44 protein-coding genes (2 of these 44 only partly in view) are annotated in these 57,671 nt (G+C 66.4%); 28 read left to right on the top strand and 16 right to left on the bottom strand.

What is annotated here, in order from left to right; genetic code table 11:
• Nucleotides 1–855 carry the 3' portion of a hypothetical protein gene (locus tag IFT71_RS00860; RefSeq protein WP_192138817.1) on the top strand. It extends 882 nt beyond the left edge of the window, so 855 of the gene's 1,737 nt are visible here — the last part of the coding sequence; its start codon lies beyond the left edge, outside the window; the stop codon is at nucleotides 853–855.
• Nucleotides 856–883: 28 nt separating this feature from the next.
• Here the strand turns inward: IFT71_RS00860 and IFT71_RS21815 are convergent, their stop codons facing one another.
• Complete coding sequence (locus IFT71_RS21815) at nucleotides 884–3,352, bottom strand: alpha/beta fold hydrolase (RefSeq protein WP_192138816.1); 2,469 nt, start codon at nucleotides 3,350–3,352, stop codon at nucleotides 884–886.
• A 64-nt stretch (nucleotides 3,353–3,416) separates the two neighbouring features.
• On the opposite strand from IFT71_RS21815, the gene IFT71_RS00850 reads away from it, so the two are divergent.
• From IFT71_RS00850 to pelF, 13 genes are all read left to right on the top strand, one after another.
• Nucleotides 3,417–4,052, top strand: a complete 636-nt coding sequence (locus tag IFT71_RS00850) for a TetR/AcrR family transcriptional regulator (protein WP_192138815.1) — start codon at nucleotides 3,417–3,419, stop codon at nucleotides 4,050–4,052.
• Nucleotides 4,053–4,228: 176 nt separating this feature from the next.
• Nucleotides 4,229–4,510: a hypothetical protein gene (locus IFT71_RS00845; protein ID WP_159511840.1), complete on the top strand. Its 282-nt coding sequence runs from the start codon at nucleotides 4,229–4,231 to the stop codon at nucleotides 4,508–4,510.
• Nucleotides 4,511–4,621: 111 nt separating this feature from the next.
• A complete protein-coding gene (locus IFT71_RS00840; protein WP_192138814.1) occupies nucleotides 4,622–5,491 on the top strand; it encodes an alpha/beta hydrolase family esterase in 870 nt (289 codons plus the stop codon).
• Nucleotides 5,492–5,735: 244 nt separating this feature from the next.
• Complete coding sequence (locus tag IFT71_RS00835) at nucleotides 5,736–6,134, top strand: hypothetical protein (RefSeq protein WP_192138813.1); 399 nt, start codon at nucleotides 5,736–5,738, stop codon at nucleotides 6,132–6,134.
• A gap of 342 nt (nucleotides 6,135–6,476) precedes the next feature.
• Nucleotides 6,477–7,103 (top strand): energy transducer TonB, encoded by a 627-nt coding sequence (locus IFT71_RS00830; protein WP_192138812.1) that lies wholly within the window; start codon nucleotides 6,477–6,479, stop codon nucleotides 7,101–7,103.
• A gap of 260 nt (nucleotides 7,104–7,363) precedes the next feature.
• Nucleotides 7,364–10,759, top strand: coding sequence for a M10 family metallopeptidase C-terminal domain-containing protein (locus IFT71_RS00825; RefSeq protein ID WP_192138811.1), 3,396 nt, complete (start codon nucleotides 7,364–7,366; stop codon nucleotides 10,757–10,759).
• Nucleotides 10,760–10,783: 24 nt separating this feature from the next.
• On the top strand, nucleotides 10,784–12,181 hold the full coding sequence (pelG, locus tag IFT71_RS00820; RefSeq protein WP_192138810.1) for an exopolysaccharide Pel transporter PelG: 1,398 nt from the start codon (nucleotides 10,784–10,786) through the stop codon (nucleotides 12,179–12,181).
• Nucleotides 12,182–12,195: 14 nt separating this feature from the next.
• The gene (locus IFT71_RS00815; RefSeq protein WP_244654683.1) at nucleotides 12,196–13,074 is read left to right on the top strand and encodes an endo alpha-1,4 polygalactosaminidase; all 879 of its coding nucleotides are present in this window, start codon (nucleotides 12,196–12,198) and stop codon (nucleotides 13,072–13,074) included.
• On the top strand, nucleotides 13,071–14,792 hold the full coding sequence (locus IFT71_RS21810; RefSeq protein WP_192138809.1) for a tetratricopeptide repeat protein: 1,722 nt from the start codon (nucleotides 13,071–13,073) through the stop codon (nucleotides 14,790–14,792). Before IFT71_RS00815 ends, IFT71_RS21810 begins: the two co-directional genes overlap by 4 nt.
• Entirely contained in the window at nucleotides 14,789–16,261 is a 1,473-nt protein-coding gene (locus tag IFT71_RS00805; RefSeq protein ID WP_192138808.1) for a hypothetical protein, read from the top strand. The genes IFT71_RS21810 and IFT71_RS00805 overlap by 4 nt, the downstream gene beginning before the upstream one ends.
• A gap of 47 nt (nucleotides 16,262–16,308) precedes the next feature.
• Nucleotides 16,309–17,226 (top strand): hypothetical protein, encoded by a 918-nt coding sequence (locus IFT71_RS00800; protein WP_192138807.1) that lies wholly within the window; start codon nucleotides 16,309–16,311, stop codon nucleotides 17,224–17,226.
• Complete coding sequence (locus tag IFT71_RS00795) at nucleotides 17,223–18,137, top strand: hypothetical protein (RefSeq protein ID WP_192138806.1); 915 nt, start codon at nucleotides 17,223–17,225, stop codon at nucleotides 18,135–18,137. Before IFT71_RS00800 ends, IFT71_RS00795 begins: the two co-directional genes overlap by 4 nt.
• Entirely contained in the window at nucleotides 18,134–19,645 is a 1,512-nt protein-coding gene (gene pelF, locus IFT71_RS00790; protein WP_244654682.1) for a GT4 family glycosyltransferase PelF, read from the top strand. The genes IFT71_RS00795 and pelF overlap by 4 nt, the downstream gene beginning before the upstream one ends.
• Before the next feature lie 24 nt (nucleotides 19,646–19,669).
• Here pelF and IFT71_RS00785 read toward each other — a convergent pair whose 3' ends face one another.
• Genes IFT71_RS00785 through IFT71_RS00775 form a run of 3 tightly spaced genes read right to left on the bottom strand, consistent with a single transcriptional unit; the run spans nucleotide 19,670 to nucleotide 24,388 of the window.
• A complete protein-coding gene (locus IFT71_RS00785; RefSeq protein WP_192138805.1) occupies nucleotides 19,670–21,271 on the bottom strand; it encodes a TolC family protein in 1,602 nt (533 codons plus the stop codon).
• Nucleotides 21,261–22,634, bottom strand: coding sequence for an HlyD family type I secretion periplasmic adaptor subunit (locus IFT71_RS00780; RefSeq protein WP_192138804.1), 1,374 nt, complete (start codon nucleotides 22,632–22,634; stop codon nucleotides 21,261–21,263). The genes IFT71_RS00785 and IFT71_RS00780 overlap by 11 nt, the downstream gene beginning before the upstream one ends.
• Nucleotides 22,631–24,388, bottom strand: a complete 1,758-nt coding sequence (locus IFT71_RS00775) for a type I secretion system permease/ATPase (RefSeq protein ID WP_192138803.1) — start codon at nucleotides 24,386–24,388, stop codon at nucleotides 22,631–22,633. Before IFT71_RS00775 ends, IFT71_RS00780 begins: the two co-directional genes overlap by 4 nt.
• A gap of 249 nt (nucleotides 24,389–24,637) precedes the next feature.
• Here IFT71_RS00775 and IFT71_RS00770 point away from each other — a divergent pair, with 249 nt between their 5' ends.
• The 6 genes from IFT71_RS00770 (at nucleotide 24,638) to IFT71_RS00745 (ending at nucleotide 31,859) form a co-directional block, all read left to right on the top strand.
• Complete coding sequence (locus tag IFT71_RS00770; protein ID WP_192138802.1) at nucleotides 24,638–24,979, top strand: hypothetical protein; 342 nt, start codon at nucleotides 24,638–24,640, stop codon at nucleotides 24,977–24,979.
• A gap of 212 nt (nucleotides 24,980–25,191) precedes the next feature.
• Nucleotides 25,192–25,689, top strand: a complete 498-nt coding sequence (locus IFT71_RS00765; RefSeq protein WP_244654681.1) for an RNA polymerase sigma factor — start codon at nucleotides 25,192–25,194, stop codon at nucleotides 25,687–25,689.
• On the top strand, nucleotides 25,686–26,666 hold the full coding sequence (locus tag IFT71_RS21805) for a FecR domain-containing protein (RefSeq protein ID WP_192138801.1): 981 nt from the start codon (nucleotides 25,686–25,688) through the stop codon (nucleotides 26,664–26,666). The genes IFT71_RS00765 and IFT71_RS21805 overlap by 4 nt, the downstream gene beginning before the upstream one ends.
• Before the next feature lie 99 nt (nucleotides 26,667–26,765).
• Nucleotides 26,766–29,462 carry a TonB-dependent receptor gene (locus IFT71_RS00755; RefSeq protein ID WP_244654680.1) on the top strand — a complete coding sequence of 899 codons (2,697 nt, stop codon included), beginning with the start codon at nucleotides 26,766–26,768 and terminating at the stop codon, nucleotides 29,460–29,462.
• 69 nt (nucleotides 29,463–29,531) lie between these two features.
• Nucleotides 29,532–31,133: an alpha,alpha-trehalase TreF gene (gene treF, locus IFT71_RS00750; protein ID WP_192138800.1), complete on the top strand. Its 1,602-nt coding sequence runs from the start codon at nucleotides 29,532–29,534 to the stop codon at nucleotides 31,131–31,133.
• A gap of 72 nt (nucleotides 31,134–31,205) precedes the next feature.
• Nucleotides 31,206–31,859, top strand: coding sequence for a nicotinamidase (locus tag IFT71_RS00745; protein WP_197975979.1), 654 nt, complete (start codon nucleotides 31,206–31,208; stop codon nucleotides 31,857–31,859).
• 72 nt (nucleotides 31,860–31,931) lie between these two features.
• Here IFT71_RS00745 and IFT71_RS00740 read toward each other — a convergent pair whose 3' ends face one another.
• Complete coding sequence (locus tag IFT71_RS00740) at nucleotides 31,932–32,945, bottom strand: SDR family oxidoreductase (protein WP_192138799.1); 1,014 nt, start codon at nucleotides 32,943–32,945, stop codon at nucleotides 31,932–31,934.
• Between the two features lie 5 nt (nucleotides 32,946–32,950).
• Complete coding sequence (locus IFT71_RS00735; RefSeq protein WP_192138798.1) at nucleotides 32,951–33,616, bottom strand: HAD family hydrolase; 666 nt, start codon at nucleotides 33,614–33,616, stop codon at nucleotides 32,951–32,953.
• A gap of 539 nt (nucleotides 33,617–34,155) precedes the next feature.
• Here IFT71_RS00735 and IFT71_RS00730 point away from each other — a divergent pair.
• The 5 genes from IFT71_RS00730 to IFT71_RS00710 all read left to right on the top strand — a co-directional run bounded on the left by IFT71_RS00730 (nucleotide 34,156) and on the right by IFT71_RS00710 (nucleotide 37,899).
• Nucleotides 34,156–35,328 (top strand): zinc-dependent alcohol dehydrogenase, encoded by a 1,173-nt coding sequence (locus tag IFT71_RS00730; RefSeq protein WP_031395504.1) that lies wholly within the window; start codon nucleotides 34,156–34,158, stop codon nucleotides 35,326–35,328.
• Nucleotides 35,329–35,405: 77 nt separating this feature from the next.
• Nucleotides 35,406–35,657 carry a hypothetical protein gene (locus tag IFT71_RS00725; protein WP_192138797.1) on the top strand — a complete coding sequence of 84 codons (252 nt, stop codon included), beginning with the start codon at nucleotides 35,406–35,408 and terminating at the stop codon, nucleotides 35,655–35,657.
• 84 nt (nucleotides 35,658–35,741) lie between these two features.
• Entirely contained in the window at nucleotides 35,742–36,245 is a 504-nt protein-coding gene (locus tag IFT71_RS00720) for a ferritin-like domain-containing protein (RefSeq protein WP_192138796.1), read from the top strand.
• Between the two features lie 66 nt (nucleotides 36,246–36,311).
• On the top strand, nucleotides 36,312–36,590 hold the full coding sequence (locus tag IFT71_RS00715; protein ID WP_192138795.1) for a hypothetical protein: 279 nt from the start codon (nucleotides 36,312–36,314) through the stop codon (nucleotides 36,588–36,590).
• 136 nt (nucleotides 36,591–36,726) lie between these two features.
• Complete coding sequence (locus IFT71_RS00710) at nucleotides 36,727–37,899, top strand: winged helix-turn-helix domain-containing protein (protein WP_192138794.1); 1,173 nt, start codon at nucleotides 36,727–36,729, stop codon at nucleotides 37,897–37,899.
• A 52-nt stretch (nucleotides 37,900–37,951) separates the two neighbouring features.
• Here the strand turns inward: IFT71_RS00710 and IFT71_RS00705 are convergent, their stop codons facing one another.
• The 9 genes from IFT71_RS00705 to IFT71_RS00665 form a co-directional block, all read right to left on the bottom strand.
• The gene (locus IFT71_RS00705; protein WP_244654723.1) at nucleotides 37,952–38,896 is read right to left on the bottom strand and encodes a Csu type fimbrial protein; all 945 of its coding nucleotides are present in this window, start codon (nucleotides 38,894–38,896) and stop codon (nucleotides 37,952–37,954) included.
• On the bottom strand, nucleotides 38,896–41,175 hold the full coding sequence (locus tag IFT71_RS00700; RefSeq protein ID WP_192138792.1) for a fimbria/pilus outer membrane usher protein: 2,280 nt from the start codon (nucleotides 41,173–41,175) through the stop codon (nucleotides 38,896–38,898). The genes IFT71_RS00705 and IFT71_RS00700 overlap by 1 nt, the downstream gene beginning before the upstream one ends.
• Before the next feature lie 15 nt (nucleotides 41,176–41,190).
• Nucleotides 41,191–41,928, bottom strand: coding sequence for a fimbrial biogenesis chaperone (locus tag IFT71_RS00695; RefSeq protein ID WP_159511817.1), 738 nt, complete (start codon nucleotides 41,926–41,928; stop codon nucleotides 41,191–41,193).
• Between the two features lie 17 nt (nucleotides 41,929–41,945).
• Nucleotides 41,946–42,401 (bottom strand): spore coat protein U domain-containing protein, encoded by a 456-nt coding sequence (locus IFT71_RS00690; protein WP_159511816.1) that lies wholly within the window; start codon nucleotides 42,399–42,401, stop codon nucleotides 41,946–41,948.
• 65 nt (nucleotides 42,402–42,466) lie between these two features.
• Nucleotides 42,467–43,000 carry a Csu type fimbrial protein gene (locus IFT71_RS00685; protein WP_192138791.1) on the bottom strand — a complete coding sequence of 178 codons (534 nt, stop codon included), beginning with the start codon at nucleotides 42,998–43,000 and terminating at the stop codon, nucleotides 42,467–42,469.
• A gap of 190 nt (nucleotides 43,001–43,190) precedes the next feature.
• Nucleotides 43,191–44,852 carry a DUF5597 domain-containing protein gene (locus IFT71_RS00680; protein WP_192138790.1) on the bottom strand — a complete coding sequence of 554 codons (1,662 nt, stop codon included), beginning with the start codon at nucleotides 44,850–44,852 and terminating at the stop codon, nucleotides 43,191–43,193.
• A 41-nt stretch (nucleotides 44,853–44,893) separates the two neighbouring features.
• Nucleotides 44,894–47,818 carry a beta-galactosidase GalA gene (galA, locus tag IFT71_RS00675; RefSeq protein ID WP_192138789.1) on the bottom strand — a complete coding sequence of 975 codons (2,925 nt, stop codon included), beginning with the start codon at nucleotides 47,816–47,818 and terminating at the stop codon, nucleotides 44,894–44,896.
• Between the two features lie 214 nt (nucleotides 47,819–48,032).
• On the bottom strand, nucleotides 48,033–50,009 hold the full coding sequence (locus tag IFT71_RS00670) for a TonB-dependent receptor (protein ID WP_342212590.1): 1,977 nt from the start codon (nucleotides 50,007–50,009) through the stop codon (nucleotides 48,033–48,035).
• Between the two features lie 12 nt (nucleotides 50,010–50,021).
• Entirely contained in the window at nucleotides 50,022–50,798 is a 777-nt protein-coding gene (locus IFT71_RS00665) for a TonB-dependent receptor plug domain-containing protein (RefSeq protein ID WP_192138787.1), read from the bottom strand.
• 271 nt (nucleotides 50,799–51,069) lie between these two features.
• Between IFT71_RS00665 and IFT71_RS00660 the strand changes: the two genes are divergently transcribed.
• The 3 genes from IFT71_RS00660 (at nucleotide 51,070) to IFT71_RS00650 (ending at nucleotide 56,379) form a co-directional block, all read left to right on the top strand.
• Complete coding sequence (locus IFT71_RS00660; RefSeq protein ID WP_192138786.1) at nucleotides 51,070–53,466, top strand: glycoside hydrolase family 31 protein; 2,397 nt, start codon at nucleotides 51,070–51,072, stop codon at nucleotides 53,464–53,466.
• A gap of 100 nt (nucleotides 53,467–53,566) precedes the next feature.
• The gene (locus tag IFT71_RS00655) at nucleotides 53,567–55,198 is read left to right on the top strand and encodes an alpha-L-fucosidase (protein WP_342212589.1); all 1,632 of its coding nucleotides are present in this window, start codon (nucleotides 53,567–53,569) and stop codon (nucleotides 55,196–55,198) included.
• Nucleotides 55,199–55,359: 161 nt separating this feature from the next.
• Nucleotides 55,360–56,379 carry a cupin-like domain-containing protein gene (locus IFT71_RS00650; RefSeq protein WP_342212562.1) on the top strand — a complete coding sequence of 340 codons (1,020 nt, stop codon included), beginning with the start codon at nucleotides 55,360–55,362 and terminating at the stop codon, nucleotides 56,377–56,379.
• A 32-nt stretch (nucleotides 56,380–56,411) separates the two neighbouring features.
• Here the strand turns inward: IFT71_RS00650 and IFT71_RS00645 are convergent, their stop codons facing one another.
• Nucleotides 56,412–57,671, bottom strand: the 3' portion of a protein-coding gene (locus IFT71_RS00645; RefSeq protein ID WP_192139221.1) for a tryptophan halogenase family protein. Its footprint extends 249 nt past the window's final position; the window shows 1,260 of its 1,509 coding nt (coding positions 250–1,509); its start codon lies beyond the right edge, outside the window; it ends in the stop codon at nucleotides 56,412–56,414.

Genomic DNA, 57,671 nt, shown 5'->3' with positions numbered 1-57,671 from the left:
CTCCAGAAGGAATCGCGTCTGTTGGGCGGCAATTTCCGCGCGATCGCAACGCAGGTCGCGACGATGGTGGCACCGCATGAATCGAGCGGCGTCGAGCGGACGAGTGATGGCGCGTTCCTGCAACTGCTCGAGCAGAGCGTCGCCGATGTCGATGCGGTCACCGCGCAGTTGCGCGACGCTGACATGCGGTCGACGCAATTGGGATCCGAAGCCTCCGCCACCGTCAGACGCCTGGGCGACCGGCTGACGACGATCCACCGGGTCACGAGCGGCGTGCGGATCATGGCGTGGAATTCCGATCTGCGCTCGTTCCGCATGGGTCGCGAGGGCGACGGGCTGGCGCGTATCGCGACCGAGATCCGCTGTGCCGTCAACACCCTGGAGGCTGTCTCGGCGTCGATCGCCAGCGCCTTCGAACAGCTGAGCGACGCCGCCGACGCGATCGGCTCGCCCCCCGATGGCGACGAAGCGACGGCAGGGTCACTGCCCGAAGCGCTCGCGGTCATTCGCGCGGGGGCGTTGCTCACGCGTCAGGGCATGTCCGGCCTCGACCGTGATGCGGGTGCGATCCACGACATCGTCGCGGCGATGACCAGCACGCTGGACTGTGAAACCGCCTTCGCCGAGCCGCTGGCGCGCATCAACGCGAAACTGGATGCACTGGCAATGCCGCTGGTCGAAGCGAGCCAGAGTATCTCGACCACCGGCGAGCAGCTTTTTCACGCGATCAACGCACTCTACACGATGGCGCGCGAACGCCAGGTGCATGCCCGCTTTTCGCCATCCCAAGAGCAGCCCGAAGCCGAGGTCGCTGCGATGTCAGAGGACGCGGACGACTGCGACGGTCTGTTCTGAGATCGCGGCGCGCCCCAGGCTGGGTCGATCAGCCGAGACGATCGGCCTGAGTCCTGATCCACGCCGCGGTCTCGTCGGGCCGCGTCACCGGGATCATGTGGCCGCCATCGATCAGCGTCAGCGCGGCGTGCGGCACCATGTCGGCGAAGCGGGCGCCATGTACCTCGGGATCGAGAATCTGGTCGTCGCGGCCATAGAGGATCGCGACCGGGAGCCAGAGGCCGTGATAGCGCGCGACCATGTCCGGCAGGTCGTCATTGGCGGCGACGAGATCGGCCGAGGCCACCTCGAAATTTGCCGGCCGCGACACCAGCGCGCCGCCGCCGCGTGTCGCGAAATCGGCGGGTACGGGCTCGGGCGCGAACGCCGCCACCGCGCCCTTTTCACCCGCCAGGATGGCGGCGGGGGTGGCGAGCGTCCAGGCCACCGCCTTGCGCGCGGCGGGGGAGACGATCGCGAGCGCCGCGAACGCGCTCGGCGCGCTGTCCTGCGGCTGGGTGAGCGGCGCAATCAGCGCCAAGCCACCGACCGCTTCCGGGTGATCGATCGCCAGCGCGAGCGCCACCGCGCCGCCAAGCGAATGGCCGACGACAAGCGGCTTCTCGAGCTCCAGCGCCGCTACGAAACGCGCGATCTGGGCGGCTTGCGCGCGGATATTCGCGGTCTCGCCGGGCGCCGAATAGCCGGAGCCGGGCCGGTCGATCAGGATCACGCGGTAGTCGGTCGCGAGCCGGTCGAGCAGCGCATAGCTGAAGTTGCGCATCTGCCCGGCAAGGCCATGGATCATCACGATCGTCGGTCCGGTGCCGCGGTCGAGATAGTGCATCCGGCGGCCGTCGACGTCGATGAAGGCGCCGTCGGCGGGTATCATCCGCTCGGTCCGCCGCTGGCTCAGCTTGGCGAACAGCGCAAGACCGCCGACTGCTGCGATCGCCGCCGCGGCCGTCACCGCGCCGATCGAAACGGCAGAGCGCGGCGACGCGACCGGCGTCGGAGTGGCGGCACCGCGCGCTTTGTCGAACCGCATCGTCCCGTCCTCCAGCTTGCCAAATTTGAGCGCGGCGAGATCCAGCGCATAGTTCTGGTGCACCTTCCACGGCGCCTTGGACCCCTGATGTGGCAGGATGGCGTTGGCGCGCTGGACATAGCCCGAGGTGAAGCCGAGCATCGGCTCGGGTGTCACCGAGGGGTCGTCGTGCGTGGGCGTGCACATATCATAGCCGTTCGCGTCCATGTGCCGCAGCAAGCGGCAGGCGTAGCGGGCCGACAGATCGCATTTCAGCGTCCAGGATGCATTGGTATAGCCGAAGGCGAGCGCCAGGTTCGGCACGTCGCTCACCATCATGCCCTTGTAGATCAGCCGGTCGGCGGGGTTCACGACCTGCCCGTCGACGACGAGCTCGACGCCGCCCAGCAGGCGCAGGACGAGGCCCGTGGCGGTGACGACGATGTCGGCGCGCAGTTCGCGGCCCGATCGCAGCGCGATGCCGGTCGGTGTGAAGCGGGCGACGTGATCGGTCACGATCTCCGCCTTGCCGCCGCGCATCGCCTCGAACAGGTCGGCATCGGGGACGAGGCAGATGCGCTGGTCCCACGGATCGTAGCGCGGTTCGAAATCGCGCTCGACCTCGTAATTCTCGGGCAACTGCGCGCGGACGCCCTTCAGGATCAGCGCCTTCATGTGATCGGGACGTTTGCGCGCATAGGCGTAGGTGGCGATCCCGAGTACGACGCTCTTCCATTTGGTCGCGCTGTCGGCGAGCGTCTTGGGCAGCACGCGGTGCGTCCACCGCGCAAAGCCATCCTGCGACGGGCGGGAGACGATATAGGTCGGCGAGCGCTGCAGCATCGTGACGTGCGCGGCCTTTTCGGCGAGCGACGGCACCAGCGTCACGGCGGTCGCACCGCTGCCGATCACCACCACGCGCTTGCCGGTCCAGTCGAGGTCGGCGGGCCAGTGCTGCGGATGAACGAGCTGCCCTGCAAAGTCCTCGACACCCTCGAAGGGCGGCGTGAAGCCGGCGTCATAATCATAATAGCCGCTGCCCATGTACAGGAACCGGCAGACGATCCGCTCCGACGCGGCGCCGTCCCGCTCGATCTCGACCGTCCAGCGTGCATCGGCGGACGACCAGGCGGCGCGAACGACGCGGCGGCCGAAGCGGATATGCGCATCGATCCCGAATTCGCGCGCCGTATCGGCGATATAGTCGCGGATCGCGTCGCCGCCGGCGATCGCCTGGTCGCTCGGCCAGGGGCGGAAGGGGAAGCCCAGCGTGTACATGTCCGAGTCCGAGCGGATGCCGGGATAGCGGAACAGGTCCCAGGTGCCGCCGATCGCGTCGCGCGCCTCGAGGATCGCGTAGCTCGTGCTCGGGCATTCGGTCTGGAAACGATAGCCCGCGTCGATCCCCGACAGACCCGCACCGACGATCACGATGTCGAGCTCTTCCGCGGTGCCCGAGCCGGAGGGGATGGACGCAGTCTCAATTGCCATGCCGGAGTGCTCCGATAGAAGGATGCGACAGCAACCGCCGTTATCTGGAAACAGGAGTTATCACTTGAAATCGAGGGCGGCAAGCCAGGGCGGACGGCGCTATGGCGGTGCATCGGCGAGCGAGCGGCGGGGCGAGCGGCGCAGCCGGCTGATCCGCGCCGCGATCGCGCTCTATGGCGAGCAGGGCTATCGGCACACAACGGTGACCGCGGTCTGCCGCGCAGCCGGGCTGACCCCGCGCTATTTCTACGAAGCCTTCGCCAATAGCGACGCGCTGCTTCTCGCGACGTTCGGCGAGGTCACGCAGTTCGTGACGCAGCGGGTCGCCGCGGCCGCCGATGCGGCGGGAGGGACGCCGGAGGATCGGCTGATCGCGCTCCTGACCGCCTATTACGACCTGCTGCGCGACGAGCCGGCCAGCGCGCGCGTCTTCCTGTCGGAATTGTCCGGCATCGACCCGCAGGTCGACGAGCTGTTCGAACGCTCGATGGCCAGCTTCGCCGACCTGATCGCCGGCACGCTGGTGCCGACCCATGTCCCCGGCTCGATCGAGCCGCTTTGCCGTGCCGGCGCCATGCACGGGCTGCTCGCGGTGGCGCGCGACTGGGTAGCGCGGGGGTGCGAAGAACCGGTGTCACGGGTCGTGCGCACGGTCGAGCCACTCTGCCGGATGCTGGTCAGCCGCGGGGGTGATGATTAGCGGCGCGATGTCACCGGAACGCCCGATCTAAGAAGGCCCCCTGCCCTTCTCCACTTCCCACATTCCGCCGCGGCGGTCGTGACGACGACGTCATCGCTGCAACACACTCGATCTGCGCCGTTTCCGAACGCCAAGCGCTTCGCTACACACCGCGGCACGGCGGACGGAGATACCCAGTGGACGATGAATTTGCCGAAGCCGTGGCCGGCGCACTGGCCGCACAGGGCTTCGTGCTGGAAAACCTGTATGCCTTGCTGCTTGCCAGCGACGCTGATCCGGTCAGGGCCTGTCAGGCGACTGCGCATCGCATGCTGGAGGATTTCGGCAGCCTTCACGCAACCGGGGTACAGGTCATGACCGACGACGAGGTCAACCGTATCAAGCGACACGCGCTCGATCGGCTCGAGCGGTTCTGGAACGGCGTGGAGCGCCGCCTCGCCAACCTGCCGCAATCCTAGCGCCAGGGCCTCGCTCCACCGACGACGCAGGAGGTGATGCGCGTTGGACACGCGTCCCTTGCTTTTACAGGGACTTTTCAGCGCGAACGGCTGATGTCGGAGATTGGACACATGGTGGTTTTTCGTCTGCTTATTACCTTTGCACTCTGCTTCATTGCGGGTGTCGCGCGCGCCGAGTGCCGTCCTGGCAGCATCGACGCCCTGCCTGAACGCGCGATGCTTCACCTTCCCGCGGCGGGCGTGACCGGGCCCGTACCGCTCGTGATCCTGCTCCACGGCAGCACCGGCACGGGCGCGGAGATGCTGCGCGACAGCCACCTCGCCGAGACGGCGGATCGCCACGGCTTCGTCGTCGCGGCGCCCGATGGCGGTATCGCCGCGGATCGCGGCTTTGTCTGGAACATCCCCGGCGTGCCGACCGTCACGGGCAGCATGCCCGCACGCGGCGCGCGCGACGATGTCCGGTATCTGTCGGGGCTGATCGACCAGCTTGTCGCAACGGGTTGCGTCGACGGCGCGCGGGTGTACGCGACCGGCTTGTCGGGTGGTGGACGGATGACGTCCTGGCTCGGCTGCGTCGCCGCACGACGTTTCGCCGCGATCGCGCCGGTGGTCGGATTGCGTGCCGGACGCCCCCTCACGTCCGATTTGTCACGAGCCGATCCTGCGACGTGTAGCTCGACAGCGCCGCTGCCCGTTCTCGCCTTCGCCGGCGATGCCGACACCACCAACCCCATCACCGGCGGCGGCGCGCCCTATTGGCAATATTCACAGGCCGCCGCGCTGCAACGCTGGGCCGTGCTGAACGGCTGCTCGGATCCCTATGCCCGCAACCTCGGCGCGACGGTTTACGAACAGGGCTATGCCCGCTGTCAGCACGGCACGAGCGTCGCGGCGCGTGTGACGCGCGGCGGGCCGCATAGCTGGTCGGTCGTCAACAATGAGGCAATGTGGGCGTTCTTCTCCCGCCACCGGCGCTAAGCCAAAGGTCGGCCGCTGCCAGGACGTCTCAGCAATTCCCGGTTCATTTGCCAATTCAAATACTTCGCCATCCCAACCCTATTTCGATAGTTGATTGCCGTTATAATCTGCCAGTTTTTTTGTATTGAATGCCCTACTTCTTATTACTACCAAACCGACTCGATGTATTGTCCGCGGTATGAAATCAGGATAAGTTGATGGCATAAGATAATGGGGGGATGAAATGCGGGGGCTTTTGCTTGGCATGATCGCATCTGTTCTCGCATCGGCAACCGGAGCCCAGGGACAACAATTTCCTTCGGCGCAGGGAGTCGGGGCGAACGACAGCGGTACGGGGGAGTTCAACCGTCAGCAAAATTTCCGGGATTTCGCAGTCAGCGTTACCGACGCCAATCGATTGACGATGCGGCCGGTCCCGGCGGGACCGAAGGACATCATTCAGGGGCTGGAAGTCCATGACGCAAAGGGACTTCTCATCGGCAAGATCGAGACCGTCGGTAAAGGCTTTGCAGTGGTGTCGAGTGCGATCGGGAGCGTCGAGGTGGACTTTCCGTCCTTTGCAAAAAACAAGAACGGGCTCTTGATCAATATGCCCAAGAGCAAGCTCGACGTCATGATGGCTCACGGTCATCCGGCCCCATGACGCGCCGTTGGGGCTAAACGCCAACAGCGGCGCGTCTGTAGCCGCCGGTCTCGGGTCGCTTTCAGCCATGTCTTCCGCCGCCACGGGACGCCGCACCATGCCGCCCGCGCCTGACGGGTACCCCTTTGGATGCGGTTGGTTCGGCCGGCGGAGCCACGGGCTCGCGGCAGCGTCAGATGATCATACTTACGCTGCCGGGGACAGGATTGCCGTTGGGTGCGCTGCCGGGAGGAATTTCATCTGCGGGCATCGGGTCTGGTGGGCGACCCTACCCGCGAGACGAGCGTCACCAGCCTGGGGTTCCAGCTACCAAGACGCACTATCCGCAACGGGGAGAGGCGAATGTTCTGGCTGGTGATGCTCGTGCTGGGGGGGCAGGGCACGCTGACGCCCGTGATCGTCCGTAACGCGAGTGAGATGCTCACGTCCGACGATTACGTCTCGCGCGCAGTCGGTACGGGCAAGAGCGGCTACACGGTGGTCGAGATCCTGATCGATCCGACTGGAAAACCTCAGACGTGCGGCCTTGTCTCGACCAGCGGATCCAAGGATCTGGACCTGAAGGCGTGTGCAGCCGGGGTGCTGCGGGGTAAATACGCGCCGGCTACGGACGAGACCGGGTCGCCCATGTACGGTGTCTACCGAATGCGGGTTCGGTGGCACATGGAGCTCTTCTTCGATGCTTCTACCCCTACACCCAAGGTGCCGGCAGACATCGTGCTGGAAGTCGCGAAGCTGCCGGCGGGGCAGAGGTCCGTTGCTGTCACCCTGGCCTATCTGGTCGGGGAAGACGGCGCGATCCGACGCTGTTCGGTTATAACGTCGAGCGGCTCTGCGCCATTTGATACCGGCGCCTGTTCCTCGATGACAAAATCTTATCGATACGCGCCGGCCAAGGACAAGGCCAACAAGGCGTGGCCAGTCATTCGCATGCAGCGAATTGAGTTCACCTCTGCCAAACCGGATTAGCCTGACCCGATAGGCGCTTTTAATCAATGTTCGTACCCGTTGGCGCCGCTTTTCCAGTCTTCCGGTTTCGCCCGCATGACGACTCCGCCCTGGCGCCCGGGCATACCATCAGTAATCGCGTACCATGGTGATACAAGTTCGGCGTTAACCATTCATCTAAGTTGTTCGAAAGACCGACGGTCTTCGCTAGTTGACGCTCGAGCTTGATGACGAGCGGCTTGGCCCTCGCATGAAGCCCGAGACCGAAGCGGGGACAAAGAATGGCGAACGCAACTCCGGTGACCGTTGATGGCACTCTGAACGACTGGACCGCCGGCGACCGGATCGACCGTGGCCTTGGCGCGGGCTACGCGATCTTTGCCCGCAGCGACGGCGCGGATTTTGCCTTTGCGATGACCGCGCCGACGGCGATCGGCGCAAATACCACCGCGTGGCTCAACACCGATCGCAACGCCGCCACCGGCTATCAGGTGTTCGGTTTCGCAGGCGGTGCCGAATTTAACGTCAATTTCGCCGCCGACGGCACGGTCTCGCTGTATAGCGGCGCGGCGGGGCAGACGCTGATCGCCAGCGGCCTGCAGGCGGCGTGGTCGGCGGATCGCACCACCGTCGAATTCAAGGTCCCAAAGGCGGCGATCGGCAATCCGAACGCGATCGACACGATCTACGACGTCAACGACACCGCATTCCTGCCCGGCAGCTATTCGAACCCCGCGTTCACCGTGTTCAACGACACCGGCGTCGTCGCCGATCCCTCCCACCGCATCGCGATCGTCTGGTCCGATACGACCGCCAACGCCTATTTCAGCAAGACCGCTTATTCGCAGCTGTTCATGGCGGCGCAGAGCCAGGCGATGCAGGCGGGCGTGCCGTTCGACATCCTGACCGAAGGCGATCTCACCAACCTGGCGACGCTCGCGAGATACGACACGATCGTCTTCCCGTCGTTCCGCAACGTCGAGGCGGGCAAGGCCGACCAGATTGCGCAGACGCTGGAACAGGCGACCACGCAATTCGGCATCGGTCTGGTCGCGGCGGGTGAGTTCATGACCAACGGCGCGGACAATGCCGCGCTGGCCGGCGACTCCTATTCGCGGATGAAGTTGCTGTTCGACGCGACGCGCGTGACCGGCGGCTTTCCGGCCGACGTGACCGTGAAGGCGAGCGATGCATCACAGCTGGTGCTCGACGGCTATGCCGACGGGCAGGTCATCCGCCAATATACCGGCATCGGCTGGAACGCGTTCACCAGCGTCAGCGGAACCGGCACGACGATCGCGACCGAGACGGTCAACGGCCAGACCTATGCGGCGGCGATCGCGACGCAGACCGGCGGGCGCAACGTGCTGTTCTCAAGCGAAGCGGTGATGGCCGACGACAATCTGCTCCAGAAGGCGATCGATTATTCGGTCCATGGCAACGGCCTGTCGGTCGGATTGCAGATGACGCGGCAGAGCGGCCTGTTCGCGTCGCGCGTCGACATGGACCAGAGCCAGGAGCGCGACGAGGTCAATCCGGCGGGGACCGCGCCTGGTATCTACGACAAGCTGCTGCCGATCCTCACCGAATGGAAGACCGACTATAATTTCGTCGGCAGCTATTACGTCAATGTCGGCAACGATGCCGCGAACGGTCAGACAACCGACTGGGCGGTCTCGCTGCCCGTCTACAAGGCGTTGCTCGATGCCGGCAACGAGGTCGGCTCGCACAGCTACACGCATCCCGAGAACACCAATCTGCTGACCGATGCGCAGATCGCGTTCGAGTTCGGCCAGTCGCGTGCCGAGCTGGAAAAGCAGCTGAGCGCGTATCTCGGCAAGACCGTGACGGTCGGCGGTGCCGCGGTGCCGGGTGCACCCGAGCAGATCGCGACGAGCCAGGAAATCCTGAAATACGTGACCTATCTCAGCGGCGGCTATTCGGGCGTCGGTGCGGGCTATCCCAACGCGGTCGGGTACATGACCCCGCAGAACGCCGCGGACGACAAGGTGTATATCGCGCCGAACACGTCGTTCGACTTTTCGCTGATCGAATTCCAGAAGAAGACCGTTGCCGAAGCCAGCGCCATCTGGGCCAAGGAATTCGCCGCGCTGACCGCCGGTGGCGATGCGCCGGTCGTGGTGTGGCCGTGGCATGATTACGGCCCGACCATGTGGGCGAGCGACGGCGCGACCAGCCCGTACACCAAGCAGATGTTCACCACGTTCATCGCGCAGGCCGCCGCTGCCGGTGTGGAGTTCGTGACGCTTGCCGATCTGGCAGGCCGGGTCAGCGCGTTCCAGAATGCGACGATCACCTCGACCGTCGTCGGCAACACGATCACGGCCACGGTCGGCGCGACGACGGGAAGCTTCTCGCTCGACGTCGACGGCCAGAGCAGCGGCCAGGTGATCAAGGGTGTCGCCAACTGGTATGCCTATGACGCGGACACCGTGTTCCTGCCCAAGGCGGGCGGGACCTACACGATCACGATGGGCGCGGTTGCAGACGACGTGACCCACATCACCGCGCTGCCGATGCGCGCGACGCTGACGACGCTGAGCGGCGACGGCCGCGACCTCGCGTTCACGGTCGAGGGCGAGGGCAAGGTCACCGTCGACCTCAAGGCGCCCGGTACCGACTGGACGACGGTGAGCGGCGGGACGATCGCGAGCCAGATCGGCGAGATCCTGACCATCGACCTCGGCGCGATCGGCGTTCACGATGTGAAGATCGGTCATCAGGCCAATGTCGATCCGGTGCTGACGTCGTTCGCGGGCGGCACGACCGGATCGCTGTCGATCGCCGAGAACGGCACGGCATTGACGACGATCACCGCGACCGACGCCAACATCGTCTGGGGCGATTCGATCAAATATTCGATCGGTGCGGGCGGCGACGGCGCGAATTTCTCGATCGACGCGACGACGGGTGTCCTCAAGTTCGTCACCGCGCCCGATTTCGAGGCGCCCACCGATGCCAACCGCGACAATATATACGGCGTGACGGTGGTCGCGACCGACGCACGCGGCGCGATCGACACGCAGACGCTGACGATCGGCGTGACGGACGTGGTCGGCATCACGAAGACCGGGACGATATTTTCTGAGACGATCAACGGCACCAGCGAGCAGGATGTGCTCGACGGCAGCTGGGGTAATGACGTGCTCAACGGGCTCGGCGGCAACGACCGGCTCACCGGCGGGCTCGGCAGCGACACGCTCAACGGCGGCGCGGGCAACGACACGCTGATCGGCGGCAATGGCAGGGATGTCCTGAGCGGCGGCGACGGCAACGACATCCTGATCGGTGGCGACGACTTGGACATGATGACCGGCGGTGCCGGCGCGGACATCTTCCGGTTCGAGGCCAAGGGCGACAGCCTCGCATCGGCGTCGCGCGACGTGATCACCGACTTCACCGTCGGGCAGGACAAGATCGACCTGTCGATGATCGACGCCAACACGTCGCTGTTCGCGCGCGGCGATCAGGCGTTCAGCTTCATCGGCACGAGCGCGCGCTTCACCGCGCCGGGGCAGTTGCGCTACAGCTACCAGATGATCGGCGGGAAGGAATTCACCGTGGTCGAGGGCAATATCGACAGCGGTGCGGGCGCCGATTTCTCGATCGCGCTGGCCGGTCAACATGTGCTGACCGCGAACGATTTCTTCATGTAAGCTGCGCCATAGGCCGGCGAAGTTATGGCGGGCATAGGCTTCCAGTTAGCGAAAACCGCGCGCGAGGGCGGTGTCGGCGGAATCGTCGGCGCCGCTGCATTCGGCGCGGTGATCAGCGCGGGACCGTGGTTGATCACCGCGGTCGCGATGGCGTTGCTCACCCACTGGTTGGGTACGCATCTCGGCGCACGCGGCGCGCGGACCGTCCAGACGATCCTCGTCTATGCGTTCAGCCTGTCCGCGCTCGCTGCGGCGCCGGTCGGCATCCTCGCGACGCGGATCGCCGCGGATCGGATCTTCGCGCGGGACGCAGGCGGCGTATCGGGCATCATGCTGGTCGCGCTCGCGGCCGGCGGCGGTATCGCGCTGGCGATCGGGGTGGTCGTGTTCGGAGTCCTTGCCGGGCTTCCGCTTGGCGAGGCCGCGCTCGCGACGCTGATCCTCGCCTGGCTGACGCAGGTCTGGATTGCGGCACCCTTGCTCACTGCATTGCGGCGGTACCGCGCGATCCCGCTCGCCTATCTGCTCGGCATCGGCGTCGCGACGCTGCTGTTGGCGCTCCTGCCAAGGCCTGGCGTCTCTGCCGTGCTTGCAGTCATTGCCGGGGGCGTCGGCCTGACGCTCGCCGCGATCATGGCGGTGATCCGCCGACATTTCTCCGCCACGCCCGTTCTGCCGACGCGGGACGCGATGGCGCCGCGCCTCGCACTTATCGTTGCCGCGGCGGGCATTGCGGGGGTCGCGGCGATCTGGGTCGACAAATGGCTCCTGTGGACGGGGCCGCAGAGCATCCACGCGATCGGGCTGCTCCGGCTGAACCCGATCAACGATCAGGGCAGTTTTCTGGGGCTGTTGACGATGGTGCCGGGCCTGACGCTGTTGCTGATCGTTGTCGAGACGCGGTTCGATCGCGCGTTCGGCGACATGATCGTCCGGTGTACCGGCACCTCGACGCTGCAGCGTATCGAGGAGGCGCGCAGTGACCTGGCGCGGACGATGTTCGACGGGCTGCGGATCATGCTGCTCGTGCAGGCCCTCGTCGCGGCGCTCGCCTGGGTGTTCGCGGTGCCGTTGTTCGAGCTGATCGGCGCGGACGCACGCGCGGTCTTCGCGTTTCGCCAGACCGCGCTCGGCACCGTCTTTCACCTCGTGGTGATCGCGGCCACGGTCGTGCTGGCCTATTACGACCTGTTCGGGCGGATCCTCGTGACCTGGACGGCTTTCGCCATCGGCAGCGGACTCGCGACGCTTCTCCAATGGGATACGGGGTTCGCCGCGTTCGGCTGGGGTTATATGGCCGGCGCCGTGGTCGGTGCATCGGTCGGCCTCGCGCTGGTCGCCGAGGCCACGGTCAACCTCACCTATCTGCTGTTCGTCGGCAACAATCCCTCCGTCGTGGGGCATGGAGGGCGTCTGTTGTGACGGGATTTACGGATATGCGCCGCCGCTGGATCGTCCAGAGAATGCTGGCGCTCGGCGCGGCCGGGTGGGCCTTGGGCAGCCGCCACCAGTCGGTCGCTGCGCCTGGACCGAACGCGAACGCCGCGTTGCGCTGGGGCGTCGATTACGGGGCTGCGACCGACCCCGTGCTGGCACGCGGCTGCGCGCTGCTGGTCCTCGAGCCGCATCACGCGCGTCCGATCGCGCCGCTTCGTGGCCCGGGCAGCACGCTGCTCGGTTACGTAAGCTTCGGGGAAGTCGAACGCAACCGACCCTATTTCGCCGGGCTGGAAAAGGCCGGCGCGCTCAAGGCCGCCAACCCCAACTGGCCCGATGCGCGGCTCGCCGACCTGCGTCATCCGGCGTGGCGGGCAGCGGTGCTCGACCGGCTCGTCCCCGCGATCCTCGCGCTCGGCTATGACGGAATCTTCATCGATACGATGGATAATGCCGAGGCGATGGAACAGCAGGATCCGGTGGCCAACAAGGGCATGGTAGCAGCAGGCGTATCGCTGATCGCTGCCGTGCGCGCGCGCTTCCCCAAAATCCGCATCATGCTCAACCGCGGCTATGCGCTGCTGCCCGACGTGGCACCGAAGATCGACTATCTGCTCGGCGAGGCGGTGGCGTCGCGGTGGAATTTCACGGCCAAACACTATGAGTTGCTGAGCGATTCGGACTGGGCCTGGCAAGCGGGTCACCTGCGCACCGCACAGGCGCGGAACCCGGCGCTGTCGCTGATGACGCTGGATTACTGGGATCCGGCGGATACGAAACAGGTCGCGGCGCTGTATGCGCGAGAGCGCGCGGCGGGGTTCAGCCCCTATGTCGCGACCCTGGCGCTCGACCGCCTCATGCCGGAGCCGGCCGGGTGAAGATCGACCGCCACCGCGCACGGCTTGCGCTCCTGCTGCCCGCGCTGACCGGAATCGGTCTGCTCGCGGGCGGGCTGATGCTGTTGCCGAAGGAGCGCGAGATCCTCCCCGCCGTTCGTCGCGCGCAGCCGGTGCCTTTTTCGGCGGCGCGCAGTTCGATTCCCGCGCCAGCATCGCCGGTGCTGCCGCCTGCGCATCCGTCGATCACGGCGCAGATCGCGACCGCGGACGCAGCGACCCTCTCCGCGCTCACGACGCGGCTGATCGCCGAGGGCCAGCCGGTGTCCACGCTGCAGGTCGCCTATGATCTGGTCGCTGCCAAGCGACCGGCGGTCGCGCTCGACTATCTTGCGGCCCGGCCCGATGGTGGGACCACAGCGACGTGGCGGCTCCGCATCGACCTGCTTCACCGGACCGGACGCGATGCGAACGCCGCCGCGCTGGTCGCGCGGGCGGTGAAGAAGCGAGGCGCCCTGCCCGCCGCGGATATCGTCGCGGCGGCCTATGCGATCGATCGGCCCGACTTGGTGATCGTGGCGGCGGCGAACCACGTTATCCCGCCGCCCGATACCGCGCTGGCGCTCGATCTCGCACGGCGTGCCAACACGGCCGGGCGGCGCGACCTTATCGCGCTGCTCGACACCGCGACGACCGCGAACTGGCGCGCCGCGGATCCCTGGCTCGCCATCCAGGTGGCGGCGCGTTCCAAGGACACCGCCGCAGGCTTGCGGGCAGCCGGCTATCTTCCGGTCGAGCAGCGTCAGGCGGCACGCGAGGCGATCCTGACCGAGGCCGGCGACCGCGCCGGGCTGCGCAGCGAATTGCTGGCGCATGCGGCCGCATCCGGTGCGCCGCTCGAGCCGATTGCGGAGCGGCTGGTAGCGGCCGGGTATCGCGGGGATGCGACGGCGGTGCTGCGGCGTGCGGCGGCCGGGCTCGCACCGGCAGCGCCGGCAGCGCAGCGCCTGCTCTACCTGATGGGTCCGCGTCCCGGATCCGACGATCTCGCCTGGCTGAAACAGCAGAGCCTGCAAGGCAGCGCGACCCGGCAGCGCGGCTGGCTGGCCTGCTATGCCGAACGCGATCAACCGGGCGCTGCGCTGGTGTTCCTGTCCCGGCATCCGCTCGCGGACGAGACCGACGTGATGCTGATGCGGCTGGCGCTGGCGCGCGCGGCGGGCAATGACGCCGCTGGTCGGACGGTGCTGGCGACCTTGCTCGACGGCCGCACGCTGTCCCCCGATCAGGTCCGCGCCGTGTCCGCTGCGGCGCCCGCGCGGATCGATCCGGCACAGGCGGCGGCGATCTCGAAACGCCGTGTCGCGGCCGGGATTGCTGCGCCGCGCGATCAGCTCGATCTCGCCTGGATGGCGTTGAACGCGGGCGATGCGAAGGCTGCGGGGCAGTGGCTCGACGCGCATATCGCGACCGCCCCGACCGATCTGTCCGCGCTGCGCTTGATGGCCGACGTGCAGGCGCGGATCGGTGGGGCGCGTGGGGCACGCCCCTGGCTCGAACGCGCGCTCGCCCAGACGCCTGCCGACAGCAGGGCGCGCGCGGAAGTGCTCGAGAAGCTCGGTCGGCGGGACGAGGCGGTAAGATTGGTCGAGACGCTGCGATCCGAAACGCCGCAGGACCGATCGCTTGCCGCGCTGCACGCCCGGCTGCTGATCACGCAGGGCCAGCCGGGCCGGGCGCGGACGGTGCTGGTGCAATGATCAGCCTGTTTCTCTGCCTCGCGGATGCGCCGGTGCTGGTCGTACCCCGGACCGTTTTCGCGGATGGCCGGATCGTCACGTCCGAGTCCCGGCTCGCTTGGCCCGACGACGCCGTCGTCCGGATCGAGGATCGTGACGGCGAGCTGGTCGCGCGGTTCGATCGACCGATCGCGCCCGCACGGCTTGCCGCGTTCCGTGAGGCGGCGGGCGACGCGATCGGCGATCTGCGCTGGAACGACGACAGCCTGGTTCTCCGTCCCGCGGCGGGTTGGACGATGCGCTGGCGGCAGACAGGCCCGGTCGTCGCGCTCGCCTTCTCACCGCCCGCGGACGGCTCGCTGCTCGAAACCGCCGACGACAGCGCGTCCGACGCCGCACTGGCTGCAATCGAGGCGGACGTGGCCGCCGGCTATCCGGGATCGGCTCTGCGCGCTGCGACGAGCCTGGCACATCGCTATCCGGCCGACCGACGCGCCGCCCGCCTGCTCGCCGACACGCGTCTCGCCCAGGGCGACTTCCGCGGCGCAGCCCGCGGGTACCGCGCGCTCGCGGCGGACGACCTGACCGCACGGCGTACGATCGCCGCCGCGGCGGGGACCGCCAGCGTCGGCGTCACCGCGCGTGACGGCAGCGACCTCGCTCAGACAGAGTTCGCCGCGCGGACCGACGCAGCGGTCGGCGACACGCTCGACGTGGGAGGCGGCGTTCGCCATCTCGTCAGCAGCGTCGCCACCGCCGCACCAACCGTGCGATCCGGCGACACCGTCGTCGACGCCTCGCTGGCCGCAGCATTCGATGGCGCGGTCCGCATCCAGCTCTTTGCCTCTGCCGCGCTCGACGACGCGGTGACGGGGGGCGGCGCAAGGGTGACCGCAGGGTCCCCCGACGCGCAGTTCCGCGCGACCTTGAGCCGCCACATGCCGGATTATTCGACCCCGGCGCAGGTGCTGGCGGGAGGATATCTCTCGCGCGCGCTGATCGGCGTCACCTACCGCCTGACGCCGGGCGTGGTCGCGCAAGGGGATATCGGCGCCTACCGGTACGGCCTCGCAACCGGTAGCGTTGCAAGCGACACCATCGTCGCGAGCGCCGGGGTGGATTATCTCATTCGCCGTCAGTACCCGGCGCTCGGGCTGACCTACCGCTTCGACGCGGAATATGTTCAGCGTATGCAGCTTGGCGCAGACCGCCTTGCCGTCATCCCGCTGGCCACCCGCGAGAACCACACCCTCCAGGGCCTCGCCAGTGGCGCGGTCGGCGCGGTGCAGATGACCGCGCTCGCAGGCTGGACCGTCGATCGGTTCGGCGGCGATGGCCCGACCGCCAGCCTCGGCCTCGCCGCCCCGATCGCGGTCGCGTGGCGGGTCGAGGGCAGCGGCGGCATCACGTCGATCGCGCGGCAGGGCTTTGCCGGCCGCCAGCTTTATGCGCGCGCGCTGCTGACACGCAGCCTCGGAGATACGCCGTGACGCACGACGAATCTGCGCCAAAATGGCAGGGCCGGTGGCGACGCCCCTTGCGGATTGCCTTGGAGATCGCGCTCACCTTCGCCGCGCTGGCGGCGCTCGACTGGTGGCTGACGGGCGAAACCGGCTTCACGCGCGTCCAGCCCAACCCCTATTGGCTGCCGGTACTGGTGATGGCGCTCGCCTATGGCACCGGCCCCGGCGTCGTCGCCGCCGGAATCGCGTCGGGGCTATGGCTCGCGCATGTCCACGATGACGCGGGCGCGCGCGACTATCTCGATCATCTGTTCCATCTCTCGCTCCAGCCATTGATGTGGTTCGTCGCCTCCGGAGTCATCGGCGAAGTGACGATCATGCGGACCGCGCGGCACGATCGGCTGGAAAAGCGCGGCGGGGTTGCGGCGCGGAACCTGGCACGGCTGACCGAGGCGTTTGCCGCGCTGTCTCGGACCAACCGACTGCTTCAGGTGCAGATCGCGACCGAGGCACATACGGTCGGCCATGCGATCGAGACGGCAGCGCGACTCTGTTCGCAGGACCTGGCTGAACGACGTGGCGCGATCGGGGAACTGATCGCGCTTGCCGCACGAACCCCCGACTTCACCTGCTACCGCATGACCGGTGACGAGGCCCGCGCATGGATCCGCGGGCCGGTTACCGCGGGACGGCGCGACACCCTGCCAGCGACGTTGATGGAGCGGATGGCACGGCCCCACGGGATCCTGCACGTCGCGAAGCGCAGCGATCGTAGCCTGCTCGACGGTATCGGCGTCGCCGCGATCGCCCTGCCCGATCGCAAGACCGGCGAGGTCGTCGGGTGCCTCGTCCTTCACACACTGCCGTTCGAGACGCTGAACGCGAGCCGTACCGCCGAATTGACCGAGATCACCGCCTGGCTGACCCCGCTGCTCGCCGATACGCTGCACGCGACCCAGCGCCCGGTCAGAGCTGCCGGGCTGGTTGCGTGATCCGCCGCCTCGCTGCGCTCGCGCTGCTGGAGTTGGTCGTTCTGACGGCATGCTGGCTTGCTGGACTCGCGGCCGGTTGGGCGCTCGTGGCCCATGCCGTCGCTAGCGGAATTGGGCTCACTTTGTGGCTTCGCAGCGGTGCGGCGGCCGGTTTTGCGGCGGCGATGCTGGGTGTGATGGGCCCGCTTGGCCTGCTTGTTGCCCTGCCCCTTGCTCGCTTGGTCAGACCTGCCGCACACCGGACCGACGACGAGATGTTCGGCCCTGTTGCCGGGCGTTCCGCACAGCGTGGCGCGCGTCTCGCGGTGGCCCGCATGCTCGACGGGCGGGTTCATCATGCCACCCCCGATACGCTGAGCTCGCTCGTCACGATCATGCGTCACGGCGCGGTCGCCGAGCGGCGGCGGGCACTGGAGACCGTGGTGCGGTCGTTCGAGCCCGCGCTGTCGCCGCTCATCGCGCTGGCGCTGACCGACAGCGACCAGACGATCCGCGCGCTTGCGGCGGCCGCGTCGGCGCGCGTCGCGGAAAATCTGGTGCTCTCCCGTGCACGGCTGTCAGCCCGCGTTGCCGATGGCGGCGATCCGGACGCCGCGACGAACTTGGCGCGGCTGCTCGGGGACCACGCGCGTTCGGATGTGCTGCTGTCCGATTCACAGCGCCTCCACCTGCGCGAGGACGCGGTTGCGACGATGGCCGCTGCGGTATCTGACGGGGCGGACGACCGGCATGCGGACACGCGCGATGCGTTGATGATCGAGGCGTTCTGGGCCGCGGGCGATTATGACGCGATCGACTGGATGGCGACCGCGATCCAGGCCTCGGTGGACCGGACCGATGCTCCAACCGGCGCGAACGACCGCGGCGCATCGACGCTGGCAAACTGGTGGCTGACGGGCGCGGTGGCATGATCCCGCTGTCCGCCCTGGCCGAAACGTCCCGGCACGCGTCGCTCGACATGCCGGACGCCGACATCTGCCTGATCGTCGAGGGCGCCTATCCCTATGTGATCGGCGGCGTATCCGGCTGGCTGCAGGATCTGATCACGCATCTGCCCGACGTCCGGTTCGTGATCGCCGCGATCAAGCCGGGTGCCGGGCTGCTCGCGTTCCAGCTCGCCCCGCCGCCCAACGTCGTCGCGGTGGTCGAAATCGGCCTGGCGCCCGCGCCGGCGATGCCGCGCTCAATCCCGGATCGGATCGCGGTGCCGATCGCCGACGCGCTGGTCGCGTTCGTCGCGACCGGTGGCGCGGACCGGCTCGCGACGCTGATCGACGTGATCGGCGGCATCGCGCGACCGCTTGCCCCCGGTGACATCCTGTCGCACCCGGCGGTTTTTGCACGGCTCAGGCGCCATTATCAGGCGATGCTGCCCAAGGCCTCGTTCCACCATTATTTCTGGGCGATGCGCGTGCTGCTCGGCGGGTTGCTCGCGGTCCTGACCGCGCCCCTGCCGCGCGCCAAGGCGTATCACACGATCTCGACCGGGTTCGCAGGCCTGGTCGCTGCCCGCGCCGCGCGCGAGACCGGGCGCCCGGCGTTCATCACCGAACACGGCATCTACCTGCTCGAACGCCAGATCGAGGTGATGATGGCGGACTGGATCGGCGATCAGGTCGACACCGGGCTCGAGCTCGAACGCAGCGTGCGCGATCTGCGCGACCTCTGGGTCCGTGCCTTCACCAGCTATGCGACCGCCTGCTATGACAGCTGCGATCCGATCGTTGCGCTGTACGGCGAGAATACGGCGGTCCAGCGCCGGCTGGGTGCCGCTGCCGACCGGGTCCGCGTCATTCCCAACGGGATCGATTCGAAGCGGTTCGCCGCACTCCCCGACCAGCGCGATCCGGCACACCCGCTGGTCGCGCTGCTCGGCCGCGTGGTCCCGATCAAGGACGTGAAGACGTTCATTCGCGCCGCCGCGATCGCGCATGCCGAACGCCCCGACATCCGCTTCGTCGTGCTCGGCCCCGAGGACGAGGACCCGGAATATGCCGCGGAATGCTCGCGGCTGGTCGAGGATCTGGGCCTGTCCCCGGTCTTCCACTTCGCGGGGCGCGTGCGGATCGAGGACTGGATGGCAAAGATCGACCTGCTCGTGCTCACCAGCCTGTCCGAAGCGCAGCCGCTGGTGATCCTCGAAGGCGGCGCCTGCGGGATTCCCGTGGTCGCGCCCGATGTCGGCAGCTGCCGCGAGATGATTGAGGGACGCGGCGGGGCGGACTGCGGCCATGGCGGCATCGTCACCCCGCTGGTCAATCCGGCAGCGACCGCGGCGGGGATCCTCGCGATCGCGGGCGATCCGGCGATGCGATCGGCAATGGGCGAAACCATGCGCGAACGCGTGCGCCGCGATTATGATCACGACACGATCATCGGGGCCTATGCGGAACTCTACGAAACCCTGATCCAGCGGTAGCCTACGCGCGAACGCCGGATCGGATCATCTCCCGCCGGTGACTACCGCATCGCTCAGATCGGCCGCGACCGGGCCCGCAAGCACCGGAAACGGCGCGATCGGCAGCACATTGCCGATCGGCCCTGGCAAATTCTGGACGGCGGCCGGCCTGATCCGCGCGTCGGTGGCGGGCGCGATTACGGGTGCCGCCGGGGCGGTGCCAGCGGGCTTCTGCGCACGGTCGATCGGCGCGAGCACCGGATCGAACGGTCCGAATGTCTTGGCCCGCACCACCCGCGTGTTCTGCGCCGGATCATAGGTCGGCACCGCCTGATCGATCGCCGCCGCCTGCAATCGCCCCAGCGTCGCCAACAGCCGCGCCTCGGCGGCATAGGCTCCATAGGTCGCGTTGACGAACACGAGTTGCGCGGTCAGCAGGCGCTGCTCCGAGTCCAGCACCTCGAAATTCGAGCGAAATCCCTCCGCGAACCCGCGCTGAACCCCGGTGAGCGCCGACTCCGCCGCCTCGGTCGCGCGCTGCCCCGCCGCCATCTGTTCGCCACCCGCCACCGCCTGGTTCCAGGCGTTCTGGGCATTGGCGAGTGCGGCGCGCCGCGCCGTCTCGACCTCGAACCCGAGCTGCTGGCGTTCGGCGACCGCGGCCCGGACGCGCGAGCCGATCACGCCCCCGGTCAACAGCGGCATCGTCACCGTGACTCCGCCGGTCGCCTGCGCACCGGCATCGCGCAAGCGGTAGGAATAGGGGCTTCCATAGCCATAGCTGCCCGACAGCGCGACGATCGGCGCACGTTCAGCGCGTTGGGCCGCGATCCGCGCGTCCCCCGCCCTGGTGGCAAGGATCGCCTGCCACAGGCTCGGGCTCTCTTTCTCCACCACGGCGAACGCGGCATCGAGCGAGCGCGGCAGGCCGGGCAGCGTCGGCGGCAAGAGCAACGTCCCGGGATTACGCCCGACGACCGCCGCGAACCGGCCGCGGCTTGCCTGGAGATTGACCGTGGCCTGCGCCAACTGCGAGCGAATGATCTCGCGCTGCGCCTCGGCCTGCGCAATGTCGGTGCGGGTCAGGTCGCCACCCCGTTCGCGTGCGATCGCCTGGGTCACCTGTCGCCCATAGGAGTCGAGCGAGCGTTGCTGGATCGCCACCAGCGCCTGGTCGCGCCGCACCGAAACGAACGCATCGACGACTTCGAGCAGGATCGTGTTCTCCGCCTCGCGCAGGCGCTCGCGCCCGGCAAGCACGGTCGCCTCCGCCGCCGACACCTGCGCCGCGGTCCGCCCGCCGTTCAGCAGGATCTGCGACGCGGTCAGCGACGCCCCCAGGGTCCGCCCCCGCGCCGTATCGAAATCGCCGAGCAGCCCGCGCTGGTCCTGCGACTGATATTGCAGCGTCATGTTGATGCCCGCGGTCAGCCGGTACGCGGCCCCCGCCTGGACGATCTGCTCGTCGAGCGCGCGAAGCTGCGCGCGCTGTCCCTCCAGCGAGGGGTTGCTGCGATAGGCATCGGCGATCGCCTGCCCCAGCGTTTCGGGCGCTGCGGTTGCTGCCTCCTGTGCCGTCTGCGCGAGCGCGGGCATGGCCGGCACCAGCAGTATGGCGGCGGTGAGATAGATCCTCTCAGCGTTCATGGAGCGACCGTGAAAAGGCCTCGGTCAACGGATCGAGAAGATAGTCGACCGCAGTCCGCGACCGCAGCTTGACGAGGACGGTGACCGGTACGCCCGCGCGGATCCCCGTATCGCGGCCGCGCACCGCCTCGATCTTGGCGATCTGAGCGCGCGGCACGGTGACCTCCGCACTGAAATAGCTGCGACCGGTCTGCTCGTCGCGAAGCGAATCCGCAGAAACCGTACGAACCGTGCCGAGCAGGATCGGCAGGTCACGTTCGTGCAGCGACAGGAACTTCACCTCCGCCTCGCGCCCGGCAAACACCCCGTCGATGTCGCCCGGCGAGAAGTTCGCACGGACCACCAAAGGGGCGGCGTCGGGAACGATGTCGAGGATCGCCTGCCCCGGCTGGATCACGCCCCCTACGGAGAAGACGCGCAGGCCGACCACGCGGCCCGCCACCGGCGCACGGATGATCGTGCGCGCCAGCTGTTCGCGCGCCGCGGCCAGTTTGGGCAAGACCTCATTCAACTGGAACTGCGTGTCGCGCAGCAACGTCGCGCTTTCCTCGACATATTTGCGGCGGGTCTGCACGCCTTCCGCGCGGGTCTGGCCGATCTGTTCGCGCGCCGCCGCCGAGCGTGAGACATAGTCGGCATCGGTCCCGTCGAGCTGCTGGATCGAACGTTCGATCGCGCGGACCGTGTTGCGCGACACATAGCCCTGATCGGCAAGCGCCCGCGTGCTGTCGAGCTGTTGGCGAAGCGAGGCGCGCTGCCGGGCGGTCGCCTGCGCCTGCGCGTTGAAGCCGGTCGTCTGCTGCGCGACGGCCGCCTCCTGCTGGCGGAGGACCGCGCCGTTTGCTGCGAGCGCGGCCGAGCGTGCCGACCGCTGCGCCAGCTGGAGCGACTTCGCACGCTCGACGAGACGAAGGTCGTCGCCCTGCGCGGACGCGAAGTCCGCAGGCCAGACGACCGCGCCGCCGCGAACGTCCGCTTCGAGCCGGGCCCGTTGCGCCTGGAGGTCGATGACGCTGGCGGCCAGCGCACGCTCGGCTGCGGTGACTTCGGCGCCTTCGAGCCGGAACAGGACGTCGCCGGCACGGACGTGCTGGCCGTCGCGCACCGCCATCGCTGCGACGATCCCGCCCTCACGGTGCTGGACGGTCTGGCGATTGCCCGCGACGACCACCTGCCCCTCGCCCGCCGCCGCGGCATCGAGCCGCGCGAACGCCGCCCAGCCCAGTCCCACGACGAAGAACAGGATCGCGACCAGCCCGCCGACCAGGATCGCGTGCCGCGGGGAGTCGTCGAGGCGGAGGCGATCCGCGAGGCTTGCGCCAGCGGCGGCGGGGACCGGGCTGGCCAGTTCGGCGGGGATCATCGGGCGCCTCCGGTGCCGGCGACGGGCCCCGCGCTGGCCGGGCGCAACACCTTGGCGCGGTCGTCGAACAGCTGGATCGTGCCGTTCCGCAGCACCATGATCTTGTCGACCGCCTGCAGAAGCCCGGTCCGATGCGTCGATACGATCACCGTCGCGCCACGCGCGCGAAGGGTCGAGAGCGTCGTCACTAGCCGCGCTTCTCCATCGCTGTCGAGATGCGCGTTGGGCTCGTCGAGGAACAGGATCGTCGGCGTACCGTACAGCGCGCGCGCCAGCGCGACCGACTGGTTCTGCCCCGCCGACAGCCCCGACCCGTCCGCCATGCTCAGCATCGTCGCATAGCCATTGGGCAGGCCCAAGATCACCTCATGCGCACCCGCCGCCTGTGCCGCCTCGACCACCGCGGCGTCGAGCTGCTCGCTCTCGCCCGCCAGCACCGACTGGAACCGCGAGATGTTGGTGTGCACCGTGGTCGGGAACAGCGACGGGGATTGCGGCATGTAGCCGACGTGCCGGCCGAGCTGTTCGCGGTTCCAGTCCGCCAGACTTGCACCGTCGATCCGCACCTCGCCCGCATCCGGCGACAGCGCACCCGACAACACGCGCAGCAGCGTCGACTTGCCCGCGCCGCTCGGGCCGACCAGCGCGACGATCTCGCCGGGCGCGACCGCGAAACTGATGTCCGACAGCAAGGCGCGATCGCTGCCTTCCGCGCGCACCGTGATACCGCGGACGTCGATCCGGCCGGTCGGCACGGGGAGCGTCGTCGCGTCGATCGCGGGCCCCGGCATCCGGCAGAACGCATCGAGATCGCGATAGGCGTTGCGCGCCGCGGCGAGCGGCTTCATCGCGCCAAGGATCTGCTCGACGGGCTGAAGTGCCCGCCCCAGCAGCAGCGACGCAGCAAAGATCGCGCCGCCCGAAATATCCTGCCGGATCGCCAGCAGCGCGCCGAGCGCGAGCGCGAGGGACTGGAGCAGCAGGCGAAGGAACTTGGTGATCGCGAGAAACTGCCCCGAAGTACCGGCGAGCGCGGCCTGGCGGCGGACGAGCTCGGCGCGCTCCAGCAGATGCCGGGTGATCAGCGCGTTGCGCATCCCCATCACGCGCGCGACCTCCGATCCGTGGATCGACACATCCTGTTCGCGCGTCGCGAGAACCGCGCGGGCCTGCGTGTCGCGCGCGGCCCCCGCGGTCACCCTATCGCTGAGGATTGCGATCCCGCCGAGCAGCAGCGCACTCATCAGCGCCAGCACGCCGATCCAGACGTGAAGCAGGAACGCGATGCCGATATAGATCGGCGCCCAGGGCGCATCGAACAGCGCGATGATCGTCGGCCCGGTCAGGGTCCCGCGCACTGTGTCGAAATCGCGCATCGCCTGGCTGCGCTGGCCGGTTGTCGCGCCATCGGTGCCAAGGATCCGCAGCAGGATCCCCGGTGCCGCCTGACGCTCCAGCCGCATGCTGGCGCGCAGCAGCAACCGCATGCGCACCGCGTCGAGGATCGCGAACACGACCAGCGCCAGCACGAGGATCAGCGTCAGCAGCAGCAACGTCGTCCCGCCCCGCGTGGGCACGACCCGGTCATACACCTGCAGCATGAAGATCGACGGCACAAGGTACAGGATGTTCACCAGCCCGGAGAACAGACCCGCGAAGACCAGATGCCGTCGACACCCCCGGACGGCACGCGCCAGTGCATTATGCCCATGGTCGGATGGTGCCGTCAGGGGCGCTGGGGAGGACGTCGGCATCGCGTCGCTTTAGCCACGAAGTTTAAACGAACGGTTTCCCAGGCGCTCCCCAAGGCCGATCTGCCGCTCGACGATCTCTGTCTTAACGCGCGTGCGGGTTCGCTCCGTGTGACGCACAGCGTCTGGCCCGGGGCCTTCGCGACCCAATCCCGACATCCGTTCCTGTGGTCATCCTGCGTGTCACAGGTGTAGTGGTGCCGGGCCCGCCGCTACGGCGTGCAAACATCCACCGAAAGATTACGCAGCGACATGGCCCGCAAACATTCGAAACATGCCCCGTATGAGGAGCCCAATCGCGAAGACGAGGAAGGCCCGGCACCGGTCGCGCCGTGCTGGCTCTGCGGCCGCGCGCTCGGCAAGACCATTGTCTGGCATCATCCCGTGCCCAAGAGCCGGGGCGGTCGCGATGTCGTGCCGATGCATCCGATCTGCCAGCAGACCTTGATGGCGAATTTCACCAATTCCGAACTGCAACGCCACGGCATGAATGTCGACGCGCTGCTCGCCGATCCCACGGTCCGCAAATTCGTGGATTGGGTCGCGAAGAAAGATCCTGATTTCACCGCGACGACGACGAAGAAGCAGCGCTGACCAGCTACGCCTCGTGGAGCGGCCCAGAAAACGGTGTTCACGGCTTCTACAACACGGCGCGCGTTCGCGTGCATCAATATAGATTTCGAATGCCGCAAGATTGACCGCGTCAAATACCGACCAGCGAGACACATTGACGTAACAGACCCGGCTATTAGAAACCGGTCATGGCTATGGAGGGGGAGCAAGTGTCCGGCCTTGGCGAAAGGACAATGATCCTTCGCGCGCTGGTTGAGACCTATACCCGGCCGCTGAGCCGGTACTTCACGCGGCGCGTGTCCGCGCCGCACGACGTCCCCGACCTGGTCCAGGAGGTTTTCCTGAGGCTAAGTCGGCTGGAGGACCCGAACGGCATTCGCCAACATGACAGCTTCATCTTCGTCACCGCGGCCAATGTCCTGAAGGATCAGGCGCGGCGCAATCAGGCGCGGGGCGCGGGATTGTCGGATCCGATCGACGATCTTTCGCTTGAAGGTTCGGATTTCGCGCCCGACCGCGTCTTGGCGAGTAAGTACATCGCGGACGCGTTGCGTCGTGCGCTTGCCGAACTGCCCGAACGGACACGTGACGTGTTCGTGCTCAGAATGCTGGAGGGATTGAAGATGGCCGATGTCGCGCATGCCATGGCGATCTCGACGCGTGCCGCCGAGAAGCACCAGGCACGCGCGCTCGCGCATGTCGCGGAACGCCTGAAGGACTGGCATCGGTGAGCGCTCCGGTCATGATCGAAGCCGCGGAATGGGCCGAACGGCTCGACCGAGACCCGAGCGCAGCAATGCGTGCGCGGTTCGAGGACTGGCATGCGCGACCGGATCACGCTGCAGCCTGGGCGGTGATAGCCCAAGCACGGGTTGCTAGTGCAGCGCTGGCAGACCATCCCGACCTGCTGGCATTGCGGCACGCGGCCGTGGCGCGTGCCGCGCTGCGCCGCGAGCCGCGACGAGTCGCGCCGTGGATGCTGGCCGCGGCCGCCTGTGCCACGGTGGTCGCGCCGCTGGCGCTGTGGCGCTTCGCGGATGATACGCCTGCCGTGCAGGTCGCCGAAACACCCATGTACCGGACGGCGACGGGTCAGCGCCTGATGGTCACGCTGTCCGACGGGTCGCGGCTGACTCTCGATACCGACACGCAGGTCCGGATGGCCTATACGAGCAACGAGCGTCGATTGGTGCTGGAACGCGGACAGGCCTTGTTCGAGGTCGCCAAGCACCAGACCCGGCCGTTCGTCGTCACTGCCGGCGCGCAGGCGGTGACCGCGCACGGCACCGCGTTCGACGTGCGGCTCGAAACCAGCGCGGTGCGCGTCGCGCTGCTCGAAGGGCTCGTCAGCGTCGCCGGCAAGGGCGCACGCGGCAAGCCCGTCGCGTTGGTGCCCGACGACGTCCTCACCGCATCGGCCAACGGCCTGTCGGTTCGCCACATGCCCGGCAGCGCGCAGCGACTGGCAAGCTGGAGCGAAGGCCGGCTCGTGTTCGAGGACGAGGCATTAAGTCAGGCCGTCGCCGAGATAAATCGCTACAGCGTCCAGCAGATCGCGATCGTCGACGCCGCGGCGGGCCGGGTCCGGATCAGCGGCGCGTTCCGGACGGGCGAGGTCCAGCCGTTCCTCGACGCGCTCGAACTGGGCTTTCCCGTCAGCGTCGATCGGCACCCGAACGGCAGCATCACGATCGCCTCGAAAAAATAATCGACCCGAGGGCAAAACCCGGTTCGGGTTTTCCAACGTCCCGCGTCTTTAGTGTCAGATCGACCCCGGCAGAGGGATCGCACGAACAGGGAGGGTTGCATGACATCCACAGGCAGGGCCGTGCTGATACGCGGCGTGATGTTGACCGCATTGGCGCTGGGCGCGGGCGGGATCCCGATCGGCGTCACCGCGCAGGCCGCTATCGGCATCCGCATCGCGCGGCAGGACATGAGCACCGCGTTGCTCGCCTTCTCGCGCCAGAGTGGCAGGCAGATCCTGTTCTCCCCCACACTCGTCCGCGGCAAGACCGCGCGCGCGGTGGCCGGCCGGATGGACGTCGGCGCTGCGCTGACGACGATCCTGGAAGGCTCCGGGCTCGGCCACCGGCTGACGCCGAGCGGGGCCTATCTGATCATCGACGCGCACGCTCAGGCGGCGGAAGCCACGCCCGCGGCGGTTCAGGTCGCCCCGGCGCAGGCGGCAGCCGATCCGGCTGCGACGCAGGTGCCCGAGGAAACCGCCCCCGATATCGTCGTGATCGGCACGGCGGGCGCAGGCACCCGGCGCCAGGATGCGGCGTTCGCGGTCACCACGATCGACAGCAGCATGGCGCAGCGGCTCGGCACTGCCAGCACTGCCGAAGTCCTTCGTGCGGTGCCGGGGGTCAGCACCGAAAGCTCGGGCGGCAAGACCGGCGCGAACATCTTCGTGCGCGGCTATCCATCAGGGGGCGATGCGGAATATGTCACCTTCCAGACCGAAGGCGTGCCTTTCTTCCCGCCGCCGACGCTGTCGTTCCTCGAAAACACGCAGCTGATCCGCATCGACGAGACGATCCAGCGTGTCGAAGCGGTGCGCGGCGGCACCGGCGCACTGTTCTCGAACGGCCAGCCCGGCCTGACCGTCAACCTCGTCCAGCGCGAGGGGAAGCAGGCGCCGGCCGGGTTGCTGAAACTCAGCGGCACCGATTTCGGCGAGTTCCGCGTCGACAGCTATGTCTCGGGGCCGATCGACGACAGCACGACCTATATGCTCGGCGGCTATTACTCGACCTCGCGCGGGATCCGCGACGCGCAGTTCGAGGCGGAGCGCGGTGGTCAGATCACCGGCAATATCCGCCATGACTTCGACAAGGGCTCGATCCTGCTCTTCGGTCGCTATCTCGACGATCGCGGCCAGTGGCTGCTGCCCATCCCGGTCGTCCAGGACGGCGACAAGATCCGCGAATATCCCGGCTTCGATGCAGGCACCGGAACGCTCGTTGGGCGCGACACGCGGATCGGCGTGCGCAACGACGGCAGCCGGGTCGATCTGGCGGATGGCCGCAGCGCGAAGATCTACAATCTGGGCGGCAATTTCGATTACGAACTCGGCAGCGGGATCACGGTTCGCGATCGCGGCAGCTGGATGGAGGGCGATGCGAACACGATCGGTCTCGTCCCCGGCGGCGCCGCGCCGGTCACCGCCGCCGCCTATGCCGCCGGCCGGGGCGGGACGATCGGATCGCTGACCTTTGCCACCGGCGGTGCGGCGGCCTCGCCCAACCAGGCGGTCGTCGAGGCCGGGTTGTGGAGCGTCGAAAAACACATCCAGGCCTTCGTCAACGATTTCGCGCTGGAATGGAAAACGGGCAGCAACACGCTGACCGGTGGCGTCTACTACACGCGGTACAAGTCGCGCGACCGGTGGAATCTCGGCAACAGCATGCTGCTCACCGCCGAACCCAATGCCCGGCGGCTGAATCTGACGCTGGCGGATGGCCGGATCGTCACGCGGGACGGCTTCTCGGGCGGATCGACGTTCAAGGTCAACGCGCGCTACACCGGCGAGGACGTCGCGGGCTATGCGGTCGACGAACTGCAGATTACCGAACAGCTGCGGATCGACGGCGGCGTCCGGTGGCAGCATCACTCGGTCGACGGCACGCTCGAAAACCTTGCAGCGACGGTCCCGGCGGCGGGTGCGGACGGCAATCCGCTGACGCTCTACGACAATGGCGATGCGCAGCTGAACGGCACCTTCCGCACGATCCGCTACCGCGGCGATGCCTGGTCGTGGACCGGCGGCGTCAATTACGACCTGACCCGGCAGGTCGGCGCGTTCGTCCGCTACAGCCGCGGCAACAGCTTTCCGTTCTTCGACAATCTGCGCGACGGGATCGACGTCGCACCGCAGGTCGACAGCTATGAGGGCGGCGTGAAGGTCTCGACCGGCATCGCCAACCTGTACGCGACGCTGTTCCACAATACGTTCGACGGCCTTGCGACGACGGTCATCACCAGCGGCGCCCCGATCGCGTCGGTCGGCGGCGCCAAGGCGACCGGCGTCGAGTTCGAGGGGCAGTTGCGGCCGTTCGGCGGCTTCACGCTCAGCGGGTCGGCGACCTATCTCGACGCCAGCTACCGCGACTTCTTCACCGATGGCGGCCGGACCGATCTCACCGGCAACCGGGTTCAGCGCCAGCCGAAATGGCAATGGCGCGTGACCCCCGCCTATGATCTCGAGCTCGGCGGCGATGCGAAGGCCGGCGTCTATGCGACGATCGGCTATATCGGCGACCGCTTCTCGGACGTCCAGAACGCGCAGGTGCTGCCGAGCTTTTACAAGCTCGACGCAGGCATCACGCTCGATCTGAACCGGCAGGTGCAGTTCCAGGTCATCGGAGACAATCTGACCGACGAGATCGGGCTGACCGAAGGCAATCCGCGCACGCTCGGATCGCAGGGCAGCGGCACGATCCTCGCAAGGCCGATCGTGGGTCGCTCGATCCGCTTCGCCGCCGCGTTCAAGTTCTGACACAGCCCAGGGTGATCGATCCCGCCCCGTCGGGGGATCGATCACCCTGGCGAAATGGTTGCGATCTTCATGAAAACCCTTTGCCGTTTTGCCGCCCTGGCCTCGGTTGCCGCGATGGCGCCTGCCCAGACCGCTCCGTCCCGACCGGCTGCATCCGCCGCGAAGGCCCAGTCGCCCGCCGATATCTATGGCCCGCTGTTCCAGGCCGTGCAGCATGGTCACGTCTTCGCGGACGGCAAGACGTTCGTCGATGCCGTCCCCAAGCGCGCTGCCGCGGCGATCATGGCGGACTATGCGCGGACCAGACCCGCCGGCCCGGCGCTGAAGGCGTTCGTGCTCGCCAATTACGTCGTGCCCGGCGAGAATGACCGGGGTTCGGGCGATCTGAGGTCGCATGTCCGGGCCTTGTGGCCGCAACTCGTCCGTCAGCCGGTCGCCCCCGTCGCCGGCAGCTCCGCTTTGCCGCTGCCGGCACCCTATGTGGTGCCGGGCGGGCGCTTCCGCGAAATCTATTACTGGGACAGCTATTTCACGATGCTCGGGCTGAAGGTCGACGGCCAGCAGCCGCTTGTCGAGTCGATGCTCGACAATTTCACCAGCCTGATCGAGCGCTACGGGCATATCCCGAACGGGACGCGGACCTATTATCTTAGCCGGTCGCAGCCGCCTTATTATGCGCTGATGCTCGATCTCTCGACCAACACCGACCCCGCTGTCGCAAAGCGTCGGCTGGCGGCACTGCGCGCCGAGCACGCCTTCTGGATGAAGGGCGCGACCTGCCTCGACGGCAACCCGGCCTGTCTCCGCGTCGTGCGGATGCCCGACGGTAGCGTGCTCAACCGCTATTATGACGACCGCGATACGCCGCGCGACGAATCCTATGCCGAGGACGTCGAGACCGCGGCCAGGGCGGCACCCCGCGCCGCTGCCGATACGCAACGCAACCTTCGCGCGGGCGCCGAGAGCGGTTGGGATTTCAGCTCCCGCTGGCTTCGCGATCCCCGGTCGCTCGCCACAATCCACACCACCGACATCGTGCCCGTCGATCTCAACAGCCTGATCTGGGCGATGGAACGCCGCATCGCCGCGCGCTGCCAGACCGCCGGCGACACCCCCTGCGTGACCGAATTCACGACCCTGGCGACCAAGCGCAAGACCGCGATCGACCGTTATCTCTGGCAGGCGACGACCGCGCGCTACGCCGATTGGGACCTGTCGACGCGCATGCCAACGACCAGCGTCAATGCGGCGATGCTGCACCCGCTGTTCGTCGGGCTTGCGTCGCCGGCCCAGGCGAAGGCCGTCGCCGCGACGGTGCGCAAATCATTGGTCGCCGAGGGGGGCCTGCGCACGACGACGCTCAACACCGGGCAGCAATGGGACGAACCCAATGGCTGGGCACCGCTGCAATGGGTCGCGATCGCAGGGCTCGAGCGAAACGGCGAACCGGCGCTGGCCAAGGACATCGCGAGACGCTGGCTCGGGACGGTCGGCGCGGCCTATGCCGACACCGGTAAGATGCTCGAAAAGTATAATATCGAACAGCGCATACCCGGCGGGGGCGGCGAATATCCGGTCCAGGACGGGTTCGGCTGGACCAACGGCGTGACCAGCGCGATCCTCGATCGCTTCCCGGACCTGGCCCAGCCGTCGACCAGTGTTCGCAAATAGGCGCTCGGCAATAGGATCATTCTTGTCATCGGCCGCCTTTGACGCGACCTGTCGGCTTTGCAGGAGGTGACATTGGGTATCGAGCAGTTCACCGGCGACGCAGCGATCACGGGGTCGGACGCGCTCATCGTCGTCGACCCGCAGATCGACTTCTGCCCCGGCGGCCGGCTGGCGGTTGCGGGCGGAAACGAGATCATGGCCGGGATCGAACGGCTCGCTCCGCGGTTCCGGCATGTCGTCGTAACCCAGGACTGGCATCCTGCGGGACACCAGTCCTTCGCGAGCAGCCACCCCGATCGGCAGCCATTCGAAACCGTGGCGATGCCCTATGGCGAGCAGGTCTTATGGCCCGATCACTGCGTTCAGGGAACCGCTGGTGCCGAATTCCATCCCGGGGTGGAGGGCACCATCCGCCGCGCACACGTCATCGTTCGTAAGGGCTATAATGCGGAGATCGATTCCTATTCGGCCTTTTTCGAGAACGACAAGACGACGAGGACGGGGCTGGCCGGGTATCTGCGAGACAAGCAGGTCCGGCGGTGCGTGTTCGTTGGGCTGGCCTATGATTTCTGCGTTGCCTGGTCGGCGCTCGATGCGCGGCGCGAGGGCTTCGAAGCGTCTATACTGACGGAATACACGCGAGCGATCGCGATGCCGGCAGGTGATGGAACGACGGTCGACGTGGCGGAAGCGCAGTTCCGCGCAGCCGGCGTCCGGTTGATATAGACTTCAAAATGGCGCGGAAGGATGGTCACGCGTCGACGCCGCGCACGCTCCCTACTCTTTCCGTGCCTGATATTACCGGCGGGCACCTTTTGGTCGGCTGAGCGCGACGGCGATACCCGCGCCGACAACGCCCAGCATCACAACCGCGGGGTGAAGCTTCTGCGCCTGCAGCACGCTGCTCGACGTGCGGGCCCGGACATGCTGGGTCCCGCGCAGCGCATCGGCCCGCGGATCATAGAGATTGTCGCGGCGTGCCGGATCACCGGGATCCCCGGGCTTCTGCTGCGCGAACGTGCCGACCAGTTCCATGATCCGGTCGCTCACCCGCGGCGCGGCGCGCGCGAGAAGCGAGGCCAGCAGCCCGCCACCGCCAGCATACAGCGTCCGCCGCGGCGTCTCGCACGCGAACAGCACCGCGTCGGCGACGACGGAGGGGGCGTAGAGCGGCGGTGGCAGGCGCGGTGGCTGATCCATGAAATTGCGCGCATGTTCGGGGAATGGCGTGTCGATTGCGCCGGGCTTGATCAGCGTGACCGAAATGCCGGCCCCCTCCTGCTCCAGCTCCATCCGCAACGTGTCCGTCAGCGCCTGCACCGCATGCTTGGTCGCGCCATAGGGCCCCTGCTCGACGATCGCACGGTCGCTGAGAATTGAGCCGATAGTGACGATCGCGCCGCCTCGGCCGCGCAGATGGCGGGCCGCGACCAGCGATCCGTGCAGTACGCCGAAATAATTGACGTCGAACACGCGCCGGTGATCGGCGATCGGCACCTGATCGAGTGTGCCGTACGTGCCTGTCGCGGCATTGTTGACCCAGCTGTCGAAGCCGCCGAACGCCGCGACTGCAACGGCGGCGACACGCTCGACCGCGGCCATGTCGCTGACGTCGGCAACGCACACCGCGATGCGTCCGCCATCGGCCGACAAACGGACGCGGAGGGCCTCGAGCGCCGCGTCGTTCCGCGCGGTCGCGACGACGGCCGCACCGCGTTGCACGGCGGCCTCGACAATTGCGAGGCCGTTGCCGCTGGTCGCGCCGGTAACGACGATGACCTGATCGCGAAGGGGTTTCAGTGTGACAGACATAGCGGTCAGCGCCCCAGCGGCGATTGGGCGTAATCGACAAGCAAGGCCGCGACATCGTCATAGATCGCGACCGCACCCGCGCCGTTCAGTTGCTCGTCGCTGAACTTGCCCGATCGGACCGCAACCGCGGCGATGCCGCATTTGGCGGCCGCCTCAATATCATAAGGCGTATCGCCGACGACGATCACCTCGGCGGGATCGATTCCCGGCAGCGCCTTCAGGGCGGTCGCGAAAATGTCCGGGGCAGGTTTGGTCCGCTCGACGTCGTCGCTGCTCGTCGTCGTGCCGATCAGATCGCGCGCCTCGAGCAGCGCGATGTAATGGTCGAGCTCCGATCCCGACGCGGACGAGGCGAGCACGACCTGCTGCCCCAGGCTATGCGCGTGCGCCAGCAGATCATGCGCGCGAGCGAACGGCTTGGCAGTCTCGAGATATTTTGCCTTGAAGATCGCGCCATGCGTATCGCCGAGTTTCTCCTGCTCCTCAGCGTCGGCATCGGGCAACAGGGTCGGCACGAGCATGTCGGTCCCCTTGCCAATCTGATCGTGGATCACCTGCCGGTCGAAGGACGCCCCGACACCTGCAAAGGCCTCCTCCCAGGCGAGGACATGCATGTCATTGGTATCGACCAGCGTGCCGTCGATATCGAAAAGGATGGCCTTGATTTGCATAGTTCAATCCCGGGTCTGACGTCGTGTATTCGCCAACCAGCACGCCAGCGCCGTGACAGGCGTGGCGCTAAGCGTCGGCAAGAGATGATGATATCCTAACGGTTGACTGTCCGAATTGGCCCCGTCGACGGCGAATTTGACGGTGCGCACTGCGCTTAACCGAGCATCCAACCCTGTCTCCATCGTACCGCGACATCCTTTCGCACGCGGTTTTCGCTAGGAAGGACCCCCGAATGATCGTGGCTTTCGGAAATTTTCCAATGATATCCTGTCTTTAGCTACCCTGATAAGGATCAATACGAAATATACCCGTCGAATTCTGGAAATCGTCAGGAACGATGAGGAGGCTCGGATCGCTATGTCTCCATCAATATCCAAAGCTTGACGGCACGACGCCCAACTGAACCACGCTGACCAACGCCTTTGCTGGCATCGCGAAGTCTATCGTCCGTCGGGCTTGGTCTACTGCTTATTATTTTTGACGGCGTAATGTACTTTTCGAGAGTGCGGCACGCCAATTAAAAGACGGAGACTTTCTGATGCGCGCACTGGTTTGGCATGGAAAAGGCGATGTTCGGGTCGATACGGTCGCGGATCCCGAGATCAAGCATCCGCGTGACGCGATCATCAAGGTGTCGTCTTGCGCGATCTGCGGGTCCGATCTTCATTTGCTCGACGGGTATCAGCCGACGATGCAGGCCGGGGACATTCTCGGCCATGAGAATATGGGCGTCGTCGTCGCACTGGGCTCCGAGGTCACCAACCTGAAGATCGGCGACCGCGTCGTCGTGCCGTTCACGATCAGCTGCGGCGACTGCTTCTTCTGCCGCAAGGGGCTGTTCTCGGCGTGCGAGCGGACCAACCCGAATGCCGAAATGGCGATCAAGGCGATGGGCCATTCGCCTGCCGGCCTGTTCGGCTTCAGCCATATGCTCGGCGGGTATTGCGGTGGCCAGGCGGAGTATCTGCGCGTGCCCATGGCCGATATCGGCCCGATCAAGGTTCCCGACAACGTCACCGACGATCAGGCGCTGTTCCTCTCCGATATTTTCCCGACGGGCTATATGGCCGCCGAGAATGCGAACATCGAAGAGGGCGACACCGTGGCGATCTGGGGCTGCGGTCCGGTCGGCCAGTTCGCGATCCGATCGGCGCTGATGCTCGGCGCGGGCCGCGTGATCGCGATCGACGAGGTGCCCGAGCGTCTCGCGATGGCCGAGGCCGGCGGTGCGGAGACGATCAACTTCGCCGAGGTCGACAGTGTCTATGACGAACTCCAGTTCCGCACCAAGGGCCGCGGTCCGGACAGCTGCATCGACGCCGTCGGTGCAGAGGCTTCGGGTCATGGCGCGATGGATGCGGTGATCGACAAGGTGAAGGCGGCGACGTTCCTCGCCACCGACCGCGTGCATGTCCTGCGCGAGGCCATCATGAGCTGCCGGATGGGTGGCACGGTCTCGATCCCCGGCGTCTATGTCGGGATGGGCGACAAGATCCCGATCGGCGCGATGATGAACAAGGGGCTGACGATCAAGACCGGCCAGACGCATGTCCAGGCTTACACCAAGCCTTTGCTGGCGCGCATCGAAGCTGGCGACATCGACCCGAGCTTCGTCGTGACTCACCCTGCAAGCCTCGAGGATGCGCCCGAAATGTACCAGAAGTTCCGCGACAAGCAGGACGGTGTCATCAAGGTCGTGCTGCGGCCGTAACCCTGCCCCACCCCGGTCCGCTCGGCATGCCGATCGGGGTGGCCGCTTCCTATCCACGACCGTCACGAGGAGTTTCCATGAGCGACAAGGTTCATACCCCCGTCCCGGGCAATCCCGCGAGCAAGGGCGCGCCGGATGGCGTCTCGGAGTCGCCTCGCAGCGATACTGCCGGCCGCGTTCACGGTCGCAGCGACGGCGGTGAAAGCGCGGGCGGCGCCTATCTCAACCCGCACGAAGGCAAGACCGACGCCGATACTAGCCCCGCGTCGCAGGGCGGCCAGACGGACATCGCCTATCATGGTGGCGGTCAGGCGGGTGGCGCGGGCTGACGCCTGGACGGCACGCCCCCCCCTTATTCAACGTCAATCACGCCACCAGGCATGTCTGTCCCGTACACCAGCAAGGAGTATCCCATGTCTGCACCCGAAGATCTGAAAGACATCTACACCGACGAGCTGAAGGACCTGTGGTCGGCGAATGATCAGATGAAGAAGGTTCTGAAGAAGATCACGTCGAAGGCCAGCGATGGCGCGCTGAAGGACATGCTGACCAAGTCGCAGGCGGATATCGAGAAGCATACCGATCTCCTCAAGGGGCTGATCGCGTCGAACGACGAGAAGGTCTCCAAGGAGCATTGCAAGGGCATGGAAGGGCTGGTTGCCGAAGCCACCAAGCACGTCCTCGAAGAGGGTCCGGAAAAGGGTCCGTTGCTCGATGTCATGATCATCGCCCAATATCAGCGGATGACGCATTACGGCATCGCCGGCTTCGGCACAGCCGCAGCCTATGCCAAGGCGCTGGGTCTCAAGGATGATCACAAGGCGCTGAACGCGGCCACCAAGGACATTTACGGTGGCGACGAATATATGACGAAGCTCGCCGAGACGAGCGTCAACATCGACGCCGAAGACGCCTGAAATGATCGCCCGCCGGCTCACCCCGGCGGGCGATGCCCTGCCCCGTAGACGACGGACGCGACAGTCATGACCACCTACCCCTTGAGCGAGCCGGCCCGGATCTTCGCTGACGCATCGTCCGCCGGCGCGACACCGACGGAAGTCGGACGCGGAACGCTCGAGGCATGCGTCGATATCGTCGCTGGTCTGTCGGAGGCGCGGCAGCGTTCCGTCGACATCCATATGGACGATCTCGACCTCCGGTTCGATGCGCGGGAGATCAGCGAACTCCTCCACTATCTCCGCACGGAAAAACCAGGTCTTTCAAACGCGGAAATTACCGAGATCAAGGTCGCCGACCAGTAGCGACAAAGGCGCTCGTGGCGTTCCGCGATTGCCTGTGCGCCCCGCAGCACCCGGATCACACGGAGTACGCTGTAGCCCGGCGCGGGCAGCCAGGGTAACATTGACCGTCGCTGTCCTTTGCGACCATCATCACCACATGATCATCTCGCAGGCCGATGCGCGCCGCATTGCGCTTGCAGCCCAAGGGTTCGGCCGACCGCCGCCGCCTCGGGTCACGGCGGCGCATCTCCACAAGGCCGCCGATCGGACGGGGCTTCTTCAGATCGACAGCGTCAACGTGCTGGCCCGCGCGCATTACCTGCCGCTGTTTTCCCGGCTTGGCGGCTACGACCGGGCGCTGCTCGAGCGCGCCGCCTGGGGTCCAAAGCCGCATCGCCGGTTCTTCGAATATTGGGCGCATGAGGCGTCGCTGCTGCCGCTCGAGCTTCATCCGCTGCTGCGATGGCGGATGGCCCGCGCTGAGCGAGGCGAGATCGGCTACGCCGCGCTTCGCCGCTTTGCGACAGAGCATCGTAGCGAAGCCGACGCCATATTGACCCGCATCGCGGCCGAGGGCCCCCTGACCGCCGCCGATTTCGAAAACGGGGCGAGCCGCAGCGGCTGGTGGGAATGGAGCGACGTCAAACACGCGCTGGAATGGCTGTTCTGGTCGGGCCGGATCACCACGGCGACACGGCGGGGCAGTTTCGCGCGGGTCTATGACCTGCCCGAGCGTGTCCTGCCCCCTGCCGTGCTCGCCATGCCCACGCCAAGCGTTACCGAGGCGCAGCGGGCGCTGATCGATCGGAGCGCCCGCGCGCTCGGCATCGCGACCGCCGCCGAGCTGCGTGATTATTTCCGGCTGAAGCCCGTCGAGGCGGATCATGCCATTGCCGATCTGGTCGAGGATCAGGCGTTGGTGCCCGTCCGCGTGGACGGCTGGAGCCAGAAGGTCTGGCTGCACCGTGACGCCGCGGTGCCCCGCCGGGTGCGCGGGGCGGCCTTGCTGGCGCCCTTCGATCCGCTGATCTGGGAACGCGGCCGCACCGAACGCCTGTTCGGCTTCCGGTACCGTATCGCGATCTATGTGCCGCAGGCGCAACGCACCCACGGCTATTATGTGCTGCCCTTCCTGATGGACGAGGCGTTGGTCGCGCGGGTCGATCTCAAGGCGGACCGGCAAGCGGGCGTGCTGCTGGCAAAACGCATAACGCTCGAACCGGGGGCGCCCGGCGAGACGCTGCCCCGGCTCCAGATCGAGTTGGAGCGGATGGCGCACTGGCTCGGCCTGTCTGAGCTTCGTATCGGCGAGATCATCCGCCCCGCGTGATGCGCCATGCAGCGATCGAAATGCTCGCCGCCACATGTTAGTGGCTGATCGATCAGAATGTCACGACCACACTAACGGCGTCCTGGTAGCTTCCAGCCGCTGGCGTGACCTGCGCCTGATTGATTCTGGCGACATAGGGATAGGTCCTGACCGGGGTCAGGCTGCCCGTTCCGGGACTTGCGCCGGTAAGCGGGTTGGCTTCGTTCCAGACGGTGACGCCATCCGCATGATAGATCTGATACTGCAACGTCGCACCCGCGCCGCTGGTCATCTGCCGCCACGCCGCACCGGTACCGGCACCGCCGGGTGTAAAGCCGATCCGGTAGACGGCGTCGCGGGTACAATCGATCTGGACGGCCGAGGTCACCGCACCGAACTGCGTGACGAGCGCCGCACTGCCGAAGGACAGGTCGGGCGCGGTGATCTTGCAGTCGTTGCCGACCACCAGCGTCACCTGAAGCGTTACGACGACCTTGCCACTGTCATAGCCCGAACAGACAAGGCTCAGCACATTCACCCCGTTGCAGACGCTATAGTCCCACTGCACCGTCAGTGTGTCGCTATACGTCCCGGCAGCCACATTGGGAGCCGCCGTCAAACGCGCGAACAATGGCGTGGTAAAACTGCTTCCACCGCCCTGCAGCGCCAGCAGGCTGCCGCTCATATAGTTGACGGTCGATCCTTGCGTGAACGGCGTGGTGCCGCTGGCATCTGCCGACACCTGATAGGCGATCGCGTCGGCGCCTTTGACCAGGCGAAACTGGTTGAGGCTGGTGATGGTCGCGCGCGCCGAATTGCCGCCGATCAGGGTCAGCACGGACCCCGTACAGGAAAGACCGGCGGATCCGGCAACCTGCGGCACCGTGCCCCCTCGCACGTCGTACGACGACACCGGCGAGAAGGTGAGTGCCCCGGACGATGTCGTGCAGGCGGCGAATGCAGGGCCCGTGACGATGCTCAGGACCACCAGTGCGAAGAACAGCCGCAGCGACACCATCACCGGCACGAGACCGGTCCTATCCGTGACAGCGCCGCGACGTCTGCGGAGACGCCGAACGTCGCCTGGCACACCGTCCCGTCCGACGTCAGCGCGGAGAGCGACACCTGTTCGCCGACATCCTCCAGATACGCGATGCCGTCCCAGCCAATGGCGACATCGGGATGTCCCTCACGCCGGACGCGACCGCCCGGCTTGAGCGCCGCCCCGGTGCTGTCGACGAGCACGGCGAGGATGTTGCGCGTCATGCGAACGTTCAGACGCACGACGGCGCCGCTACCCTGTCGCACGGCAACCCGCTGCTCCACCGCGGATGCGACATGGTTCTCCGACAGCGACAGCGTATCGATCGCGAAGCGGACGGGAAGATAGGGCACGACATTGGGCACGAAGAGATGGCCCTTGCGGTTCGTCACGCCGACCGGCTGGTTTTCATAGCTGACGCCAACGCCCGCCACGCCAGTCTCGACGACCGCGAAGGCATCGCTCGCCTGATTGGCGACGAACAGGCCGCCGTCCATCGCCACGATCGAACCCGATGCGCCGATCCAGGCCGAGCTGCGCGCCTGGGCCGTCGCGCCCCCGGCCTGCACTTCGATGAAGGGCGCGCGCCATGTCCCGGTCACCTGCCCCGATGCGGGCCCCCGGCTCGCCGCTGCTATCCCGGCGTCGATGCCAAGGCCGCCATCGGTCGGCGTCGCCCGGGTGTAACCGACCTGATAGAGATTGCGCCCGGCCGAACGGCTGATACCGCCGCTGGCCGCATTGCGTCCGAACGGGATGAACAGGCGCAGCTGGGCGCTGGTCGCGCCCCGTTCGAAATCGCGATCCGCAGTCACGAACAGGTTCGCCCGCGATCCGACCGGACGACCATAGGACAAGGACAGCAGGCGCGAACGCAGCGTGAGTTCGTCGACCGATCCCAAGGTCCGCCCCGAAATATACGCAGCCCCCAATGTGCCCAACCGCGCCAGATTGACGTTGGCGATCGCGCGATAGGTTCGCCGCCGTGTCGCGGGATTTGCAAGGTCGAAGCTGGCGAGCTCGCGAAAGCCCCTGCTGCGATCGTCATATTGCGCGGCAACGCTGAAGTGACGCGCGGTATAGCTGTAGCCGAGCGACCAGCGATGACCCGCGGCCTGCCCCGAACGCGACGCACTGACCGACAGCGCGACGGTGCCAAATCGCCACGGCGCCACCACGAGCCCGCCCCCGATCTGCCGAAGCCGGGCAGTCGCCTCGGCATGCGCCTCGAGCGTCAGGAACGACGTCATGCCGCGTCGGATCGAGCCATTGGCGGCGAGCGTGCCGTAATCGAAGTTGCGGATGCCATAGCCTTGGCGGATGGCGCCGGCTTCGGCTGCGAAATCGGTGAGCCCGGCGCGCAGCAGCGTCGACGAGACGTAGAAGGGAATCGTGGTCGCGATCTGTCGGCCCACGGCGTCCGTCGTGACGATCACGGCCTCGCCAGCGCCGTTGATCACCGGGACATCCTGCAGCACGAACCGACCGGGCGCGACGTCTGCACCCTGCTGCCGATAGCCGTCGACGAACAGGTCCACCGCCGACGGTACCGCAGCCTTGCCCGCAAAGCTCGGCAGCGGCATCGTCAACAGGTCCGGCCGCGTATTGAAATCGCGCGTGAGCTGCAGGCCACCCAGCCGGACGGACGTGCTCCAGGGCAAGGACCGCGTGATCAGGTCACCCGCCGTGACGGTCAGCGCGCGATCCTCGTTGATGATTTTCGCATGCGTATCGTAGCGCAGATAGCCGCCGATGCCGGACCCGAGCCGCAGCACGCCGGAATTGGAGAGCGTCGCGACCGGCCCGAAGACCCGCTGTTCGGACCATAAAGATGCAAGGGAGCCGCCGTCGACGCGCTGCGCGTAGAACTGGTAGTTGACCATCGCGCCCCAGCTGGCGAGCGTGGCGGCGCGGGGTCGTCCACCCGCAGCGATCCGGGTGGTCGGCAGATAGTCGGGCGCGGTTTCGAGATGGAGCGTCTGGAGCGCGGCGTCATAGCGGGCGCGGGTGTGCGGCAGCGACGCGACGTCGCGCTCCGTCCCGCCGCCCTCCCCCTCGAGCGTCACGCCATTTCGGCTGAGCGCCTCGGCCGGCACGAGCATGCGTGTGCCGACGATCCGCAGCGGCACCAGGTCACCGGTGGCACGGCCGTTCACGACCAGCTCGACGAACAGCTGCTGCACCGGGTCACCCGCGCGTGCCATTTGTGGCAGGCAGACCAGCATGGTCGTCAGCAGGAGCGCACCGCGGATCATGGCGTGTCGGACGGATCAACGCGCGGCAATGCGCTGATCGGCGCCATTGACGTTTGCCACCAGCGGACTGGTGTCCGGGACGCCTTCCGGCACCGGCCAGCGCATCGTCTGACCCGCCAGGACATAGCCAGCGAGCCCCGAAGCAAGACTGGTCTTCTTGTCGTCCGCCGTCCGGATATCGACAAGGCGCGCATGCAGCATGCCGGTATTGCGGATCGCCAGCATCCGACCGCTGCCGCTCCGTTCCACCGTCGCGGTCAGTTCGGGCGTGGCCGCGTTGACGGACCCCGCATAGGTGAAGAGCGGCACCGAATAGCGCATCTGTACCGCAAGCTCGGCCGCCGGCAACCGGCTCGCATTCGGCGCGTTGGCGGTGGGGATTTCGTCGATCAACAGGCGGTAGCTGCGCTCCCCCGGGCCAGACTGGTCGTTCGCCGCGGCGGCAGGTCGCTCGCGCCGCAGCACACGGATCATCTGCCGTTCCCCCGCCGGGATGACTGCGATCGGCGGGCTGGCGACGACCTCGTCCTGATCGTCGTACAGATCGCCCTGCGGACCCTGCGACCAGCGCAAAGTCCGGACCTGCATCGTGATCGGCTCGTTGCCCTTGTTCTCGATCCACAGCGCGGTCGCACGCTCGGTGGCGGCGATTTTCGGATCGACCGGCCAGATGATGACCGCCGCGGCGCGACTTGTGCCTGGCAGCAGGAGGAGCGGCGAGACGATGGCGGTCAACATACGCAGGATCTTCATGACTTGTCCTTGCTGCATCACCAGGTGACGGTGATGCGAACCACATCGGAATATCGCCCCGCCGCCACGCCGCGCTGGACGACGGCACGGGCCTGTACGGGAACGGACAGTCGCGACGTGCCGAGCGGGAATGCCAGCGCGATCGCCTGCGACGTCCAGGGCGTCTGACTGCCATTCGCGAACAACTGATAGGGCATGCGATCGGCAGGCCGGGTTGCATGGACGAGTTGGCGCACCCCGTTGGACGGCTGACTGCCATTGTCCGCGGTGAGGGTGACGCTCATTCCCGGGGTGCAGTCGATCTGCAATCCGGCGGCAACCGCGGTGACCAGGCTGCCTTGCGCGGCTCCCCCATCGACCCCGTTCACCGACCCGAGGTCGATCGATCCCCAACTGCCCCCCGTCTCGGCGCTGACCGCGCAACCATTGGCGATGACCGCCCCTACCCTGAACGTGCGGCTGGTCTCGGCCATGCTCCCGGAAGCACAGCTTGCGATCGCCGATAGCGCGAAGAGAACCCGGACGGCGCGCACCGCCGCTACCAGCTGAGCGTCACCTGTACCGTGTCGGTATAGGTGCCCGCCGGCAGCGCCAGGCCATTGCTCGACGCGCGGGCAAAGATCGGCAGCGTCAACGCCGAGGTGGCCGCGGTACCCAGGCTGATCTGCCTGCCGATGGTGATTTCGTCCTGCCGCGACGCGTCCGTATACAGCCGATACGCGACGGTCTGCCCCAGATAGGCCAGCTGACGGACATTACCCGCGTCGTTCGCGCCCGCCCCGACCGTGACTTTCGGCGCTAGGCCCGGCGTGCACAACACCGTGACCGCATTCGTGCTGCCTTGCGCGACCATCGTCGCATCGGCGTTGCCGAAGACGCCCGACTGATCGGCAAAGGCGATCGTCCCGATCCGCCCCATGGTCGCGGCGCTGTTGCCGCCATTCACCGCACAGGCCGCGAGGATGTTCAGGGACACACCGATCGTGCCGCTGGCGGTTTGTGCATGTGCCGATGTCGCCCCGCCAGACGCCGCGATCATGCCGACCGCAATGCCCAGAACCCTGCTCGTCATCTTACGGTAAATCATGATAAAACAGCCCTCCATTTGGGCTGTTCTCAATGGTCGCCAGTTAACAGGATGTTGAACAACCGATCTGGCCGACGATAGCTTTCGATCCAACGATTATGACATGGTTCCAATAAGATGACGGGTCTCGCGGCCGGGCATCGAACATGCCCCGATCTGACGACCGCGGTGGGCCCTAATTCGGATTGCCGACCGGGATGACCGGATTGCCCTTGTAGCTGCCAAGTTTGACATGGAGCACCTGCGCGCGATCGGTGAAGTTGATCCCGTAGTCGGTCTGATCGCCGTTCAGCACACGGTCGAACACCCAGTGCCCCTGCGCGTCGTAATGCCCCTCCTCGACCCGATCGTAGAGCATCGAACGTCCGCTGTTCGCATCCGCCAGCGCGAACGAGACCCGCGTATCGAACCCGGTCACGAGATATTCGTCGGGGCCGATCTCGGCGATAGCCAGACCGCCGGTCGGTTGCGGGTTGCCGGTCGGCTTGTCGGTGCCGAACTGATACTGGCCGAACGTCGCGGTGGCGCGGTACTTGCCGAGGTCCATGACCTGCCTGTGCTCGGCCTTGGGGTCGGTCGGCTCGGCCACGCCCCAGGTCTTGCCGGCAAAGGCCAGCCGGGCCCATTCCCGCATCATCGGCTCGAACACGCGGTAGTTGCGCGCGAACAGCTCCATCGTCGGCGCGTCCAGCGTCTTCGCACCGAGCGGGAAGTTGTAATAGCCGCTATCGTCCATGCCGAACGGCGCGAAGCCGAGCCCGCCCATCCCGACGACCGGATAGAAATACCGTGCGAACTCGGGCGCATTTCCCGTCTCCGGGATCAGCAGGGCGTTGTCGGCACGGCCGTAGAGCTTCAGATATTCGAGATACGCGGCATGATCGCGCGCATAGATATCGGGCGCGACCAGATCGAGCGACGGCGCCGCGGCCTTGTACACGTCGATCACGTGATGGATCGGCCCACCGCTCGAATAGGTCGTTGCCGCCTGCCGTCCGAAGGCCGAGGCGAGCGAGGCGTTGACGTACATCGGCACCGGCTTCACCGCCTTGCCCGCCGCCGCGATCTCCTCGATGTAGCGGGCGATCGACCAGGCGTGGAAATACTCGTCGGCATCGGCGCCGAACACCTGTTTCCAGCTGCCCGCGGACTTGCGGAACTTTTTCAGCAACGCCGCCGGGACCGGACCGTCGAACAGCTTCTGCGCGACCGGCGAGAAATCACGGACGCTGCCATAGGTGCCGGCCTCATTCTCGGGCTGGACCATGATGACGGTGTTCTGCGGATCGGCGGCCTTCAGATGCTGCATCAGCTTGACGAAGGCGCGCTTGTCCGCCTCCAGCGTCGACCGATGGAGCGGCGACAGCGCATAATGCGTCTCGCCCTTGGCGTTGGTCATCCGCGGGAACCGCGCGTTGTCGAGCTTGACCCAGGCGGGCGCATAATTGGGCGAGGTATTCTTCCACGTCGCGAACCACAAAAGGACGAGGCGCACCTTGTTCTGGCGCGCCTCGGCAAGCAACTGGTCGAGGAAGGAAAAGTCGAACTGCCCCTCGGTCCGCTCGATCTGCTCCCAAGCGATCGGCACCTCGACGGTGTTGGCGTGCATCGCGTGGATCGTCGGCCAGACCTTGGGCAGCATCGCCGGATAATTGCTCGAATTATTGACCTGCGCGCCGAGCATCAGCCACGGCGCGCCATCGACCATCAGCGCGTGATGCCTGTCGCGGGTCACCAACCTGGGTACCTCGGTCGCGGTCTGCGCGTGCGCGGTGCCGGTGAACAGTGCGGCGGCGAGGGTCAGGCCGGCGAGTGTGCGGGAGGGGCGGAAGATCATGATGCAGTACCTCGAACGAAAAACGGGAAAGCCGGCACGGATCAGTCCTCGACGAAGACGAGGCCGCCCAGGCCCGATGCGACCGTGCCATCGCTTTCGAGCAGGAGGGTGACGGTCCGCTCGCCGGGTCCTGGCGGAAAGGCGGCGCGCAATGTGGCGGCGGCGAAATCGGGCTTCGTCGCGGCGCGCTTGCCGTCGATCCAGATTTCGCCGCGCCCGACCAGATCCTTGAATACGATCGTCCCGCCCCGTTCGCGCGTGCCGCGGTGCGGGGTGAGCTTGGCGCGCAGCACGGTCCAGCGGCCACTGCCCTGCGGCGGCTGGATCTCACCCGCGCGGACATACAGCCAGCTGTTCATGTCATTGTCCGCCAGCACGATGTCGGGCGACGGCTTGGCGGTGGCGGCGGGCAACTGCCGCCAGTCCTGCACCGTCAGCGTCATGCGGGCGGGCGCGACGAACGGACGGGCCGGCGTGGCGAGGCGACGCACAATGCTGATGGCCGGGCGCAATCCCGCCGCGCTGGCCGAGAGCTTGACGGTGCCCGCGCCGCCGCCGCCCGCGCGAACGATCACCTGCGCCAGGCCGTTGAACAGGCGCCGACGATTGCCCTGTTCGGCTTCGTGGCTGACGGGATCGCCATTGCCGAGGCCGATGATCGTCCCGCCGCTGACCGCGAAGGTCACGTCGAGATTGGCGGTCGGCACATGCCGCCCGCGCGCATCGACGGCGTCGATCGTATAGGGCTGCACGTCCTCGCCATCCGCCGCCATCGCACGCCGGTCGGGCGTGATCCGCAGCGCCACCACCGCGCCGGTCGTCTCGACCACGCTGCGCGCGACCTCGCGTCCGCCGCGATAGCCGATCGCCTCGAGCCGGCCCGGCGCATAGGCCACCTGCCAGCTCGGCATCGTGTAGCGATCGACCTTCTGCTCGCCGATCAGACGGCCATCGAGCATCAGCCGCACGGATTCGACATTGGTCAGCGCCATCACCTTGATCGCCTGCCCCTCGCGGCCAGGCCAGTTCCAGTGCGGCATCAGATCGAGCAGCGGCACGTCGTCGACCCACTGCGCGCGGTGCAGATAGAAGGCCATCTTCGGAAAGCCGCACAGGTCCATGATCCCGAAATAGCTGCCCGCGGACGGCCATTCGAAGGGGGTTGGCTCACCGCGATAATCGAACCCGGTCCACACGAACGTCCCCGCGACGAACGGCCGCTCGGCGACCGATTTCCAGCCCTCGCGGTGGGTGCTGCCCCAGTCCGCCGGTTCCTCGTCATAGGACGCCATCACGTGCGCGGCGCGGTCGGTCTCCCACGCCCCGCGCGTCATGAAACTGCTGGTGTCCTCCGAACTCGTCAGCGGCAGCGTCGGGTTGGCGGCGTGGAACCGGTCATACTGGTCGCGCTGATAGTTGAAGCCGACCACGTCGACCGCCTGGCTGACATTGACCGGCGCAAACATCCCGCTGTTCATCGCCGCGGTGACCGGTCGGCTGTCGTCGAGCGCCTTCACCGCGACCGACATGCGGCGGACCATTTCGTAACCGGCGGGCGTCCCCTGCATCGGTTCCTCGTTGAACACCGACCACATGAACACGCTCGGCCGGTTGCGATCGCGACGCACCAGCCATTCGAGCTGGTCGATGTAATCGGGGCTGGTGTTGAAGTTGCGGTTCTCGCTCATCACCAGGAAGCCGAGCCGGTCGCACGCGTCGAGCACCTCGGTCGCGATCGCGCTGTGCGCGAAGCGGATCGCGTTGCATCCCAGGTCCTTCAGGCGCCGCAATCGCCAGTCCCACAGCGCATCGGGCACCGCCACGCCGACACCGGCGTGATCCTGGTGGTTGCACGTACCCTTGATCTTGAGCGGACGGTCGTTGAGATGGAAGCCCGTCGCGGCGTCGAAGCGCAGCGTGCGAAACCCGATCCGCAGCGTGCGTTCGTCGACGGCCTTGCCGCCGCGCATCAGCCGCGTCCGCAGCGTGTAGAGCGTCGGCGTGTCGATCGACCATAGCCGCGGCGCGGGGACCGGGATGGACAGCGTCGCGCTGCCCGGCTTCAGCGACGGCAGACGCGCCGCGGCGGTCTGCGTCGCGATCGTGCGGCCGTCGGGATCGATCAGCGACACCTCGATGCTCGCCTCGGCCGGGATCTTGCCGATATTGCCGAGCGTCGCGGTGACGGGGACGCTCCAACTGCCATCGGCGGCGCGGCGCGGGTCGGCGTGGATGCCATCGGTCGTGATGTAGGTCGCATCGCGTTTCGCCAGCCAGACATGGCGGTACAGCCCGGCGCCCTCGTACCACCAGCCCTCCATCGTCTGCGCATCGACCCGCACGACGATACTGTTCAGATCGTCGCCGAACCGCGCCAGATCGGTGATGTCGACATAGACCGAGTTATAGCCGCTCCAGTTGTGCGCGACGATCGATCCATTGAACCAGATCGTCGCATTCGTCGCGATCCCCCCGAACTGCAGCTCCAGATACCGCCCCCGGTCCGCCGGATCGAGCCGCAGCGCGCGCCGGTACCAGCCGAAGCCGCGCCGGCGATAGCCCTGCGAGACATTGGCACTTTCCTCGAACGGCATCGTCGATGCCCAATCGTGCGGCAGATCGACCTCGGGCCAGTCCGAATCGTCATATTGCATCGCCGCCGCACCCTGCGCCTGCCCCGCCTTGGCGCTGTTGTAGGACCAGCCATGGCCGCGGATTTCCGGCATCGGGATATCGCCGATATGGAAGCGCCAGCTGCGATCGAGCAGCAGCCGGCTGGGATCCTCGACCGGCGGGTGCAGCGGCAGATCTTCGCGGGTCGCCGGCATCGGCAATGCGCCGATCGCTGGCGCCCGCACCGGTGCAGCCTGCGCGACACCGTCCGTGGCCAGCGCCACGCCGATCGCGGTTCCGCTTCCCAGGAAATGCCGCCGGTTCAGCCGACCCGTCTCGTGCGCATCCGTCATCTCTGGCTTCCTATCCATCGCTGCCGGGCGGGCCCCGTTCGTTGCACCGTCAATGCTGGCGTTCGCATCAGTCGGACACTGGTGGGCGCCTTGGTGAGGGCATTGCAACCCCACGTCGCCGATCGCGGTGCTGTGCTACAGGTTCGGGTCGCGACAGCACACGGGATCGCACCTGAAGCCCAGGAGTCTTTCGAGCCCCCCGGGCTTCGGCCGGTCAGTAGTTTACGCGGAGCGTCGCGCCGAAACGGCGATCGACGACCGAATAGTCGCGCGGCCGGCTGTCCAACCCGAAGAACGTCTCACGCCGCGTGTTGAGCAGGTTGGTGGCATCCACCGACGCGGTGATGTTGGGCGTGACGTCGTAGCTGATCGAGGCGTCGAGCTGGCCGAACGCCCGGTCGTAGATCGGCAGATTGCCCGTCCCGCTGGCCGACGTGGTGCGGACGTAATCGTCGCGCCAATTGTATGCGACGCGCGCCGACAGGCCGTATTTCTCGTAGATGCCGACCAGATTGTAGCTGTTCTTCGACAGCCCCTCGAGCGGCACCGAGATCGGCGCGCCGGGGATCGCACCGGCGCTCGGATTGGGCGCCTTGGAGTCTACATAGGTGTAGTTTGCCTGCACCCCGAAGCCCGACAGCGGCCCCGGCAGGAAATCGAAGAACTGCTGATAGCCGATCTCGAACCCCTTGATCTTGCCGTTCGCGCCGTTGACCGGCCGGTTGATCTGATACTGCGTGCCGTCGATCACCACCGGATCGTCCACACGCGCGATGAAGCCGTTGACCGCCTTGTAGAATGCGGCTGCGTAGACCGAGCTGGTCTTGTTGAAATACCATTCGAACGAGACGTCGAGCTGATCGGCGCGCAGCGGCTTCAGATCGGGATTGCCCGACGAGCCCCGCCGGCTGACGGGATCGAACGTCAGGACCGAGTTCAGCAGGTTGTAATCCGGTCGCGTCAGGCCCTTCGACGCGGCCAGGCGCAGCTGCAACGTCTCGGTGATCGGGAAGCGGATGTTCAGGCTCGGCAGCACCGAGGTGTAGCTGTTGGTCTGGTCGATCGGAATCGTCGGACCGCCCGACGGCGTCTGGAAGCCGGCGACATTGGTCTTGGTATTCACGATGCGCACACCGAGATTGCCGTCGAACGGCAGGATGGTCTCGGACTTGAACCGCGCGACCCAATAGCCGCCGATCGTCTGTTCCGAGACGTCGTTACGACCAGTCGGCAGATATTCCGGAACGGCGACCTGCCCGTTGGGATAATAGGAGGCGAAGGTCTGGCGCACCGCGTTCAGATCGCCGCGGATCACGTCGAACGGCGGGATCAGGAAGCTGCCGAGCCCAGCCGCATCGCCGCGGAAGAAGTTCTTCACCGGCACGGGATTGTAATAGCCGGGGATCGCCGAGAGCGGCGTACGCGGCACGCGTGGCGTATCGAACAGGTCGACATAGCCGAACACCGGATTTTCGACGACCGCGTTCAGCTTGGTGTACCGCACACCCGCCTTGATCGACGTGAAGAAGCCGCCATCCGTCTCATATTCGACGTCCTGCCGTACCGACCATTGGTCGTTGTGGCTGCGGCTGCTGGAATCGAGGATGTAGAGATAGGAAAAGTTCGCCGGATCGGTGAGGAAGCTGGGCGACCCTGCCCCGGTCACGCCGATCACGGGCAGTTTGCCGGTAATGTCGACGCTGAGCGTGTTGGGCTGGTCGCTGCCAACGCCGAGCGCGAAGAACTCCGTCTTCGTGCGGCTGTCGACATAGCTGACATCCGTTGTCAGCGTGAGCTGGCTCGTCGGATTGAACTTGAGCCCGCCCGAATAGGATGCGGTCTTCGAGCGGCGATCGCTGCGATAGGTATTGCCCTCGACGAACACGTTCTGGAACGTGCCGCTCTGGAACTCGCCATTCTCGTCGAACGTGAAGCTGCTCGCCGGCCCCGGCGTGATCGGCGCACCGCCGCGGCCGAACGGGTAGACGAGATAGCCGACCTGGTTGAACTTGTAGTTGGCATAGTCGAACTGGCCATAGACTTCGAGATTGTCGGCAGGCTTCCACTGGACTGCCGCGGAAATGCCGATGCGGCGGCGATCGCCGACATTGTTGAACTGGCCGACGCCGTTGGGCACGATCACCGCGTCGGCGGCATCGGCCGTGCTGCCGTTTCCGGTTCGATCGACGATACCGGTCCGCAGCTAATATGGCTCGATCGACAAGGCATCGGTACGATAGGCGCCGCGCTGGAGCGATCCGTTGAGCAGGAAGCCGATCTCGCCCAGACCGGTCTGGTAGGTGTCGGTGATCAGACCGGAGAACGAGGTCTTGGTCTTGTCCGCCAGGTCGTGATGCGTGACACGCGCGCTGCCGCTGATCGTCGGCTTCGAAAAGTCGAACGGCATCCGCGTGCGCAGGTTGACCGTGCCACCCAGACCGCCCTCGATCACGTCGGCGGCAGGGTTCTTGTAGACGTCGATCCCGGCGAGCAGTTCGGAGGGGATATCCTCAAGGCTGATCGTGCGGCCGTCGCCCGCGGTGAAATAGTCGCGACCGTTCAGCTCGGTACGGACCTGGGTCAGGCCGCGGATCGCGATCCGGCTGCCCTCGCCCTGGTTACGCTCGATCTGGATGCCGCTGATCCGCTGCAGCGCCTCGGACACATTGTTGTCGGGCAGCTTGCCAATGTCTTCTGCAACGATCGAATCGATGATCTGACTGGCGTTGCGCTTGCGCGCCTGTGCGCTCCGAAGGCTGGCGCGGACCCCGGTGACCACGATGTCCGCATCCGCATCCGCATTCGCAACGTCGCCGCTCGGTGCGACGGTACCTGCTTGCGCGCCCTGATCGATCGGTGACGGGGCGACCTCTTCGGCCGTGTCGGGAACGATAGCGGGCGCCTGCTGGGCGCTCGCGGCTACCGTGAATACCGAGACAATTGCGAGGGCAGATGCCCCGCTTGCCAGAGCCTTGAGCATACAAGCCGAACGGAATTTTACGCGGTTCAAACACTATCTCCCCAGGATACCGAACGGACCACCGTTCGAAATTTGTGCCGCAGTTTGAGCCATGAAGCGCTCTGCGGTCGAAGTGTGGTATCGGTATCAATGGGCGAATTGTCTGACAAGTCATATTTTTGGCGGAGAATTTGGTTGATCTGTAGCGCGGACCTGCAATTATACGACAAATTTGCCGCTTTGGCGAAGTTTGCGGTACCATAACGGGCACAGACCCGCGGAGAGGATTTCAATGCATATCGCCCCATCCCGTGTCGTCACGCAGCCGTCCGACGATTCCCGCAGCACGGTATCGCCGGGCTGGTCGCGCCTGATCGCGCGATTTGCCATTGGGGTTTCGCTGGCGACGATTGCGACGAGCGGTTTTGCGGCGCCGATCGCGACGGTCGATCGCAACGGCAGCCTGGTTTCAGTCGAGGCCTATGCCCCCAACATCGTCCGCGTTACGATCGCAACCGACCGCGGGCAGGTCGACGCCCCCCCCGGCGACGGTCCCAACGCCAAGCCCAATGCCGCGGGCTGGACGCACCGCAACGATGCAGGGGCCGATATCTTCACGTCCGCTGCGCTGTCGCTTTCGGTCGATGCCAAGCCCTGGCCCAAGGCCCCCACGCAGATGGAGCGCTATTTCGCGCCATCGCTGCCGCCGGTGTCGGTGACGATCCGCAAGCCCGACGGCACGATGCTGACGCAGATGACCGGGTGGGAGATGGGGCCGCATACCGTCAACGGCGAAAAGACGTTCCGCGTCGGTGCAAGCTTCGCCTCCCCCGCCGACGAGCATTATTACGGGCTGGGCCAGAACCAGGAAGGCAAGCTCGACCTGCGCGGCCGCACGATCGACTGCCGCCACAATTACGATGCGCCCGCGGGCGAGACGGTCTGCGTGCCGTTCATGGTCACCAACAAGGGCTATGGCATCGTCTGGGACAATCCATCCTCGACCGTCGTGTCCCCTGGCCTGCACAGTGCGACGCACTGGCAGTCGGAAGTCGGCGAGCGCGTCTCGTTCTTCGTCATCACCGGCGCCACCACCGACGAGATCTATGCCGGCTACGCCACGCTGACCGGGACGACCCCGCTGCCGCCAAAGGCCGCGTTCGGGCTTATCCAAAGCAAGGCGCGGTACGAGACGGAGAAGGAACTGCTCGGCATCGCTGACGGGTATCGCAGCCGCGGCCTGCCGCTCGACATCATGGTGCTCGACTGGTTCTACTGGTCGCGCATGGGTCAGCTCGACATCGACCGCACCTATTTTCCCGACCCCAAGGGCATGAACGACAAGCTCAAGGCGATGGGGATGCACTCGATCATCAGCGTCTGGCCCCGTTTCGAGAAGGAATCGCGCTACTTCAATCTGCTGTCGAGCAAGTCCTGGCTGCTGAAGGACAAGGATGGCAACGCCGTCGACGGCCTGCCGATCCGATCCGATCGTGCAGGCGCCTTGCTCGACAGCACCAACCCCGACGCGCGCAACTGGTTCTGGGAGCGAATCCGCGACAATATCGCCAGCCAGGGCTTCGACTGGTTCTGGCTCGACGAGACCGAGCCCGATCTCGTGCCCGACGGCAGCTTCTATTCGATCGGTTCGGGCGACCGTTATCACAACGTCTTCCCGCTGCTCCACACGATGAGCGTCGCGGACGGGTCGGCACGGGATCGCCCCACGATGCGCAACCTGATCCTGTCGCGCGCCGCCTATCTGGGCGCCCAGCGCAATGGCGGGCTGTTCTGGTCGTCGGACATCAAGTCGACCTGGGAGGCGCTGCACCGGCAGGTGCCCGCCGGACTCGGCTTCACCGCGAGCGGCATGGCCTATTGGGGCAGCGACATCGGCGGCTGGCAATGGCCGAACGGGCCCAAGGCGACCCGTCAGGTGCTGCTCGATCCGGCGGGCGCGACCGCGATGGCGCCCGACTATGCTGATTATCCCGAGCTGTTCACACGCTGGTTCGCCTATAGCGTGTTCACGCCGACCTTGCGGATCCACGGCCAGCGCCCGGCCACCGCGCTCTGGGAATATGGGACCGCGGCCGAGCCGGTCCTCGCGAACTTCCTGAAGCTGCGCTATTCGCTGATGCCGTACATCTATTCGCTCGGGCGCCACACCTATGATAGCAATGCGCCGATGATGCGCGCGCTGTTCATGGATTTCCCGAACGATCCCAACGTCGCCGACATGGGCGATGAATATATGTTCGGGCCCGCCTTCCTCGTCGCCCCCGTCACCGAACAGGGCAAGACCAGTCGCCAGGTCTATCTGCCGGCCGGGGCAGACTGGTATGATTACTGGACCAACCAGCGCTTCACCGGTGGGCAGACCGTCACCGCGAACGCAGCGATCGACAGGATCCCGCTGTTCGTGCGCGCCGGGTCGATCATCCCGATGGGCGTCCAGGTCCCGAGCACCGCGACGGCGCAGTCGCTTGAGGCCATTCGCGTCTATCCCGGCGCGGATGCCAGTTTCGCGCTCTACGACGACGACGGCGTGACCAACGACTATCGGACCAAGGGCGGACGCAAGGCGACCCTCCGCTGGGACGACAAGACCCGGCGCCTGACCGCGTCGGGCAAGCTGCCGACCGGGCAGGACGCCGCATCCCTGGTCCAGATCGTAGCACCGAAGTGATCGGTAGCCGCGTCATCGCACAGCTCCTGATGGAGTTGCCGACGTCAACGGGCGCGCGCGTTGACGGCGCGCCCGCCAGATCCGTCGCAACTCCGTGAGCATCGACCTCAGCCGTCGGTCGGTTCTCGCCGGTATTGCTGCACTCGGACCCGCAACCCATGCGCTCGCACAGAGCCCGATGGGGCTGGCGCGGGGCCCGGTGCAGCCAACCTGGCAATCGCTGGTCGATCACTATCGCTACCCCGAGTGGTTTCGTGATGCGAAGCTTGGCCTGTGGTCGCATTGGGGCCCGCAATCGGTGCCCGAGCAAGGCGACTGGTATGGGCGCTTCATGTATATGCAGGGCCATCCAGCGTACGAACATCACCTCAAGACCTATGGCCATCCGACCCGATCGGGGATGATGGAGGTGATGAACCGCTGGACCGCAGCGCGCTGGGACCCCGACGCGCTGATCGCGCGCTATGCCAAGGCGGGGGCGAAATATTTCGTCTCGCTCGCAAATCATCACGACAATCTCGACTGCTACGACAGTCGCTATCACGCCTGGAATTCGCTTCGCCTCGGACCGAAGCGCGACGTCGTCGGCATCTGGGAGAAGGCCGCGCGCAAGGCCGGGCTGAAGTTCGGCGTCTCGAACCACGCGGCGCACAGCTGGCACTGGTATCAGACCGCCTATGGCTATGATCCGGTCGGCCCGCGCAAGGGACAGCGCTACGACGCGTTCACGCTGCGGGCCGCCGATGGCCACGGCACATGGTGGGACGGGCTCGATCCGCAACAGCTCTATACGGGCGCGCACGCGGTCCTGCCGAACGGCATCGACACGATAGCGGCGATGAACGCCTGGCACGATGCGCATGACGGCCAGTGGATCGAGACGCCGCCGCCGAACGACCCGTCCTATGCCGCGAAATGGCTGCTCCGGCAGACCGACCTGATCGACAAATACAAGCCGGACTTCTGCTATTTCGACGATTACGAGCTGCCGTTCGGCCCGATCGGGCTGCAGGCGGCGGCGGATTACTATAACCGGTCGATCGCTTGGCACGGCAAGATTGATGTCGTGCTGACCGCCAAGCAGCTGAAACCCTATGCCCGGTTTGGCCTGGTGCAGGACGTCGAACGCGGCTTCACCGACCATCTGTGGGACGAGCCGTGGCAGACCGATACCTGTATCGGCGACTGGTTCTACAATGTCGCGCGCCTGAACGACAAAAGCTACAAGACCGCCGAGCAGGTCATCCAGCGGCTTGCCGACGTGGTGTCGAAGAACGGCAATTTGTTGCTCTCGATCCCGCAGCCCGGCGACGGCTCGATCGACGGCGAGGAGGAAAAGATCCTCGACGGCATGAGCCGCTGGATCGCGATCAATGACGAGGCGATCTTCGGCTCGCGACCGTGGCGGATCTACGGCGAAGGCCCGACCAAACTGCAGACGGGCATGCAGAACGAGCAGTCTGCAGGGGTGTTCACGCCGCGCGACGTGCGCTTCACCACGAACAAGGGCGCGCTCTATGCGCTGTTCCTCGGCTGGCCACGCGGCGACGTGACGATCGAGGCCCTTGCACGCCACCGCTTCGCCGACGGCGTCGTCGAGCGCGTAACGTTGCTCGGCGGCGACCGCATAGCGCACCGCCGCGACCCGCACGGCCTGCATTTCGCAATGCCCGCCGACCGCGGCGACGGCTTCGTTCCGGTCGTAAAAATCGAGGGCCGCGGCCTGATCTAGGGCGTCGCGTTTCTCGGGGCTCGGCCATTGCTCCCCGTTGAGCGGACGTTCGAAGATCGAATACGCGGTCGCCACCAGCTTCCCAGCCAGTTATATCCGGAGAAACCGGGGTAGCGCAGCGCCAAACTTCTTGGCGGGGCGGGATGAAAGGATGACGAGGGGTGAGCAATCTGGACTGGGCGCGCCCGCTTGCCGAGCGTGCGCGGGTGGACTCAGCAACGTTTGAAGCCGAGATCCTGAACCGTGGTGAGCCGGTCGTCCTGCGTGCTCAAGTCTCCAACTGGCCATCCGTCGTGGCGGCACACGGCGGCGCCCGGCATGCGGCGCAATACATGGAGAAGTTCGACGGTGGTGTCCCTGTTCAGGTGATGGCGGGGCGGCCGGAGATACAGGGCCGCTTCTTCTACGACGATGCCGTCCAGGGTTTCAACTTCAACCGTCAGATGGTTCCGTTGCGGTTGCTGTTGTCGGAATTGCTTCGGTTTGAAAACGATCCCGCGGCGCCCGTTCTCTATGCTGGGTCTGCGCCGACAGGACAGCTCCTGCCCGGCTGGAGCGAGGCAAACCCGCTCGACCTGACGCTACCGGGCGCGAAGGCACGGGTGTGGATCGGCAACACGACCCGGATTTCGACCCATTACGACGGATCGGCAAACCTGGCGTGCGTCGCGGCGGGCCGTCGCCGCTTCGTCCTGTTCCCACCCGAGCAGCTCGAAAATCTTTACGTAGGGCCGCTCGATCATACGATGGCGGGGCAGCCGGCGAGCATGGTCGACCCCGATGAACCCGACCTGGAACGCTACCCGCGCTTTGCCGAGGCGATGCGCCATGCGCGGGTCGCGGACCTTGGGCCCGGCGACGCGATCTTCATTCCGGCACTGTGGTGGCACAATGTGCGCTCGTACGAGCCGCTCAACATATTGGTGAATTATTGGGCCGAAGGGACCGAGGCGACGAGTCCGTTTACCGCGATGATCCACGCCCTGATGGCCGTACGCGACCTACCGCCGCGCGAACGCGCGGTGTGGCGGAAATGGTTTGATCACTATGTGTTCGACGACGCGGCCGACCGGGTTGCCGATCACCTGCCCGAGGCAGCACGCGGGGTGCTCGGAGCGGAGTCGCCATCGCGGACGGATCGCATCAAGCAGTATCTGCTCCACGCATTAAGCGCGCGATAAGCCTTCCCGGTGTCACCTCTGCCGCCCGGACGTCAAGCCGCAGTGCGACCGATCTGGTCGAGGAACTGCTGGTGCGACGGCATGCGTTCGACCGCCAGCCGCATCGCATTTGCAATGTGCGCCATGCGCTTGTCGAGTTCGCCTTGGGGCAGCAGATCGGCGAGTGGATGGTAGCGCCTTGGAACAAGCCCCTGCCCATGCATGACCGCGAGCCAGCTCGTCTCGCTGAACAGTTCATTGTCGTGGCGATATAGCCGGCCATTCTCGCGAAATATCGCGATGCGCTCTTCGAGCGACGTGGGCAACGCCATGCTCCGGCAGTACCGCCACAGCGGCGAATCATCGCGGGTCGTGGTGGCATAATGCAGGATGATGAAGTCGCGCACCTGCTCATATTGGACGCGCGTGCGGCGATTATAATAGTCGATGTCGTGCTGGTTAAAGCGACGATCCGGAAAGTTGGTCAGCAGGCGCGCAATGGCTGACTGGATCAGGTGGATCGATGTCGATTCGAGCGGTTCGAGAAAGCCGCTCGCGAGACCGAGCGCCACGACGTTGCGGTCCCAGGCCTTGTGACGGACGCCGGCCTTGAACTTCAGGAAGTTGGGCTCCGACAGAGGATCACCGTCGAGCGCGGCGTTCAGACCGGCGAGCGCTGCATCATCGCTCAGGTGATCGGAGCAGTACACGTAGCCGTTGCCGGTGCGGGACTGGAGCGGGATGCGCCATTGCCAGCCGGCCGCCTTGGCGGTGGCGCGGGTATACGGCAGCGGGTCGATGGTCCGGCGGCAGGCGCGCGCCACCGCGCGATCGCAGGGCAGCCAATGGCTCCAGTCCTCGAAGCCGGCGCCAAGCGCTTCGCTGATCAGGAGGCCGCGAAAGCCCGAACAGTCGATGAACAGGTCGCCCGCAACGCGGCTGCCGTCCTCCAGTGTCACCGCCTCGACATGACCATTGCTGCTTTCGAGGGCGACATCGACGATGCGCCCTTCGGTGCACCTCACGCCACCGGCCTCGGCCCGCTCGCGCAGGTAGCGGGCGTAAAGCGATGCGTCGAACTGGAACGCGTAACTGATCGTCCCGAGCGGCGAGCCGGCGCGGCTGTGGTCGGGACGCTGAAAACGCTGGGCCCGCGCGGCATCGGCGCCGATGCTGAATCGGTCGAGTTCGAGAGCCCCTCCGAGTTGAGCCTGACGCAGCCAGAAATGATGGAAGTGCAAACCCTCCATTTCCTGACCATAGGTGCCGAACGGATGAAAATAGCGGTCGCCGATGCGACCCCAATCGACGAA

It is taken from the genome of Sphingomonas sp. CFBP 13733 (assembly GCF_014841795.1).
Lineage (GTDB): Bacteria > Pseudomonadota > Alphaproteobacteria > Sphingomonadales > Sphingomonadaceae > Sphingomonas > Sphingomonas aerolata.
The sequence above is the reverse complement of the archived record's forward strand: the minus strand, read 5'-3'. Positions and strand labels throughout refer to the sequence as shown.

What these genes read in the sequence shown, in the direction of transcription:
- IFT71_RS21815 (WP_192138816.1), bottom strand. Translation starts at nt 3,352, where the DNA reads ATGGCAATTGAGACTGCGTCCATCCCCTCCGGCTCGGGCACCGCGGAA.
- IFT71_RS00840 (WP_192138814.1), top strand. Translation starts at nt 4,622, where the DNA reads ATGGTGGTTTTTCGTCTGCTTATTACCTTTGCACTCTGCTTCATTGCG.
- IFT71_RS00835 (WP_192138813.1), top strand. Translation starts at nt 5,736, where the DNA reads ATGATCGCATCTGTTCTCGCATCGGCAACCGGAGCCCAGGGACAACAA.
- IFT71_RS00830 (WP_192138812.1), top strand. Translation starts at nt 6,477, where the DNA reads ATGTTCTGGCTGGTGATGCTCGTGCTGGGGGGGCAGGGCACGCTGACG.
- IFT71_RS00825 (WP_192138811.1), top strand. Translation starts at nt 7,364, where the DNA reads ATGGCGAACGCAACTCCGGTGACCGTTGATGGCACTCTGAACGACTGG.
- pelG (WP_192138810.1), top strand. Translation starts at nt 10,784, where the DNA reads ATGGCGGGCATAGGCTTCCAGTTAGCGAAAACCGCGCGCGAGGGCGGT.
- IFT71_RS00815 (WP_244654683.1), top strand. Translation starts at nt 12,196, where the DNA reads ATGCGCCGCCGCTGGATCGTCCAGAGAATGCTGGCGCTCGGCGCGGCC.
- IFT71_RS00805 (WP_192138808.1), top strand. Translation starts at nt 14,789, where the DNA reads ATGATCAGCCTGTTTCTCTGCCTCGCGGATGCGCCGGTGCTGGTCGTA.
- pelF (WP_244654682.1), top strand. Translation starts at nt 18,134, where the DNA reads ATGATCCCGCTGTCCGCCCTGGCCGAAACGTCCCGGCACGCGTCGCTC.
- IFT71_RS00785 (WP_192138805.1), bottom strand. Translation starts at nt 21,271, where the DNA reads ATGAACGCTGAGAGGATCTATCTCACCGCCGCCATACTGCTGGTGCCG.
- IFT71_RS00780 (WP_192138804.1), bottom strand. Translation starts at nt 22,634, where the DNA reads ATGATCCCCGCCGAACTGGCCAGCCCGGTCCCCGCCGCCGCTGGCGCA.
- IFT71_RS00775 (WP_192138803.1), bottom strand. Translation starts at nt 24,388, where the DNA reads ATGCCGACGTCCTCCCCAGCGCCCCTGACGGCACCATCCGACCATGGG.
- IFT71_RS00770 (WP_192138802.1), top strand. Translation starts at nt 24,638, where the DNA reads ATGGCCCGCAAACATTCGAAACATGCCCCGTATGAGGAGCCCAATCGC.
- IFT71_RS00765 (WP_244654681.1), top strand. Translation starts at nt 25,192, where the DNA reads ATGATCCTTCGCGCGCTGGTTGAGACCTATACCCGGCCGCTGAGCCGG.
- IFT71_RS00755 (WP_244654680.1), top strand. Translation starts at nt 26,766, where the DNA reads ATGACATCCACAGGCAGGGCCGTGCTGATACGCGGCGTGATGTTGACC.
- treF (WP_192138800.1), top strand. Translation starts at nt 29,532, where the DNA reads ATGAAAACCCTTTGCCGTTTTGCCGCCCTGGCCTCGGTTGCCGCGATG.
- IFT71_RS00740 (WP_192138799.1), bottom strand. Translation starts at nt 32,945, where the DNA reads ATGTCTGTCACACTGAAACCCCTTCGCGATCAGGTCATCGTCGTTACC.
- IFT71_RS00735 (WP_192138798.1), bottom strand. Translation starts at nt 33,616, where the DNA reads ATGCAAATCAAGGCCATCCTTTTCGATATCGACGGCACGCTGGTCGAT.
- IFT71_RS00730 (WP_031395504.1), top strand. Translation starts at nt 34,156, where the DNA reads ATGCGCGCACTGGTTTGGCATGGAAAAGGCGATGTTCGGGTCGATACG.
- IFT71_RS00725 (WP_192138797.1), top strand. Translation starts at nt 35,406, where the DNA reads ATGAGCGACAAGGTTCATACCCCCGTCCCGGGCAATCCCGCGAGCAAG.
- IFT71_RS00720 (WP_192138796.1), top strand. Translation starts at nt 35,742, where the DNA reads ATGTCTGCACCCGAAGATCTGAAAGACATCTACACCGACGAGCTGAAG.
- IFT71_RS00715 (WP_192138795.1), top strand. Translation starts at nt 36,312, where the DNA reads ATGACCACCTACCCCTTGAGCGAGCCGGCCCGGATCTTCGCTGACGCA.
- IFT71_RS00710 (WP_192138794.1), top strand. Translation starts at nt 36,727, where the DNA reads ATGATCATCTCGCAGGCCGATGCGCGCCGCATTGCGCTTGCAGCCCAA.
- IFT71_RS00705 (WP_244654723.1), bottom strand. Translation starts at nt 38,896, where the DNA reads ATGGTGTCGCTGCGGCTGTTCTTCGCACTGGTGGTCCTGAGCATCGTC.
- IFT71_RS00700 (WP_192138792.1), bottom strand. Translation starts at nt 41,175, where the DNA reads ATGATCCGCGGTGCGCTCCTGCTGACGACCATGCTGGTCTGCCTGCCA.
- IFT71_RS00695 (WP_159511817.1), bottom strand. Translation starts at nt 41,928, where the DNA reads ATGAAGATCCTGCGTATGTTGACCGCCATCGTCTCGCCGCTCCTCCTG.
- IFT71_RS00690 (WP_159511816.1), bottom strand. Translation starts at nt 42,401, where the DNA reads ATGGCCGAGACCAGCCGCACGTTCAGGGTAGGGGCGGTCATCGCCAAT.
- IFT71_RS00685 (WP_192138791.1), bottom strand. Translation starts at nt 43,000, where the DNA reads ATGACGAGCAGGGTTCTGGGCATTGCGGTCGGCATGATCGCGGCGTCT.
- IFT71_RS00680 (WP_192138790.1), bottom strand. Translation starts at nt 44,852, where the DNA reads ATGATCTTCCGCCCCTCCCGCACACTCGCCGGCCTGACCCTCGCCGCC.
- galA (WP_192138789.1), bottom strand. Translation starts at nt 47,818, where the DNA reads ATGACGGATGCGCACGAGACGGGTCGGCTGAACCGGCGGCATTTCCTG.
- IFT71_RS00665 (WP_192138787.1), bottom strand. Translation starts at nt 50,798, where the DNA reads ATGCTCAAGGCTCTGGCAAGCGGGGCATCTGCCCTCGCAATTGTCTCG.
- IFT71_RS00660 (WP_192138786.1), top strand. Translation starts at nt 51,070, where the DNA reads ATGCATATCGCCCCATCCCGTGTCGTCACGCAGCCGTCCGACGATTCC.